This is a genomic window from Kitasatospora sp. MMS16-BH015, from assembly GCF_002943525.1.
GTDB lineage: Bacteria > Actinomycetota > Actinomycetes > Streptomycetales > Streptomycetaceae > Kitasatospora.
The window spans coordinates 5,265,935-5,323,605 of the sequence record NZ_CP025394.1; the positions used below are offsets into that span (position 1 = coordinate 5,265,935).

Sequence of the window (57,671 nt, forward strand, 5' to 3'; positions counted from 1 at the left end):
CAGGGTCAGCAGCCGGTCGGTGTAGGCGGCACCGCCGTCCTTGTGGGTCTGCGCGGCGTGCACCAGCTCGGGGACGAACACCGATGCGAGGGCGCCGCCGATGAGCATCATGTAAACGATGTTGGGCAGTGAGTTGCCGACGTTGAAGGCATCGCCGACACCGCGGCTGCCGAGCGCAGCGATGATCATCGCGCTCCGGACGAAGCCCAGCGCGCGCGAGGCCAGCGAACCCATCGCCATGATCAGACCGTTGCGGCCGGTCGAGGCGGCCTGCTGCTCCTTGGTCGGCGGTGCCGACTGGGCCTGCGGCTGGCCTTGGCCTTGGCCCGGAGGCTGGACCGGCTGGGGCTGGGCGGCGGGGTACGGCGGCTGGTGCGGAGCGCGCTGGCCGGGCATGCCGGGGGCGGGCGCGGCGGCGGAGGGCACCTGCGGGGGGACACCGGGGTAGTCGGGCACCTGCCGCAAGGGCATGGTGGGCGGGTCGCCGTACGAGCCGTGGGACTCGCCCGTCCTGTTCATGGTCATCGGACCCCCGTCACTCGGTGCCTGGGCGGTGGAGCTGCGGGCCCTCCACACCGGGGTGAGCGCAGGTGCACCCAGCCGGAGCAGTCTGCCTCACCTCGGCACTCGTTGGGGAGCCGTGTGTCGTGTGCCCGAGATCTCGGCGACTTGCGCAGGAGCACGACAGCAGGGTCCCGATCGGGTCATGAGTGGGGCTAATGCCCCGATTTGGAGGGCTTTTGTCTGTTCCCTGTACGGAGCTTTGCGTCCGCCACGTCGCCGATCAGGGGGATTCGGCGGTTCCGGTCGGTCAATGTGACCTTTCTCACCGACCGTCAGAATCGGGCGGGATGCGGGCTGCCCGTCCCTTCGGTCGCGCTGCTACTCATCCTGGCGCGGGGCGGTGGGGCTGGCAGGGCCAGCAGGGCCAGCAGGGCCAGCAGGGCTGGCAGGGTCGGTGGGGTCATTGGGGTCGGCAGCGTCGAAGTGGTCCGCGTGGTCGGTGGTCTGGCCGTCCTCGGCGAGGACGCGCTGCACCCGGGGTCTGGTTCGCCAGTTGACCCGGCGGGCGTCGCGGGCGAGGGCGCCGGGGCGCCAGAGTTCGACGGCCACCGTGACGGCGCCGAGCAGCAGGCCGGCCGTCAACCAGCCGGCCAGGACATCGCTCGGCCAGTGCACGCCGAGGGCGATCCGGGTCCAGCCGACCGCGAAGGTGGCCAGCCCGGCCGCGATGGAGGCCGCCACTCGGCCGGCCCGGTTGGCCTGCGGCCAGACCAGCACCAGCAGGGCGGCGCAGGTGACCGCGGCGGCGAGGGCGTGCCCGGAGGGGAAGGAGAAGCCGGGGGCGTGCGCGACGGGGTCCGGGAAGGACGGGCGGGCCCGGCCGACCAGGCTCTTGCCCACCGCGTCGGCCAGCCAGCCGATCAGCAGTTGGGCGACGGCCCAGCCGGCCAGCACCCGGGCGCCGATCACCCAGAGCCAGCCGGCCACCAGGCCGAGCAGTACCCGCATGGTGAGCGGCCCGCCGATGTCGGTCAGCGTCTGCATCGAGGCGGTCCAGGCGGTGTGGTCGCGCGCGAAGCCGTGCAGACCGTCCACCCAACTCCGGTCGAGCCGGGCCAGCGGGCCCCAGTGGGTCTCCACCAGGGCGAGCAAGGTGCCGAGCAGCGCGGCGCAGCCGAGCGCCAGGCCGGCGTGGCGGAGTGTGCTGCGGCGGACGGCGAGGGCCGGCCCGGCGCCGAGCGTGGTGCCGGCGTCGGCGCGGGTGCCGTCGGTGGACAGGTGCATGGCTGACACCTTCCCAGGGGGAGTGCGTGAACCTGTGCCGGAGGCATAGCGATTTGGCATCTTTTGTGCGGAGGGCATGCGGACGGGTGGTGTGTGTCCGCTGTCCGTTGTGCGCGCACGGAGTGACACTCCAGGTCGCGGCGTGGTCACTCACGGTCGATAAGCCCGGGATAAATGTCGCAGGATACTGCATCGAGAGAGAAAACTGGACGAGTTGGGAATGTTGTCTTTTTTCTGTGCGTTGGATCGTTACGTGTGAGCCTCCGAGAGGGGCCCGCACGTCTCTTGCCCCGGCTGGCCCCGGCCGGGCGGCAGCCCGGTTTGAAGAGGGCGACAACCAGTCGGACGGGCAGGGGCTGAATCCAGCCGACCGGCACCAGCTGTAAGGGAGCAAGCATGGCCACTCGTGCCGTCGTTCGCGACAGGGCCGACCGGACTCGCTCGGCCCGCCCGACCAACTACGAGGCCGACCGCGACCTCGTCGGCATGTACCTCGACGAGATCGCCAGGACACCGCTGCTCGACGCCGCGGAGGAGGTCGAACTCTCGCTGCGCATCGAGGCCGGCGTCTACGCCCAGCACCTGCTGGACGAGGACACGCTGCCCGAGGGTGTCCAGCGTGAGGAGCTGGAGGCCATAGCCGAGGACGCCGAGCGGGCCAAGGACGTGTTCATCCGTTCCAACCTCCGGCTGGTGGTCGCGGTGGCCCGGCGGTACCCGCGGAGCGGTCTGCCCCTGCTCGACCTCATCCAGGAGGGCAACGCCGGCCTGGTTCGCGCGGTCGAGAAGTTCGACTACGCGAAGGGCTTCAAGTTCTCCACGTACGCGACGTGGTGGATCCGGCAGGCGATCACCCGGTCGATCGCCGACCAGTCCCGCACGATCCGGCTGCCCGTCCACCTCGTCGAGGAGCTGGGACGGATCCGCCGGGTGCAGCGCGAGAAGGCCAAGGAGCTGGGCCGCGAGCCCGACCCGGCCGAGGTGGCGGCCGAGCTCGACTCCACCGAGCAGCGCGTCAAGGACGTGCTCGACTGGGCCCGTGACCCGGTCAGCCTCAACATGTCGGTCGACGACGAGGGCGAGACCCAGTTCGGTGACCTGGTGGAGGACACCGGGGCGACCTCGCCGGAGGACGCCGTCCTCGTCATGCTCCGCCGCGAGGAGCTCGACGACCTGATCGGCCGCCTCGACGACCGGACGGCCTCGATCATCCGCTCCCGCTACGGGATGGAGGACGGCCGCGAGCGGACCCTCACCGAGGTCGGCAAGCAGCACGGTCTCACCCGTGAGCGGATCCGGCAGATCGAGAAGCACGCCTTGGCCGAGCTGAAGAAGATCGCTGACCACTCGGGCTTCGAGGCGGCCTGAGGCTGGTCGGGGCGGTCTGACGTGCTGCGGTGATCGGTGACTGTCCTGGCTGGTGATCGGCTGTTGATTGCTGGTGGTCGGTGTTCAGTAGATCGGTGTCCAGCAGAGGTGAGAGCAGCGGGCCCTGGTGGCGACCCTTCGGGGCGCGGCCGGGGCCCGTTGCCGTTGGTGGGGCGGGCTGTGGTGCGGCCTAGGCTGGGTGGACGGCGAGAGTTGCTGGTGGGCCGGTGGAGGTAGGCGGGCCGGTGGGCTGGTGCAGGTAGGCGGGCCGGTGCCGGTTCGGTGGGTAGTCGTGGGATTGGTTGGAGTCGAGAGGTCGTGGGACGTATGGGCGAGCAGGGCGACGTGAACGGGCAGGCCGGCCGGGATGGTCAGAGTGAGCAGGTGGACCCGGGGACGGGAGGCGGGGAGCGCCGGCCGGAGGCCGAGCGGAAGGCGAAGCTGGTCTTCGGTGATCCGCTGGACCGGCAGAGCAGTGACGACACCGACCGGGGTTGGGGTGAGAGCTCTGGGACGGGCGGCGCCAAGCGTGGGCTGGACTGGTACCTGAGTCAGCGGCCGCCGCACCACGGGGAGTGAGGCGGCCGGGGACAGGACTCGGGACGGTACGGGACTGTCGTCAGGGGACGGTGAAGGCAGGACGGGTGGAGCGGTGTGGGTGTCGGAGGGGGACGGGTGACCTGGGGCGAGCCGGGGTGAGCTGGGGGGGTCAGCTCTGGCGGACGAGGGCGTCGCGGATCTCGGTGAGCAGTACGACTTCCTGAGCCTCGGCCTCGGCGGAGGCCTCTTCGAGGGTCTTGCGGTTGGCCATGAAGCGCTTCATGGGGACGATCAGGGCGAAGTAGACGACGGCGGCGGTGATGATGAACTGCAAGACCGCGCTGAGCACGGAGCCCCACAGGATGTAGACGCCGGAGGTGACGTTGCCCGCCTCGTCCATGGCGCAGGGGCCCTTGAGACAGGACGAGTACGAGGCCAGGTCCTCGCTTCCGAACAGGCCGACGATGGGGTTGATGACGCCCTTCACGAAGGCGTTGACGATGTTGGTGAAGGCCGCGCCGATCACGACGGCGACGGCGAGGTCGATGACATTGCCGCGGAGCAGGAATTCCTTGAAGCCCTTCATGCCGCGCTGAACGACGATCTGTCGGACTGGTCACGGGTGAATTCGACGGCGTCTGGTTGACGCGGCGGATGGTGCTGCGTGGACGCCGGAGGTACGGCGGTGTCTGCCGCCGCCTGCCCGTCGCGGCAGCTCATCGGGTGTGTGGTGGTGGGGCTGGCCGGCTCCTCGGGACGACGGTGTGACCTCCTGGGGGCGTGCGGCTCTGTGGGGTGGTGCGGGGTTCTGGTTGGGCGTGGCTCGGTGGGGCTGGGGCTGCGGCGGTGCGGTGGAGGCGGTGCGAGGGGACCGTTGCGCCGACGCCGGTGGTGGCGGGGGTGCCGGCGGGGGAGCGGGACTGGGTACGGGCTCGGTGTGGTGGGTGGCGGGCTGGGCTGGGGGCCCGGTGAGCTGGGGCGGGGTGGTGCTCTGGGGCCCGGGCGGTGGCGAGCAGTCGCAGATGAGGGTGGGGGTCTCGGGGTGCCGGGGAGGTTGGAGCGCGGTGGGTGTGGTGGGCGCGGTGGGCGCGGTGGGCGCGGTGCTGGCCTGGGGCGCTGCAGGCACAGGCACAGGCACAGGCACAGGCACAGGCGCAGGGGTGGGAGTGGGGGCAGATGTGGGCGATCGGTGGCTGGTGGTGGTCTGTGTCGGCTCGGCCGGGGTGAGGGCTTCGTCGTCGGCGGTGGCTGTGGTCGGGGTCGTGGCTGCGGTGACCGAGGCGTGGAAGGGCGGCGGGCCGTGGCGCAGGGGGCCGGCGGTGAGGGAGGTGGAGGCGGCCAGTAGCCCGGCCACCACCACGCCGGGTCGGTGACGGACGGCCTGTTGGAGCCGGTGTCGGCCGCCGGAGCCGCGTCGGATGGGTGCGAAATCGGGTAGGGCGCGGCGGGGCGGTACAGCAGGACCGGGGGCGGGCACCACCGTTCGACCCCGCCGGGGCGGCGGCGGGCCGAGCGGGGCTCGGTGCCGAGGGTCGAGGGGGTACTGGTGCGGTCGGTTGGCCAAGCTGTGGGCGCTACTGCCGGGGACGGTGAACTGGGCGGCGTGCTGGCTCTGGAGGGGCGCCCGACCGGGTGCGGGGTCAGGAGACGGTCCCGTGGGAGGCGTTCGGGAGGGCGTGGGGTCGTAGGTCGGCTCGGGGGTGCGGATGGGGGTCTGGATGGGGGTGCGGAGGTGGTCGGTCGCCGGGTGGCCAGGCTGAGTGCTGGTGGGGGTGCGGGCGGGGGTATGGGCGAGTTCGGCGACTGGTGACCGGGTCGGAGCGGGCTGGGGGAGGTGCAGCTGGCCCGGAGGAGCGGCCCGTGGCGGGTGGGTGGCTGTGGCTGGGGGTGTGTACGTGGGGGTGGTGCCTGCCGGTTGGCCCGGGGTGGTCGGGGAGCCGTGAGGGCGCGCGGCGGGGAGTACGTCTGGCGGGTGTGCCAGCGGGCCCGGGGGCGCGTACCTGTCGTCGGTGGGGTCCGCGCTTGCGGGGTGCGGTGGGGTGGGCGGGGACCCGTGCGCTTGGTGACCAGGGTGCGCGCCGGGCGGGTGCGCCTGGGTGGTCAGGGGCCCGTACGTGTGGCTGGTGGGGCTCTCACCCGCCGCTGGGTACGGGGTGGTGGGTGCTCTGGGCGTGCTGGGTGTCCTGGAGGCGTGGTCGGCGGGATTCGTGGCCGGAGGGTGGCCCGGAGCGATTCGGTACCCGTACGCGTGGTCGGTGGGGATCGCGGCCGTCGGCCGGCCCGGGGCGGTCGGGAAGCCGGGTGTGTGGTGGGCGGGGCGTGGACCTGAGGAGTGGGGTGGGGCGGGCTGGGAGCTGGGCGGCTGGTGGGCAGGCGCGGGCTCCGGGGGGTGCCGGGTCCTGGCGGGGCGGGTGGGAATGTCGTCAGGTCGGGAGAGGGGACTCGGGAAGGGGGAGGACTGGGGAGTCGTCATGGGGGGATCACCGCCTCTGGTGGGCTGCGTGGGCTGCTGTCCGGGCGAGCCGGGGCCGGGCGCTGGTGCGGTGGCCGGGCGGCTCGGGCGGGCCCTCGGTGGGTTCGCCGGGATCAGGGTGCGCCGGGGCGGAGGCGGTACGGAAGTCCGAATCCCCAGGCTGTGGATAACCCGGGGGTGTGGATAACTAATGTCACTCGGACGGGTGAAATGCCACTGGGCTCGGCACCAGAAAGGTGCCGAGCCCAGTTGGAGTGTGTGCGGCCTACCCGAGCCGGAGCGGTCGGGCGGCGTAGGCGGCGGGAGCACGTGGCGGGGCCAGTGCGGCCGGTGCGACCGCCGGAAGCAGGTGGTGGCCGGTCGGGGTCGCCGCGGAGGGCCGACGCACGGGAGCGTCGCCGCCGGAGGTCAGCTCGCGGAGCCGGTGCCGGCGCTGCTGCTCGACGAGGCCGCCGGGGCGGGGGTCGAGGCGGCCGGGGTGGACGACGTCGAGGAGGACGAGGTCGAGCCGGAGGAGGCGCTCACCGAGCTGGTCGAGGAGGACCGGCTGTCGGTGCGGTAGAAACCGGAGCCCTTGAAGACCACGCCCACGGCCGAGAAGACCTTGCGGAGCTTCCCCTGGCAGTCCGGGCAGGTGGTCAGCGCGTCGTCGGTGAACTTCTGCACCGCCTCCAGGCCGTTGCCACACTCGGTGCACTGGTACTGGTACGTGGGCACTTGATCTTCCTCCTGCACTTCCCCCTGGCACTCTCGCCTGATGAGTGCTAACGATGGTCAATGATGCGGCATTCCGCTGGTTGAGTCCAGCGGCCGCAGATGTGAGATGGGTCCGGTCGCAGATGCGGGGCGGGGCCGGTCGCGGAGCGAAACCGGGTTCGGGAGGGGCGGAGCCCACCTCCTCTCGGGGGTGGGGGACCCCACCCCCTCCCGAGGGTGAGGTCAGCCCTTGGCGCCACCGGCGGAGGCGCCGACCAACTGCCCGCTCCCGGCGTTGCTGCCGCCGGAGCGACCGGTGGCACCCGCAGTGGCGGAGCTGCTCCGGGCCACCGTCCGGCTCTGCTGGGTCTGCGGCACCAGCAGGTGTCGCAGGGTGATCAGCGCGACCAGGCCGAGCCCGGCCCCGACGATCGGCACCAGGAAGCCGGCCGACGGGCCGTGCCCGTCGATCATCCGGCCGGCCACGGTGGAGCCGACCGCCAGGCCGAGGCCGATCGCGCCGGTCAGCCAGGTGAAGGCTTCGGTCTTGGCACCGTCGGAGACCAGGGACTCGACCAGGGTGTAGCCGGTGATCAGGGTCGGCGCGATGGCGAGGCCGCAGACCAGGCCGGCGATGGCCAGGGTGGCGAGGTTGGGCATCGCCCACAGGGTCGAGCAGCCGAGCACGAGCAGCGCGTAGCTGATGAGCATCCGCTGACGGGCCGAGCGCCGCCAGGCGATCATCCCGTACAGCACACCGGCCAGCATCGAGCCGCCGGCGAAGACGCCGTAGACGATCCCGTTGAGGCTCTCCTGGCCGGCGGCCCGGGCGAAGGCGGTGATGGAGACCTGCAGGGCGCCGAAGACGGAGCCCACGCCGAGGAAGGAGCCCGCGAGGAGGCGGACGCCCGGGGAGGTGAGGGCGGAGACCCGCTCGGCACCGGCCGTCTTGGGGTGCCGCGCCGGGGCGGTGCCGCGCTGGGCGGCGAAGGCAAGACCGCCGGCCACGGTGAGGGCGGCCTCGGTGATCAGGGCGGCGGAGGGGGTGACGGTGGTGGCGATGGCGGTGGCCAGCACCGGGCCGATCACGAAGGTGAACTCGTCGGTGACGGATTCGAAGGCGAAGGCGGTGTTCAGCTTCTGCGGGGAGCCGGCCGGGCCGGAGAACTTGGCCACCCAGCGGGCCCGCACCATCGCGCCGATCTGCGGCACGCTCGCGCCGGCCGAGGCGGCGGCGAGGTAGAGCGTCCAGGTCGGGGCGTGTCCGACGGCCAGCGCGATCAGGGCGCCGACCGAGACGGCGTGCACCAGGATGCCGGGCAGCAGGATGGCGGTCTGTCCGTACCGGTCGGCGAGGCGGCCGGTCTGCGGGCCGATGAAGGCCTGGGCCACGGCGGAGGCGGCGGCGACCAGGCCGGCCGTGCCGTAGGAGCCGCCGTTGTCGAGCACCAGCAGCATGATGCCGATGCTGAGCATCGCGTAGGGCAGGCGGGCGGCGAAGGCCGGGGCCAGGAACGTCCAGGCGCCGGGGGTGCGGAGCAGGGCTCCGTAGCCGACTCGGGCGGGGGCGGGGGTTTCGACCGGGGCGGGGGCCGTCACGGTCGGTCCTTCCTGCTGCCTGGTAGCGCGGACGGGGTGTGGGTGGCCCCGACGGCGCCGAGAGTCGTCCTCTCGCGCGTCGACCGGGGTGATACCCGAGTCCGGTGGGGACCAGGGCCGCCGAGCGGTCGCGCCAACTCTGCATCAGACAGATGTAGCGGGTGTTCAGGTAGGTACGAACAGGTACCAGAAGCTTGTGTCTCCCATGGTATCGCCAATCCTGCCGTTTCGCCCAGGAACGCAAGGTGAACGTCACACGGAACACACGAACCGAAACAGCTACCCGCGTAGCTGACGAAGAACCGAAAGGACCGCCCATGGCACAAGGGACCGCCCATGGCACAAAGGGCTGCCCATGGCGCAAGGGACTGCCCGTGGCACAGGAGTATGGCTGTCGAGCCTCGGCATCCTCGTCCGTGCCCACGGCTCGACCGCTACGGCCGCCCGTACAGCCAGCCCGCCAGCTTGCCGCCCTTGTCCACCGCGCGGAGTCGCCGCTCGGCCGCCTCGCTGACCTCCTCGGTGGTGACCACCAGGAGTTCGTCGCCGGCCCGCAGCACGGTGGCCTTGTCGGGGACGAAGCTGCTGCCGTCCCGGACGACCAGGGTGACGGCGGCCCCGGCCGGGAGGCGCAGTTCGCTGACCTCGACGCCGGACATCTTCGAACCGGCCGCGAGCGAGACCGAGAGCAGCTGGCCGTGCAGTCGCTCCAGCGGAGCGGATTCGATGCCGAGGTCCTGCCCGATCGAGCCCTCGCCGACCCGGAGCCACTTGGCCAGCAGCGGGAGGGTCGGCCCCTGGAGCAGGGTGAAGACGACCACCAGGATGAAGACGACGTTGAAGCCCTCCTCGGCCTGCGGCACGTCGGCCACCAGCGGGATGGTGGCCAGCACGATGGGCACTGCCCCGCGCAGTCCGGCCCAGCTGAGCAGCCCCTGCTCCCGCCAGGGCAGTCGGAACGGGGTCATGGTGAGCAGCACCGAGGCGGGCCGCGCGATGAAGACCAGCACGGCGCCGACCACCAGCGCGGGCACGATGGAGGAGCCCATGGTGTCGGGGTTGCAGAGCAGTCCGAGCACCACGAACATGCCGATCTGCCCGATCCAGGCCAGTCCGTCGGCGAAGCCGCGGACGGCCGGTCCGTGCGGCAGCTTGGCGTTGCCCAGGATCACCGAGGCGATGTAGACCGCGAGGAAGCCGGAGCCGTGCAGCAGTGCGCCGCCGGCGTAGGCGAGCACGGCCAGGGCCATCACGGCGATCGGGTAGAGGCCCGAGGAGGGCAGCGCGACGCGCTTGACGGCGTAGGCGCCCAACCGCCCCACGGCGTAGCCGACGGCCAGGCCGATCGCGAGCTCGGCCAGGATGGTGCCGACCAGCACGTACCAGGAGTCGAGCGGCCCGGTGGTGGCGAAGGCGACCACCAGGATCACCACGGGTGCGTCGTTGAAGCCGGACTCGGCCTCCAGCAGGCCGGTCAGCCGGGGTGGCAGCGGCACGGTGCGCAGCACCGAGAAGACGGCGGCGGCGTCGGTGGAGGAGACGATCGCGCCGAGCAGCAGGGAGGTGCGCCAGTCGAAGCCGGCCAGCCAGTGCGCCCCGGCGGCGGTGACGAAGACGCTGACCGCCACGCCGAAGGTGGCCAGCACCACGGCGGCCGGGATCACCGGCTTTATGGCCTTGTAGCTCGTCTTGAGCCCGCCCTCGGCCAGGATGACGACGAGCGCCGCGTAGCCGAGCACCTGGGTGAGCGAGGCGTCGTTGAAGGTGATGCCCAGGCCGTTCTGGCCGAGCGCGACGCCGATCCCCAGGTAGATGAGCAGGCTGGGGAGCCCGGAGCGGGTCGCGAAACGCACCGCGACCACCGCGACCAACATGATCACGGAGAACTCGAGCAGGAAGCGGTTCAGGTGGTCGACGGTCACGCAGGGGCACCTCGTCGTCGTGAAGGGCGGCGGGCAGCGGTGGAACGCAAGGCGGTGGAACGCAAGACGGTGGAACGCAAGACGGTGGAACGCAAGACGGTGGGACGCAATGCAGTGGAACGCGAGGCGGTAAGACGTAAGGCGGTGGGACGCAGGCGGTGGCGCGTACGGACAGGGCGGTGGCGCACCCGGACGGACGGCCACGGAGAAGTGTCGTTACCCAGTCTAACATTTTACCTGTTCTTTTATGAAGGTCTTGGCTTTCGAGGGCGGGTAAGGTCCAGCCGGTAGGGTCCAGTTCGTCCCACTCGTGGACACACCCCATGCATGTCCGCCGACCGAGTCGCCCTAATGTGGTGACCTGTCACGGCCGTCGACCCCCAGCCAAGGACCCATCAGATGCCCCGCTCGAAGAAGTTCCGGCGCGCCCGTCTGTTCGTGATCGTGCTGGCCGTCCTGCTGGTGGCAGCGGTGGCCGGCGGCGGGTACTGGGGCGTCAGCACCGTCCGGTCCTCCTTCCCGGAGGTGTCCGGCACGGTGAAGGTGGCCGGGATGTCCACCCCGGTGGACGTCAAGCGGGACGCCAACGGGATCCCCCAGCTCTACGCCGACACCTCCGAGGACCTGTTCCGGGCCCAGGGGTACGTGCAGGCCCAGGACCGGTTCTGGGAGATGGACGTCCGACGGCACATCACCGCCGGGCGGCTCTCCGAGATGTTCGGGTCGGGCCAGGTCGAGACCGACTCCTTCCTGCGCACCATGGGCTGGCGCCGGGTCGCGCAGCAGGAGTACGACACCCAGCTCTCGCCCGACACCAAGAAGTACCTCAAGGCCTACACCGACGGCGTGAACGCCTGGCTCTCCGAGCACCCCGGCGGGGCCTCCGCCTCGGTGGAGTACGCGATGCTCGGCGCGGTCAACGGCTCCTACAAGCCCGAGGCCTGGGACCCGGTGGATTCGGTGGCCTGGCTCAAGGCGATGGCCTGGAGCCTGTCGGGCAACCTCCAGGAGGAGATCGACCGCTCGCTGCTGGCCCAGAACTTCAGCCAGGACCAGGTCGCCCAGCTCTACCCGGACTACCCGTACGACCGCAACGGCACCATCGTGAAGACCGGTCAGGTCGGCAAGGACGGCAAGTACCAGCCCGTCGACAGCCAGGCCGCCCCCGCAGGCACGGCGCAGGGCCGGGCCACCACCCAGGCGCTGCTCACCGGCATCTCGAACCAGATCGCCGCGATGCCGCAGCTGCTCGGCCCGCAGGGCCAGGGCATCGGTTCCAACTCCTGGGTGGTCTCGGGCGCGCACACCACCACCGGCAAGCCGCTGCTGGCCAACGACCCGCACCTCGGCCCCGAGATGCCCTCGGTCTGGTACCAGATGGGCCTGCACTGCCGGAAGACCGGCCCGGCCTGCGGCTTCGACACGGCGGGCTTCACCTTCGCCGGGATGCCCGGCGTGGTGATCGGCCACAACAAGGACGTCGCCTGGGGCTTCACCAACCTCGGCGCCGACGTGACCGACCTCTACCTGGAGAAGGTGACCGGCCCGGACACCTACCAGGTGGACGGCCAGGACCGGAAGTTTGAGACCCGCAAGGAGACCATCAAGGTCGCCGGCGGCACCGACCGCACCATCACGGTCCGCACCACCGGTCACGGCCCGCTGATCTCCGACCAGAGCACCGAGCAGCAGGACGTCGGCAAGTACGCCCCGCTCTCCGGCGCCGGGCCCGACCGGGCCGGTGGCTACGGCGTGGCGCTGGATTGGACAGCGCTCAAGCCGGCCAAGACCATGGACGCCGTCTTCAAGCTGGACAAGGCCGCCAACTGGTCCGACTTCCAGGGCGCCGCGGCCGACTTCGCCGTCCCCGCGCAGAACCTGATCTACGCCGACACCAAGGGCAACATCGGCTACCAGGCCCCCGGTCTGGTGCCGGTCCGCGGCAAGGGCGACGGCCGGTACCCGGCCCCGGGCTGGGACTCCTCCTACGACTGGAAGAAGGACTACGTCCCGTTCGCCTCGCTGCCCTACAGCTACAACCCGGCCGTCGGCTACATCGTGACGGCCAACCAGGCCGTGGTCGACCGGAGCTACCCGTACCTGCTCACCAACGACTGGGAGTACGGCACCCGGGCCAAGGAGATCACCGACCAGATCGAGAGCCGGCTCAAGAACGGCGGCCGGATCTCCCCGGACGACATGCAGCAGATGCAGCTGGACAACACCAGCGTGATGGCGCAGACCCTGGTGCCGCTGCTGCTCAAGGTCAACATCACCGATCCGTACGTCCGCGAGGCGCAGGACCTGCTGAAGGACTGGAACTACCACCAGGACGCCTCCTCGGCCGCCGCCGCCTACTACAACGGCGTCTGGCGCCAGCTGCTCACCCTGGCCTTCGGCCAGAAGTTCCCGGCCGACCTGCGCGCCAAGGGCGACTGCCTGCTGCGCCAGAAGCACGACCCGACGCTGCCGGAGGACGCGGTGGGCTCCACCGTGACCGTCACCGAGTGCGGCACCCGGGACGCCAAGAAGGCCCAGCCGGACGGCGGGGACCGCTGGATGGAGGTGGTCCGCACCCTGCTGACGCAGCCGCAGAGCAGCTGGTGGAACTACATCGACTCCGACCACCGGCCGCAGAAGGGCCTGGGCAACCTGCTCGCCGAGGCGATGAAGGACGCCCGCCAGGAGCTCACCTCCAAGATGGGCAAGGACATCTCCACCTGGAGCTGGGGCCGGCTGCACACCCTGACGCTCAAGGAGCCCACCCTGGGCACCGACGACTCCTCGATCGCCTCCGGCCTGGTGCACAAGCTGCTCAACCGCGGGCCGTACCAGCTCTCCGGCGGTTCGGCCGCGGTGGACGCCACCGGGTGGAACGCGGCGGCCGGCTACGAGGTGGACTGGGTGCCCTCGATGCGGATGGTCGTGGACCTCAGCGACTTCGACGCCTCCCAGTGGGTCAACGTCGGCGGTGCCTCGGGCCACGCCTTCCATGCGAACTACAACGACCAGACGGCCGTCTGGGCCCGGGGCGACCTGCTGCCCTGGGCGTTCTCGACCGACAAGGTCGACGCCGCCACCAAGAACAAGCTGGTGCTGACCAACGGCTGAGGGCCCGACGGTCAGCCCCGTTCGATCCTGGTGACCCCGTCCGGGGTCACCACGGCGTGCACCGGCCGGTCGTGCTCCTCGGCCGGCAGCTCGGGCAGGTACTCCTCGGCGTAGAGCAGGGTGACCAGCAGCGGTTCGGCCCCGGCCCGGGCCAGCCGGGCCAGCACCCGGTCGTAGGAGCCGCCGCCGCGCCCGAGCCGCAGCCCCCGGTGGTCCACCGCGAGACCGGGCAGCAGCACCAGCTCGGCCGTGCGGACGGCCTCCGGGCCGAGCCGTTCCGCGGTGGGTTCCAGGAGGCCGCGCCCGGCCGGGGCGAGCCGCTCCGGGCCCTGGTACTCGGCCCAGTCCAGGTCGTTGTCGGGCAGCAGCACCGGCAGCAGCACCCGCACCCCCCGCCCGCGCAGCGCCTCGAGCAGCGGCCGGGTGCCCGGTTCGCCGCCGACCGAGACGTAGGCGGCCACGGTGGAGCCCGGTGCGGCCAGCGCCACCGCGTGCTCGGCCAGGGCCAGGGCGGCGGTTTCCCGCCATTCGGGTGAAGATTCCCGACGGCGGGTCAGCAGGCGTGACCTCAGCTCGGCCTTCTCGTTGTGCATCGGATGCTCCTAGGTGCGCTCGGGCCTGTTCCCTCACCGCCGGACGCCCCGCGTCCGCCGACTGCCCGAGCCTGACACGCGGAAGGCGCCCGATGTCCACCCCGCTCCTGGTCGAGGCGCTGGCCGTGCTCAGCGCCCCCGCGCTGGCCGCCACCGCGCTCTGCGGGCTGCGCGGGCGCCGCGCGGTGCGCGCCGCCGAGCAGCGGGAGGCCGGGTTGCGGGCGCGCCTGGCCGAGCTGGAGGCCGAGTGCGCCGCGCTCCAGCGCACCGCCTCCTGCGATCCGCTCACCGGGGTGTGGAACCACCGCCACCTGCAGCTCACCCTCGACCGGGAGGTCGAGCGGGTGCGCCGGGCCGAGCCGGGGGAGGAGCCCCCGCTGGCCCTGCTGATGCTGGAGATCACCGGCTTCGAGGCCGTGGTCGCCGAGCACGGCCGGGCCCGGGCCGGCGCGGTGCTGCGCGACCTGGCGCAGCGGCTCACCGTGGAGATCCGCCGCACGGACACGCTGGCCCGGTACGGCGGCGAGGAGTTCCTGGTGGTGCTGCCGGACACCGACCTGGCCGGGGCGGCGCAGGTGGCCGAGCGGCTCTGCTGGACGGTCCGCCGCCACCCGCTGCTCGACTGGTCGCCCGGCGGCAGCCGCCCGCAGCACCCGCCGGCGGGCAACGGCCTGACGGCCGCGGTCGGGATCGCCACGCTGGCCGGCACCACCCCCGGCCCGGGCGGCGAGGCGCACACCTCCCTGCTGCTGCGCGCCGCCGACCAGGCCCTGGGCCGGGCCCGGGAGGTCGGCGGTGGCGGCTGGTACGCGGCCGGGCCGACCGGTACGGGGCCTGACCGGGAGGGGTGCGAAGCAGTGCTCGGGGGCGGGGTAGGAGCGCCCGAAATCCCCGGTAATCTGTCGCTCTGTGCCGGAGGGGTCTCACAGCCGTCCGGCGCGCCGCACACCCCTTCCGCAGCGACCGTGGCGCACGACGGAGTCTCCTGACCGGCTGGGATTAACCGGTGGTTCACTCCGTTCTTAGCTCCCGGTACCGAGCCTTAGTAAGGTCTCCGCATGACGCAGACGAATGGCCGCATGCCCGTCACCAAGGCCGTGGTGCCCGCGGCAGGGCTGGGCACCCGCTTCCTGCCGGCCACCAAGGCGACCCCCAAGGAGATGCTGCCGGTCGTCGACAAGCCGGCCATCCAGTACGTCGTCGAGGAGGCCGCCGCCGCCGGCCTCTCCGACATACTGATGGTCACCGGCCGGAACAAGCGCGCGCTGGAGGACCACTTCGACCGGGCGTACGAGCTGGAGGAGCTGCTCGCCCGCAAGGGTGACCAGGACAAGCTGCGCCGCGTCCAGGAGTCCGTCTCGCTGGCCAACATGCACTACGTCCGCCAGGGCGACCCCAAGGGCCTCGGCCACGCCGTCTCGGTGGCCGAGCAGCACGTGGCCGGCCAGCCCTTCGCCGTCCTGCTCGGCGACGACCTGATCGACCCGCGCGACCCGCTGCTCTCCCGGATGATCGAGGTGCAGCAGGAGCTCGGCGGCTCGGTGGTCGCGCTGATGGAGGTCGACCCCTCCCAGATCCACCTCTACGGCTGCGCCGCCGTGAAGCCCAACGGGCTCGGCGAGGACGTCTTCCGGATCACCGACCTGGTCGAGAAGCCCGAGACGGCCGACGCGCCCTCCAACTACGCCGTGATCGGCCGCTACATCCTCGACCCGACCGTCTTCGACGTGCTGCGCGACACCGAGCCCGGCCGCGGCGGCGAGATCCAGCTGACCGACGCGCTGCGCGAGCTGGCCGCCCGGGACGAGACCGGCGGCGGCCCGGTGCACGGCGTGCTCTTCAAGGGCCGCCGCTACGACACGGGCGACCGCGCGGACTACCTTCGCGCTATCGTCCGTCTCGCCTGCGAGCGCGACGACCTCGGCCCGGACTTCCGGTCCTGGCTGAAGGAGTTCGTCGGCTCCGAGATGCAGGGCTGACACCTCTTCAGGAATGAGCGTGAGGCGATGACCGGGTCCACCCAGAGCAGCTGCTGCGAGGACGGGGCGGGCCCGGCCCCGCGCCTGTGGACGGTGGACGAGCACCTCGCGGACGTGCTCGCCGCCGTCGGCCCGCTGCCCGCCATCGAGCTCCAACTGCTCGACGCGCAGGGCTGCCGGCTCGACGAGGACGTGGTCGCCACCGGCGACCTGCCACCCTTCGACAACAGCTCGATGGACGGGTACGCCGTCCGGACCGCCGACACCACCGGGGCCACCGAGCAGTACCCCTCGGTGCTCACCGTGGTCGGCGACATCGCCGCCGGCGCGGGCGAGCTGCCCAAGGTCGGCCCGGGCCAGGCGGCCCGGATCATGACCGGCGCCCCGATGCCGCCCGGAGCCGAGGCCGTCGCCCCGGTCGAGTGGACCGACGGCGGCACCGGCACCGGCGTCGCCGCCGACGCGATGACCGCGCCGGTGGCGGACGAGGAGGTCCGGGTGCTGCGCCCGGTCGCCGAGGGCGCCCACATCCGCCGCCGGGGCAGCGACATCACGGCCGGCACCGAGGTGCTCACCGCCGGCACCGTGCTCGGCCCCACCCAGCTCGGCCTGCTGGCCGCGATCGGCCGGGGCACCGTGAAGGTCCGCCCCCGCCCACGCGTGGTGGTGCTCTCCACCGGCAGCGAGCTGGTGCAGCCCGGCGATCCGGTCGGCCCCGGCCAGATCTCCGACTCCAACAGCTTCACCCTCACCGCCGCCGCCCGGGACGCGGGCGCCATCGCCTACCGGGTCGGCGGGGTGCCGGACGACGCCGCGGTGCTGCGCGCCGTGCTGGAGGACCAGCTCGGCCGGGCCGACCTGATCGTCACCAGCGGCGGGGTCAGCGTCGGGGCGTACGACGTGGTCAAGGAGGTCTTCGAGTCGTACGGCGGCGTGGACTTCCGCCGGCTGCGGATGCAGCCCGGCAAGCCGCAGGGCTTCGGGCGGGTGGACGGCGTGCCGCTGCTCGCGCTGCCGGGCAACCCGGTGAGCGCGTACATCTCCTTCGAGCTGTTCGTCCGCCCGGTGATCCGCACCATGCTGGGCGCCCCCGACGTGCACCGCCCGGTGGTCCGGGCGCACTGCCCGGCCGAGCTGCGCTCCCCGGCGGGGCGCCGGCAGTACCTGCGCGGCTGGTACGCGGACGGGGTGGTGCACCCCGTCGGCGGCGAGGGCTCGCACCTGGTCGGGGCGCTGGCCCGGGCCAACTGCCTGATCGTGGTGCCCGAGGAGGAGACCTCGGTGGCGGCCGACTCCACCGTCGATGTGGTCCTTCTCACGGCCTGACCGGCCCGGGGCGGTACGGTAGCGCGGTATTCGGACCTGTATCCCCTGGAGTTACCCCGTGACCGCACCTCACCCCGGCGACCGGCTCACCCACGTCGACGAGACCGGCGCCGCCCGGATGGTCGACGTCTCCGAGAAGGCCACCACCGTCCGCACGGCGGTGGCCGCCGGGCGGGTGCGGGTCGCCCCCACGGTGGTCGACCTGCTGCGCGGCGAGGGCGTGCCCAAGGGCGACGCCCTCGCGGTGGCCCGGATCGCCGGGATCATGGGCGCCAAGAAGACCCCCGAGCTCATCCCGCTCTGCCACCCGATCGCCATCTCGGGCGTCAAGGTCGACCTGACCGTCACCGACGAGGCGGTGGAGATCACCGCCACCGTGAAGACCGCCGACCGCACCGGGGTGGAGATGGAGGCGCTCACCGCCGTCGCGGTGGCCGGGCTCACCGTGATCGACATGGTCAAGGCGGTGGACAAGGGCGCCACCATCGAGGACGTCCGGGTGCTCACCAAGACCGGGGGCAAGAGCGGCGACTGGTACCGCGGCGAGGCGCAGGACGCCCGGGCCGACGCGCAGGGGGAGGCGTGATGCGGGCCCTCGCCGTCACCGTCTCCAACCGGGCCTCGGCCGGGGTCTACGCGGACAAGGGCGGGCCGCTGCTGGTCGAGGGCCTGCGGGCGATGGGCTTCACCGTCGACGGCCCGCAGGTGGTGCCCGACGGCGAACCGGTGGAGGCCGCGCTGCGGGCCGCCGTGGCCGCCGGGTACGACGTGGTGCTGACCACCGGCGGCACCGGCATCTCCCCGATGGACCTCACCCCCGAGATGACCGCCCGGGTGATCGACCGTCAGATCCCCGGCATCCCGGAGGCGATCCGGGCGTACGGCCGCGAGAAGGTGCCCACCTCGGCCCTCTCCCGGGGCCTCGCGGGCCTGGCCGGGACCACCCTGATCGTCAACCTCCCCGGCTCCACCGGCGGGGTCAAGGACGGCCTGGCCGTGCTGACCCCGCTGCTGCCCCACGCCGTCGACCAGCTCGCGGGCGGCGACCACCCCCGGCCGCCGGCCCACCCGGCCCACCCGGCCGACGGGGCCCACCCGGGCCACCCGGCCGACGGGTCGCACTCGATCGACGGGGCCGTTGACGGGAGCCCGAGCTGAACGGCGGTTGGCAGGTCGAGCTGCACGAGGGCGACATCACGCTGCGCCCGATCCGGGCCCGCGACCAGCGGGACTGGCAGGAGGTGAGCCGCCGCAACCGCGAGTGGCTGCGCCGCTGGGAGGCCACCGTGCCGCCGACCCTGCCGGGCCGCGAGGCGGGGGCCCGGCCGACCTTCCGCCAGATGACCCGCTACCTGCGGGCCGAGGCGGCGGCCGGGCGGATCCTGCCCTTCGTGCTCCAGTACCAGGGCCGCCTGGTGGGGCAGCTCACCGTCGGCGGGATCACCTGGGGCTCGATGTGCTCGGCCAACATCGGCTACTGGGTGGACCAGGAGGTGGCCGGCCTGGGCATCATGCCGACGGCGGTGGCGCTCTGCGTGGACTACTGCTTCGGCGTGCTCGGCCTGCACCGGATCGAGGTCTGCATCCGGCCCGAGAACGTGCCCAGCCGGCGGGTGGTCGAGAAACTCGGCTTCCGCGAGGAGGGAATGCGTCCGCGCTATCTGCACATCGACGGCGATTGGCGCGACCACCTGGTCTACGCACTGACCGTCGAGGAGGCCCCCCAGGGCCTGCTGGGGCCCTGGCGGGCGGTCAGCTCGCGCCGGGGTCACGGTAATTGAATACTTGTTCGAAATAGGTATCGATATGGCATCGCCGGGGGTCCGAGTGGTCACAAATACCGGCAAAATAGTCGGAGAATCAGCTTGATCGCCCGACACGCCGTGCCAAATTGCTGTCAGGCCTTCCCCGGCGCCCGTACCGTGTGAAACGTGAGCAGTAGCGGCCTTATCTACGCGGTCATCGTAGGGGCCTGGGCTGCCTATCTGGTGCCGATGTGGCTCCGCAGGCAGGACGAGCTCAACGAGGCGCGTCCGACGGAACGCTTCAGTACCGCGATCCGCCTGCTGGCCGGCCGTTCGGCCATGGAGCGGCGGGTCACCAGGGCCCTGGGTGACGAGACCAGTGACTCCGGAGCGAGTTCCGAGACCCCCGACGGGGCCACCTCGGAGGCTTCGGCATCCCCCGGAACGGCCTCGGAGGAGGCCTTCCCCGACCGGGCCGAGCCGGTGGACCCGACGGCGGTGACGGCGGACGGCGTGCCGCGCCACGACGGTGCCCGGCGCGACGACGGTGCCCAGCGCCACGCCGACGGTGCGCCGCGCCACGAGGATGTGCTGCACCACGACGGTGCGCCGCACCACGCCGACGGGGAGTCGGAGGCCGCGGCCGCCGCGACCGCCCACCGCGAGCGGCGGGCCCGCCTGCTGGCGCGCCGTCGCCGGATGGTCACCACGCTCTTCCTGGCGTTCGCGGCGGGGGCCGTGGTCGCCGCGGTGGCCGGGGTGGCCTTCCTCTGGGTGCCGGCCTGTCCGGCGATCCTGCTGACCCTCTACATCGGCCACCTGCGGCGCCTGGAGCGGCAGCGGTACGAGGTCAAGCTCGACCGCGTGCGGGCCGCCCAGGCCGCCGAGCGGCTGCGGGCCCGCGAGCAGGCCCGCGCGACCGCCCCGACGGAGGGTCAGGAGCCCGCGCCCCGGCACGACGCCGTGCCGCCGGCCACCCCGGGCCGGCCGCACCTGCGGCTCGCCGCGGAGCCGGAGGAGCGGGCCGGCGCGAGCGCGGCCGCCCTGGTCGAGGCGACCGACCACGAGGAGTGGGTGGACGGTCTGCGCGAGCGCGGCGCCTCCGGCCCCGACTCCTGGGAGCCGGTGCCCGTCCCGCTGCCCACCTACGTCACGGCGCCGGTCGCCCCCCGAGTCACCCGCGGCCTCGACCTCAATGCCCGCGACACCTGGGACTCCGGCCGCACCACCGACCCGCGCCCGGCCAACACCCCGCTCTTCGACCAGTACGCCGACCCCGCCGCGGCCCACGCGGAGACCCGCCCCCGGGCCGCCAACGAGTGACCCACCGGCCCTCACCAGGGGGTGGTCACGGACCACCCCCGGAAGGTGCTAAAGTTTCTTCTTGTTGGGGCTGTGGCGCAGTCCGGTAGCGCACCTCGTTCGCATCGAGGGGGTCAGGGGTTCGAATCCCCTCAGCTCCACCCAATGGGCCGTTCACGAGTTAGTTCGTGAGAGGTTCACGAGATCCCGCCCAGATCGTAGATCTGGGCGGGATCTTGCGTTTGTGGGGCTGTTCAAGTGCGGCCCGGCTCTGTGGGAAGGGTCACGCCGTTCCGCGGGGCTGGTGAACGGAGCAAGCGGTGCCGAGGTGGGCATGGCGAAGCGGCCGTGGGACCGAAGGTCTGGTGGTCCCACAGCGCCGCCTCACGCGCTTTTCGATTCAGCTTGCACCCAGCTCGCTAACCACTCGTCGGCGGGTGATCGCCCGGAGTACGGCGCCGATCGGTGACCTCCGGACCAGCGGAGCCCGGTTCGACGTGCGGGTCGGGCGTGTTGCTGATGTTCGCCAGGGTGCAGTTGTCCTCGCGGTAGAGGCTGAACCTGCGCAGGAACCCCTCGATGGTGGACAGGTTCTCGACCATCAACTGGATCGCGGCCAGCAGCGTCTGGGCGACCCGCCCACGGCTCTGACGGAGCGTCGGGTCGTCCAGGAACGTGTCGACGTTCTTCACCCGCCCGTTGAGGCCCTCGATGTGGTTGCGCAGACCTCCGTAGGCGCGCTGCCACAGAGCACGGCCCCACGGCAGCTTCTGCCGGAGTTTGGGCGTCAGGTCCACCGGCACGCCGATCGTGGGCTGCTGACAGATCTCGGGCCGCTTGTGCGCCGGGGTGTCGGGGACACGGACGACGGGTTTCGCGGCGGGGTGCGCGCGCCGCGTACGGCGGTCGCTGAGGTCGACGACGGGCCGTTGGGCCTTCGTGCGCCGCTGGGCCCGGGACCGCTGGTCCCGCTCTGCGGCCCAGGGACACTGGACCTTCGGGCTCGGGCCGGCTGCCGGGCACTGGCGCCGCTCGTTCCCGTGGGCGTCTGCGCTCTGCTTCAGAGGCAGGGTGTAGGGGTCGGCCTCCTCGATCAGCGGCAGCAGCTCCAGCCGCCGCGGGCCGCTCTTCCGGTCGGCCATCAGGTGGTAGGCGTTGATGATCCGTTCAGGGGTGTGCGGGCACAGCAGATCCCCGGCCAGGGCGATCGCGCCACGCCAGGGCACGGGGCGGATCATGTCGGTGCGGTAGTCCAGGAGAGGCTCCCAGCCGAGGACCCGGACGGGCTGGTGGAAGGTCTCCGCGCGGGCGTTGGTGTAGGCGCGGTCCCCGGCAAGGAACCCGCGCAAGGAGGTCAGCCGTCCGACGACCTCCAGCAGCCGCACCGCGTGAGTGCCGATCTGCTTGGACGGGGTGTGCACGGCCATCCCCATGCACAACTGCGGGTAGCTGCCCGCATCGTCGGGATCGGCGTGCCCGGCGACCAGCAGCGTCGCGGTGTAGCCGAAGGTCTCCGTGCCATCACCGGAGACGTGGTTGCCGGCGCTGATCTCGAGCGAGCAGTGGCGGCTGCTGCTCTTGCGGGCCCAGGCGGCGACGGCGGTGCCGTCGACGGCCAGGTGGCCGCGCCAGTTGTCGAGCAGGCCGCGGTCGGTGGCGATCCTCACCGGGGACAGGACGAGCCGGTTGGCGATTTCGCTCAGGGCCGGCGCCGGGTCGTGGGTGTCGGAGGCCTTCGCCCACACCGCCCGGTGCGGCCGGGCATCGGCCCTGGGCAGGCGGATGCGCCGGTTGTGACGGGCCGGGTCCAGGACCGTGGTGACACGGTTGCAGCCTCGGTAGAAGCGCTGCGCACTCGCGTGACAGGCCTTCAGGTCGAGCTTGTCGACCTTGGCCAGGCCGAAGAATTGGCGCCACTTCTTACTCAGGCCGAACGTCATCAGCTCCCAGGCGTCGTCGACGTTGGTGCTGCGCCGGCTGCGGGCGGCCAGGAACAGGCCGACGAGGACCGCGTCGGCGCGGACTCCGTCCGGGCCCGGACGGGAGGCCTCGAGTTCCCGGATCCGCTCCAGGGCGCCGCTGGTGCGGATGAGGTCGTAGGCGAGCTGGACGTGCTTGTTCGAGACCTTGGTGGTGAACGGTGAGGGGGCCGGGCGTACCGGCTGGGGCGCGGTCGGCGGGTGCGGGTGGCGTACCGGCCGGCGGGGCGGCCTGCGGTGTGTGCTCATGCCCAGCCCCGCAGCATCCGGACGGCGGCGTCGTGCGTGGGTGCTGGCACCCAGGCATGGTAGGCGGCGAGCCCCGCTGTGGAGGTCAGTCCGGCAGCGGCCGCGACCAGCGTCTCGGGCACGCGCTCGCGCAGCAGCGCCACGATCCAGGCCGACCGGGCGCGGCGCGGATCGACCCGCGGAACTCGCGGGTCGGCGGGGGTGTTGCGCTTGGTCCAGTTGCTGACCAGGTTCTTCGCGTAGGCCACCGTACGGTCGGGGACGAACAGGTGGTCGTCTCCGGCGATCGCGGCAAGTTCGGCCAGGGCACCCTCCCACAGGGAACGGCAGACGACCAGGCGCGAGGAGCCCGGGACGATCAGCACGACCGCGCCGCTGGGCAGGCGCAGGACGTCGGTGCCGCGGACGGCGGCCATCTCGGCAGGCATCAGCCCGCACCCGGCGCACAGGCACAGCACCGCCAGGGCACTGCGCCGTCCAGTGGCGGTGTTCGGCAGGCTCTGGGCCCAGACTCCGAGGCGGGTCAGTTCGCTGACGTCGTAGGGGACGGCGCGCGAGCGGTCGGCCCGAAGTCTTGGCCGGGGCTCCTCGCCGCGCTCCACCCACACCAGGGTCTCGTGGACGCGGGCGAGCACGGCCGCGTACTTCTGGAGGCTGGCGTCAGCCAGGGTGCTGTCGAGGATGAGGCAGCGGCTGATGGTGGACTGCTCCAGCCAGACGGCTGGGTCGCGGGGGAGCCCGGCCCGCTCCGCGCTCATCGCGAGCATCGCGACGACCCGCAGGACCAGCTTCACCGGGTAGCTGACCTGCTCGGCAACGGCGGCGACCAGCATCCGCACGCCGTCCGCCACCGCCTCCCACTCGGGTGGGCAGTCACGGGGACGATATTTCAAGATCACCTGGCTCACGGCAACCTCCAGTACCACAGACCACGAGAAGTGGACGGACAAGTAGCCACTTTCTCGGACATAGTGCACGTCGACCCCGAGGAGCGCATCCCGATGACCGGTGGCACCCTGCGCCATCTGCCGCCGCGGCACTTTGCCGCCGATCCGCAGGCCTGGCCCGATACGACGGTGCCCGAGCACGCCCAGGCCAGGGTGGCTCTGGCGATCTCCCGCGCACTCGGGGAGCGGATCGAGGAAGGGGGGTGGAGTCTGCGGCACGCCGCGGCCCTGACCGGTGTGAACCGGCAGGTGATCGCGAACGTCCTGAGCGGGTCGTCCTGGGTGGACGTGGTGACCGTCAGCCTGCTGGAGGACGGGCTGGATGTGGTGCTGTGGCCCGGCGCAACCGCCAGAGCCTCGCTGATCGCGTGAAGGGGAATGTTGCATGGAAGCAGCGCTTTCCCGTACCGCCCTCCGGCATCGCGGAGGAGGGCAGCACGAAATTGGGCCATACGGCCCCGGAGCTGCCTGAACTCGGCTAGTCTCGGGGGCGCGTGACCTTGTTGGGGACGCGCTCGGTGCCGCCAGGCTTAGGCCCCTGGCGGCACCTCTCACATCCCCCGGTGAATGTGTTGGGGACGGATGCTCGGCCTCTCCTTAGGCGGCCACCGCCTTGGGGTCGGCCGCGGCGAGGTCCGGGCCCGACAGGGTGGCAGGAGTTTCCTGGCGAGTCAGGGTGTACAGGCCCGCGTCGACGCGGCGGACCACCTGCTTGTCGAGGAGGTGCCGGATCGCGGTGCGGATCGACTGGATCGTGTAGGGCTTCTTGGCCAGCCCGACGGGGCGGCCCTGGGCCAGGAAGTGATTGATCGCCGCATGCAGGTCGCCCGCGCGCAGCGGCTCCTGAGAGGTCGCCAGCAGCAGCGTGACCAGGTCCTGCATGGTGATACAGGAATCGACGCGGCCCGGGTCGAGTGCGGCGGCGAACTCCGGGACGGCGGGAGGGGTCTGGCCGCCCTCGCTGGAGCTTTCTGCGGTGGGTACCGCAGGGGGCTCGTGGCTCTGCAGCAAGGCGAGGTTGGTGCCGTTCTCGCCCGTGGTGGCGGGAGTACCGTCGTGGACGGGGGCGGCTGGCCCGGAGACGGTTTCGGCTGTCGTCTCGGGGAGTAGGACGCTCTCACCCGCAGGCTCGCGCTTGTGCTCGCTGGCCTGGCCTTCCCCGCCGGGGACGGGCTCCGGTCCGGCCTCTTGGTCCAGGGCGCCAGCCGGTGAACCGGCACTGTCGGCCCGGGGCATGAGCCGCTCGACGTTCGCGCGCATCGAGTCCCGGACTGCGTTGAGGTTGTCCAGTCGCAGGTTCTCTTTGGCGAATTCCTGCTCGACTTCCAGTAGTTGCGCTTGGACGGCGGCGCGGCGTTCGCCCAGGCGCGCGCAACGCTCCTCCTGGGCGGCGGTCTCGTACTCGACGTGGGACAGGGAGGCCATGACAGTCGCGAGCAGGTCGTCGGTGTGCTCCATGCCGGCCTCTCATCGGTGATCGTTTCAGCGCGCACAGCCTAGAGGCTCCGCCCGGTCCTTGGGACCGAAACCGGGAAAGCCGTACTGGCGAAACATCAGGTTCATTGGCGCGCGCGTGCGTTGATGGTTGTGACCTGTGCTGATGCGGGATTGCGCATCCGGTTCCGGTGTCGGATGGCAGCTGGGGTTCGACCTAGTGTGCGCCAGCGGGACCCCCTGAGGGCGCATCGTCGACGGTCTCGTGGTGACGGGGGGACCGTCCCGCCCGAGCTGACTGAGGGGCGGCGGCCAGGAGAGTGGTCGACGGTGTGTCCTTGGACTTGGGGCATGGATCGGGCACGTCCGCGGGCGGCTTAGGTTTGGGGGACCGGCGCGAGTCCGGCAGGCCAGGGCTGCCAGCCGGGTTGGGGCGCACGGGGGCATGCCGCAGAGTCTTGCGCGCCCGTGGTTCCGGAAGGCACAGAAGTGCTACTCCCGTGACGGCGGGAGCCTTTGCACGCGTCGATGGGCATGACGCAGAGGAGATGTGCCGACTGCGAATGTGGCGGGAGCGTCGAGGTCGGCGGGTCCTGGGTGGCGTTCGCCGCCGGGCTGGTGGCGTTGTCCCGGGCATGTTCCGCGGGCCGGGGCTGCCATGGCATGGGGAAACGCCAAGGACCGCTTGATGCGTAGAAGCGGACAGGTGGGACCGTCAGCCCCGGGAGGTAATCGGTGTCTGCTGTTCGTGGTGGTGTTCGGGTGGAGGTACGACTGGTGGCTGTCGTCCTTGCAGCGGACACCGGCCCAGCTCCAGTCGGAGGTGCGGGACACCCGCCTGGTCGGAGTGTCGCCCGGTCGTCGCCACCTCGGGCTAGAACCTTCCGTTCGCCTGACAGCCGGCTCAGCTGCTGCCGCAGAGCAGTGCTGGGTGCCGGGACAGCTGTCGAGCCAAGTCCTCCGACTCTGGCTGGCGCTCTCGTGGACAGCGGGCTGCCGCGCAGGCTCCTGGCAGCACCTCCCGCCGAAGTGCAGGCCTGGACACCGGTTGACCGAAATTTCCCACCCCTTACCCTCCTATGTCTTTCGCCGGCCCATCCGTTCGGACAGCTCTGGCGCAACCCAGCATTGACGCGGGTTCCGGGTGGCTCCGCCATCAAGGCCCGTCGCGGTCCGCCGGGGCCAACAACCCCCGCCGGAAGGGCCTGAAGTCAGGTGCAGGGAATGGCCAGGCTTGCCCTGCCTCTTCAGGGCTGCTGACGCGCCCTGCTTGCACAGTCGCGCCGCTCTCGCTGTCCTCCGGCCGCTGGTCGAGCTCCGCCGCCATCTCCGGATGCACGCTGGCCTTCTGGCGGCGCACCTGCCCGCCCGTGCCCCTTTCCTCCATGTCCTTTCCCGAAAAATTTCACTTCCCGTATGCATGCTTGGCTGGCGAGGGTGACACAGCCCTGCGCCAGGGTTGACATGCATGGCATTTCCATACCCTTTCTTTACTCCTTTCGAGTGGGACTTACCTGTCACGCTCGGGTTTTTCCTTTGAGTTGGATAGCGTCCAGTCATGGCAATCGACCTACCACGCCTGACCGAAGCTGCCCGGGATCCGGACAAGTACATTCCCCAGCTGGAAGAGATGCAGGAGGAGGCCAAGAAAAACCTCCGAGGGATCTCCGGTGCGCTGCGCGAGCTGAGGAAGATCAAGACGTCCACAGAAAACCTCGAATACATCCAAGTCCACGGCATTCCCCGCCCGCGCGACTCGGGCCAGCAGGCCGACCCTGACGAGTACGACGAGGTGGATGAAGAGCTCAGCGAGAACGGGCTCCGCGTGAACCGCCGCGAACGGGTCCTGAAGCTGCTCGCTCAGGACCGCGACAGAAGGTGGAAGTTGCGCGAGATTGCCGATGAGCTAGGGATTTCCAACATCAAGAGCCTGCGTACCAGCATGGATGACTTTGCACGGCAGAGCAAGGTCGAGAAAGATTCGGAGAGCTCGACCTATTACCTGGGGCGCAGGGGCTACCAGGAAACTTTCTGATGCAAGGGTGTGGCCGCCGCATGCTTTGCGAGACAGCGGCGGCCACCGATCACGGACCCTTCGACCTACCAAAGTCCCGGGTCTGTCGTGACAGGATTCATTTTAGCGCGCAGTCGTATTCGCGGGAACCCGTCATCGGCAGATCCGTATTCCCTTCGCCCGAAGGAAGTACGAATCATGCATTCAATCCGACCAGGTGCGCATTCTGTCGAACAGGCGAGCGGCATTACGTTGGCCCCGGCGACCTCGAGTGGCCACCCGGCCTCTGCCGCCAGTATCTCGGCTCGGCGGACGGCCCCAGCCACGGGCTCACGAGGCGGGGCGCCGGAGGCAGTCCCGGTCGCTTGTTCGACTCCGTCGCGCAGTAACAGCCCCGGGGCTTCCATCGAGATCTTCCTCCCCTGTGGGGGTCTGGATGGTCCGCGCGTGGTGGACCTGAAGGGTTGGACAGGCCTGTGTCTGTCGTTCCCCCGTTCGAGCTACGAGCAATTGCGTCGGGACGAGCGCCAGTACGAGATCCTTTGCCGTGCCGGCGCGTACCTGCTGCTGGGCCCCGACCCGTCAGCCAAGGGCCTCGACCGGATCTACGTCGGGGAGGGGGTACGGGTTCGCGACCGTCTGAACAAGCACCTGCGCGACAAGAGTTTCTGGGACCGGTGCTATGTCCTGACCACTACAGACGGCTCTCTGGACAAGGCACATGTCCAGCAGTTGGAGGCCAAGCTGTACGCACTCGCGCAGAGGGCGGGCAGTATGGTGCTCGACAACCGGGACAAGCCCACCCCGCTCGCGCTGTCGCAGGCCAAGGAGGCCGAGGTTGCCGCGTACCTCGACACTGCGCTGAGCCTCTTCCCCCTGCTCGGGGGGCTGCCGGTCCTGCTCGACGGGGATGGGATCGACACCGGGACGCATGCGGGCAGAAGGCCCTTGAACTGCTTGTCCGTCTCGCCGGAGTGATCGATGATGCGGGGAGTTCAGCAGGACGATCGCGGGGGTGCTGGGCTCGGCTGGCTGGACGATAGCGGCCGAGCGGCCGATGCCGATCTGGGGTGCGGCAATTCCCGTGCCCCAGGCGAAAGGGCCGACCTGGCCCTGTCCCGGCTGGCAGCCCAGCACCGGGAGGTCGAAAGGCCACGGAAGCGCCTGGCCGACGGTGGCAACGTCCGCCAGTTGTCGACCGGCAGCCGGTAGGCCGCGCGCCCCGGCATGAAGCCCCAAAGCCACTTGAGCGGGGGTCGTGGTGACAACCCCCGCTCAGAGAAATCCAACCCCGAACGGCATACAGGCCGAGAGTAGGTCAGAAGTAGTGCACGCTGCCACAGTTGAGCGGGCTTCCGTTCCAGTCGCAGATCTGCGCGGAGACGATCCGCGCCCCGTAGCTGCTGCTATTGCTGCTGCCCTGGCCCCATGTCACCAGGCGCTGGGTGCTGCGGTTGGCCAGGTGGATGATCAGCACGGTGCCGTACTGGTCGGCACTGCCGTCCCATATCCACGCCCATGAGGCGGCGCCGTTGCCAGGAGTGAGGTCCACCGACGCCTCGTCATCACCGTGGAACCAGGCCACCCCGGTGGCGCTGGCCGGCGAGGCGAGTGCGACAGCCGAGACACCGACCGCGCCGACGGCCAGCGCAAGACGCTGCTTGAAGGTCACGAGAGAAACTCCTCCAGAAAGAGGGAAACCGGGGGTCTTGACCTGCCCCCGTCAAAATGAATGCTAGAGACCGCCCCCGGGCCATGGAAGGGAAACACGGAGAGTGGCAGGACGCCCTCCGCTTGGCGGTGCGGCGCATGCTGGACTCTTCCGGGTGGTTGCGGAGGTCGGGTGGGGTGACCGGCCGTCCGTGGCGCAGTCGGGCGGACGGTCACCTGATCGGGTGGTGCGGGTCAGGGGGCGACCCATCCCCACGGGCGGTCGCCGCCCCGGCCCATGAGGCAGGCGAGCCGGTAGTCGGCCTGGTGGCGGGCGTGGTCGGACTTATCGGCGTGCCGCAGGGCGAACAGGGCGAGTTCGAACGAGCGGATGTCGCGGATGGTCGTGTAGCTGCACCAGGTGGTGACGTCTTCGCCGTAGGCGTCGCGGAACGCCTCCCACCGGGCGGGTGGATCGGCGAGGGTGTCGGACTGGAACATCACGGTCGCCTGGTCCCACTGGCGGGGCCCGACCGAGAAGCGCTCGAGGTCGACCAGGTGGGCGCCATCCGGGGTGGCCATGGTGTTGTGGGGGCTCGGGTCGCCGTGGATCACGCACCACGGGTCGGGCCACTCGATCGCCTCCCACCGGTGGGCCAGCTCGGCGGCGTGGTACCGCAGCCACACCTTCGAGCGGCCGTCGGTGAGGGCCTGGTCGATGCGCTCGCCGAAGTCGGGGAGGGTGAAGCGCGGCAGACCGAGGTGGGTGGGGACGCGCAGGCTGTGCAGGGCCCGCAGCGAGCGGGCGGTGTCGGCCGGGTCGGCGGCCGTGGCCGGCCCGAGGTCGTCCCAGAACGTCACCGGCCGGCCGTCGACGCTGACGGGGTCGGGGACGATCGGCTCGGGGGCGAGAACGCGGTGCGAGCGGAGCCAGTCCGCTGCGCGGAGCTCCCGGACAGCGGTGTCCAGCTCGCCCTCCTGATGGACGCGGATCACGGTCCGCTGGCCGGGGATGCGCAACATGGCGTTGTCGCGCACCCGGATGGGCTCGATCTCGTCTGCGGGGACGTCGGCGAGGGCGCACGCGGCGCGGGCGATGTCGATGATCGTTTCGGTGAGCATGGTGGGATCCCGTGGCTACTGGGCGGTGATCAGGTCGGCCGCGACGTCGAAGAGGGCGGCGCTGTTGGAGCCCTTCACCAGCACGATCTGCCGGTCGGTGAGGGCGGGGGCGATCAGCGGGAGGACGGCGGACTTGTCGGCGACGTGCTCGGCGGGCACGCCGCCGCGCTGGGCGGCCTTGGCGATGAGGCCGGCGTTCGGGCCGCCGACGGCGACCAGGCGGCTGATCCGGTGGTGGGCGACCAGGTCGCCGATCTGCTCGTGGATCGCCTCGGCGGCGGCGCCGAGCTCCTTCATCTCCCCGAGGACCGCGACCGTGGGACGGCCACCGGCCGCGAGGTGGGCGAGGGAGGCCAGGGCGGCGCGGACGGACTCCGGGGAGGCGTTGAACGCGTCGTTGATGACCGTGATCCCGTCGGGCCGGTCGGTGACCTCCATGCGGGAGCCGGACAGCAGGGTGGCGGTGCTCAGGGCCCCGGCGGTGGTATGGAAGGGGACGCCGCAGGTCAGGGCGATCGCGGCGGCGGCGAGCGCGTTGGTCAGGTGGTGCTCACCGACGATCCGCAGCCGCACCGGCGCGCTCTTGTCCTGCCACGTCAGGGTGAACGCGGCCCGGCCGGACGCGTCCACGGTGACGTTCTCGGCGCGCACGTCGGCGTCCGCATGGCGGCCGAACAGCAGCACCCCCGCCGGTGTGTGGTCGGCCATGGCCAGCACGAGCGGGTCGTCGGCGTTGAGGATGGCCGTTCCGTGCCCGGGGAGGGCTTCGACCAGCTCGCGCTTGGCGGTGGCGATCGCCTCGCGGGCGCCGAACTCGCCCAGGTGCGCGGAGCCGACGCCGAGCACCGCGCCGATCTGCGGCGGGGCCGTCTCGGCGAGCTGGCGGATGTGGCCGCGGTTGCGGGCGCCCATCTCCAGCACCAGGAACCGGGTGTCGGCGGTGACGCGCAGGACGGTGACCGGGAACCCGATCTCGTTGTTGAAGGAGCGCTCGGTGGCCACGGTGGTGCCGTGGCAGTCGAGGATCTGCCGCAGGATGTCCTTGGTGCTGGTCTTCCCGGCCGAACCGGTGAGGGCGACCGTCGTCCCGTCGTAGCGGTTGTGAACGGCCTTGGCGAGGCTGGAGAGGGCGCCGAGCACGTCGGGGACGACGATCGCCGGGACGCCCACGGGGCGGGCGGCCAGGGCCGCCACCGCGCCGTCCGCGACGGCGGAGCCGGCGAAGTCGTGGCCGTCGGCCCGGTTGCCGGCCAGGCAGGCGAACAGGCCGCCCGGGGTGACGTGGCGGGAGTCGAAGGCCGCGGGGGCGGTGACCTCGGTGGTGGTGTCGGTGACGTGGTCGAGGTAGCCGCCGACGGACTCGGCGATCTGAGCGAGGGTCATGCTGATCACGTGCTGGTTCTCCTGGCGTTCGAGGGGGCGGGGCCGGTGTGCGGCGTGGTCAGGTCTGCAGGTCGGCGTGGACGGTCTTGCCGAGGGGTTCGGGCTTCGCTCCCCAGCGGCCTTCGGTGAGGGCGTGGACCAGGGCGATGCCCCGGCCGGACGTGGCGTCGGGGCCGGCGTCGATCAGGACCGGGAGGACGCGGGAGCCGTCCCGCACCGCGATGCGGACGCTTCTCTCGCCGGTGCGGCGGATCTTCACCCCCATGCGGCGCCGGCAGCAGGTCTTGGCGGCGTTCGCGGCGAGTTCGGTGACGATCAGGGCGGCGTCGTCCACCAGGCTCTCCAAGCCCCACTCCTTGAGCTTGGTGACGACCATCCGGCGGGCGGCGGTTGCCGACGCGGGCGTGTAGGGCAGGAAGACGGTGGCCGGGGCCGGGGCCCTGGTGCCGGTCTGGTCGGCGAGGGTGGTCACCGCTGCCGGCCAAGGGGCGGTGCTCGGTGCCCAGCGCGGCGGGCTTCGGCGAGCCGGCGCAGGACCAGCGCCCGCCGTAGGACGCGGTTCCCGGTGGGGCGCCGGTCGCCGGGGTGGTGGTGTCGGGGCGCGTCGGCCCGGGGCTGGTAGGCGCGCGCAGGATGGGCATGAGGCCTTCCGGTGGGGCGTGCGGGCGGTGGCGGCCGGGCGTCCCGGGCCGACGGCGGTCGGCCCGGGACGGCTACCGGTGGCTACTGGTCGTGGTTCTCGTTGCCGCCGTCGGCCTCGTGCTGGTTGCCGCCGCTGCCGGTGTTCTCGTTGCCGTTGTCGCTCATCGTGTGGTTCCTCTCGGTTGTCTCCGCCGTGGCGGAGATGGATGGGACCGTGGTGGAGCGGACAACCCGGCGGTGGCCCGAAGCGACCGGGACCGGGGACCTGGTCGCGCCTCGGCGCCGGGCTGTGACACTAAGTCAACGCGTGATCACGCAAGGCAGGTAGGACGTTTCGGAGCGGGCCCGGTCCCGCCGCCCGGACATTTCCCGGGCCTCGGTGCGTGGTTGACGCGGTGTCGCGGAGCTGTACCGTCCCGTGTACCGATGTGAGGAGCTGTGATGCCCCCGACGCCGAACACGGCCTTAAAGAGCCTGATGGACGAGAACGGGCTCAACGCCCGCAAGCTCGCGGATTCGCTCAACTCCGCAGAGGAGAGGCTGTTCGGGCAGCCCGGCAACGCCACCGACCGGCAGGTGCGGCGGTGGCTGTCCGGCGAGAGCACCAGCCCCCACCTGCACTACCTCGCGGCCATGATGACGGTCTTCAACGTCCCGGCCGACCGGCTCGGCTTCACCCTCACCGACTCCCGCAGACGCCAACTGGCCGCCCTGGGCGACGGATCTACGCTGGCGGCAGGTACCACCTCCGACCGCCTGGAGTCTGACAGCGTGCTCCGCCGAGAATTCATGATCGCCGCCACCGGCAACCTCCTGAGCTTCGCGTTCGCGCCGCTCCCGGCCTCGGGCCGGATAGGGATGAGCGACGTCGGGCGCATCCGCGAGAGCGTCGACCGCCTACACGCCGTCGATGACGCGTACGGCGGCCAGCAGCTCGCCGACATCGCCGAGACCTACGTCGGCCGGATCGAGGACGCGATGGGCCGCTGCCTCTACGGGCCCAACGTGGAGAAGGCCCTCTACCAGGTGCTCGGCGAACTCCGCGCCTCCGCCGGCTGGTTCGCCTTCGACAGCGGCGACCAGGACCGGGCCGGGCGCAACTTCGACGCCGGCCTGCGCGGCGCGCTGCTGGCCGGCGACCGGATGCTCCAGGCCCGGATCTGGTCGTACATGTCGCGCCAGTCCTGGGAGCTGGGCCGGGCGATGGAGACGGTGACGATCGCCCGCGCCGCCTTGGAGGCCACCCGCAACGGACGCGACCAGCGGCTCTCTGCGCTGCTGCACGGCCGGATGGCCCTCGGGTACGCCGCAGGCGGCGAGGGCGCCCGCTGCGGGGCCTCACTCGCCCGCGCCGAAGCCTGCCTGGACCGGGTTGGTGACGGCGACACCTCGGCGTGGCTGGCCTTCGTCGGGCCGGGCGAACTGCTCGGCACCGCCGCGATGGCCCACATGGACCTGAACAAGCCCGCTCTGGCCGTCCAGCAGGAAGAACAGGGCATGGCCCTGCTCGACCCGAAGTTCCGCCGCAACCGCTTCGCCAAGCTGGTCCACCTCTCCGAGTGCCACCTCGGCGCCGGCCGCCCCGAGCAGGCCGCCGACACCGCCGGGCAGGCCCTGGACCTGTACGAGTCGGTGAACTGCCCCCGCTGGGCGGTCAGGCTCGGCCGGTTCCGCGACGGCTTGGCCGGGCTCGGCCTTCCGGAGTCGGCCGCCTTCGTAGAACGCTATGACGAGCTGACCACCACCTGAGAGGGACTGCCCGTGGATGCCGCGACCCTGACCGTCACCTACTACACCGGAGCGGACGTCGAGGCGGTCGAGCACCGGCTGATCGAGGTGTACGCCGAGGTCTACCAGCGCGAGGCCGAAGCCGACCCGTTCTTCACCGTGGAGCGGTTCACCGAACGGCTGCGGGCCCACGCCAGCCGGCCCCGCTGGGGATGCGCCTTCGGCGAGGTCGACGGCGAGGCGGTCGGGTACGCGTACGGCTTCGCCCGCACCGCCGACTACCGGTGGCAGGGCCTGATCACCCCGGCCCCGGCCGAGGACCTGGCGGAGACGGACACCCGCACCTTCGCGCTCTGCGAGGTGATGGTCCGCGCCCCGTGGCGCGGCACGGGCATCGCCCACACGCTGCACGAGGAACTCATGTCCCATCGGATCGAGGAGCGTTCGCACCTGCTGGTCGAGCAGGACCACCCGAAGGTCCGGGCCCTGTACGAGCGGTGGGGTTACCAGCTGACAGGGGTCATGCAGCCCTACCCTGACTCGCCCCGCTACGACTCGCTGATCCGCCAGCTGGCCTGACCGGCCGGCGCCAGCCGCCGGTCCAACGATATCGAGGCTCTCCGACGAGGCATACGCCAGCCACTGCGCACCCGGGCACGTCGGCTCGGGTGACGGCCGGACGCGGACGCCCTGCCGGATTCGGCCCCGAGGTCGAAAGCGGCGGCGGGTAGGCCAAGAAGTCGGCGCTGGGCACGAAGAACAGCGGGCCGATGACGGCAGTGGAGAAGTCGAGGATCCGGTCGAGCGCGGCCTCTGGTGTGCCGAGGAGTATCGGGCTCAGCATTTCCTCGGTAACCGCCGGGGCGCGGCAGTAGCCAGCGAAGTAGGTGCCGTACTTGCCCCGCCCGACGGTGCCGAGGGGCATGTTGGCCCGCAGGATCTGCTGCTCCTCGCCGTTCGCGTCCAGCATCTGGTTGACTGCCACGTGTGAGTCCACCGGCTGGTCCGCCTTGCCCAGCTGCACGGCGGACAGCTTGGTGCGGCCGATCACCCGCTACTGCTGCTCGGTGCTCAATGTGTCCCAACTCCCCAATTCGTTCGGGTACTTCTGCGTGATCAGGTAGCTGCCCCCGGCGAACGGGCCGTCCTCCGCGTCGACGTACGTGGCCAGTGCGGCGCGGCGCCCGCCGGGGTTCTCGGTGCCGTCCACGAAGCCGAGCAGGTCGCGCTGGTCGAAGTTGTGTCTCGTCCACCACCCGGGCCGCCCCGGCCAGCCGGCGGGCGCACAGGCTGGCCAGTTCGAAGCAGAGGTCCATTCGCTCGGCCCGGATGTGCAGGATCACGTCGCCCGGGGAGGCCGGGGCCAGGTGACAGGGCTCGCGCAGCTCACGGAAGGGATGAAGCCTGGCCGGGCGCGGCCCGCCGTACAGGACTTCCCCGACAGCCGAGTCGATGCCCGCGACGGAGCTCAGCCGCCGGTCGGGGTGCCGGTAGCCGATCGAGCGCACCAGCCCGTCCAGGTCCGTCAGCAACTCCCGGACAGCCGGCTGGCCGCCGGGCTTCACCGCGAGCACCCGGACGCCCACGGCCGGCAAGCACTGCCTGCGGTTGGTGCCCGATCCGACCGCGCGGCCGGGATCGTTCGTTTCCGTCCCCGGGAGCGCGGGAGTGGGGCAGGCTTGCTCCTCGACCGAACCGACGTGGGGGGAAACCAGTGGCCACGTACGACCCGTTCCGTTCCAAGGAAAGCGCAGCGGAGGCATTCGGCACCACCGCACGGAATCTCGCCGACGGCGGGCCGGCCGCAGCTGGCCGGCCCCGTCGGGCTCACGGCCCGGTCGAGGGGGAACGCTGATGGCGGTGGCCCAGGAAGTAGCCCTGACCGCACCGGTGAGGACACCACGTCCGAGAGGGCGGCTGCGCCGGTGGTGGAGGGTGAAGACGTCAGCGCCTGGAGGACCGGCCGCGCGCAAGCTCACCCGGGAAGGACAGAGCGCGCTGGACGCGGTCGCGTCGGGGCGCCGGCTGTCGCCGGCCCTGCGGACCGAGATCCGATTCGCGTGCGCGCTCCTGCCGTGGCACACCTTCATGTCATTCGCCGCGATGCTCCTCGGCGTGGCGTTCTTCCAGGCCGAGATCACCTTCGCCAGGAAGGAAGGTGTCTTCGAGCGGCTGCTGGCGCTCAAGAGCACGTACTTCGCCGTGCTGGCGGCGCTGCTGCTGTACGTCATGCTCTTCGCCGCTGTGCTGGTCACCCGGCGGCTCACCCACGCGATGGTGAGTGGACTGGACGGGAAGTGGGGCTCCTACCGGACGCTGGAGCCCGTTCTGCGCGCACTCTCGGCGTGCGGCTCACCGGATCGCGTCGACGACCTTCCACGGCTGCTGCGGGCCAGCGAGCGGGCCGTCCGGCAGGCACGCTTCCGGCGGAAGACGCTTCCCCGCCTTTCGCACCGCCAGCGCGCGCTCCGAGACCACGCCGGCCGGGTGGTTGCCGCCCTCCGGGCCGCCGAGGCGGGCCTGGACACCTATCCGGACCTCGCTCGGTGCGACCTGGCGGCCAAGCTGCACTCGATCGCCGAGGCCTACGTTGAGGGGCGGCTGGGAGCGCTGCTGCCCGCGCCGGACCTCGAGGGCGTCGAGCCTCAGCGCACCTTCGAGACGCTCCGGCTGGGGGCTCTCGCGGCAACTTACCCCGCACTGGCATGGTCCGCCGGCGCCGTGGGCCTGTCCGGTGACGTACAAGCGCAGACCGTCGTCGTGGGGACGCTGATCGCCGCCGTCCTGCTGTTCGGCAGAAGGGCCCTCGACGCACTCCGACAGGTCGCCTCGCTGTTCACCCGGTAAGCCCGGAGCGCTTCGCCGAAGCCACGCTCACCGCCGCCGGTCTCGCCGAGGAGGAACCGGACGTCGGAGCCAGGGCCGTCGACGACCGGTGGGCGGCGGTCCCAGGCCTCTCTCGGGCCGTCTGCTGGTCGGTGAGGCGGACGTGTACGGCATCGACGCCGGAGCGGCCGGAGCCGAGGAGGCAGCCGTCCACCTCGTCGACCCCGACCTGGATGTGGACGCCGAGTTCGACGATCCCTCGGACACCGAGCCCCTCGAGGACGCCATCCGCTACACGGAACTCGACCAGGAGCGAGATGCCGCCGTCAGCGACGACAGCGGATACGGGTGATCGGCACATCGGCACCTGTGTCCGGAGCCGGTCGCCACACCGTGGGCCCGCCGAAGCCACCGACAACGCCCGCAGCCCCGCGCCCGGAGGAGCACCGCCCGAGCCGGCTGCCCGCCCCGGGGGGGCAGGCCTCCTGCCGACGGGTTCCCTCTCAGGACCGGGGACCGCCACCGTCCCGTACGGCCCGGTCGATACCCGACACCCCGGGCCGGACAGGCACCGAAACGCCGGCCGGGGCAGGTAGTGCGACGTCATCCCCCACTACCTGGAGGCCGCCATGGGTCTCACCCCGAGTTCCGGGGGACGGCAGGGCTTCGACCTGTCCCGCCTGCCGCCGGGCCAGTTCTCCACCGAGGACTTCCCGGTGTCGACCGCCGGGCCCACCCCGGCGGTCGACACCGCTACGTGGACCTTCACCCTCGCCACCGAGACCGGCCGGTCCCGCACCTGGGACTGGGAACAGATCATGGCCCTGCCGCAGGAGGAGATCACCACCGATCTGCACTGCGTGACCTGCTGGTCGAAGTTCGACACGCGCTGGACGGGCGTCCCCCTGGACGTCTTCCTCGACGATGCCGACACCGCGGCCACTACGTCGTCGTGCGCAGCCACGACGGCTACACCACCAACCTGCCGCTGGAGGATGTCACCGGACACCGGACACCGGACACCGGACACCGGACCTGGCCCGCGCACCGCTTCGACGGCTTTCCGCTCGCACATGAGCACGGGGGCCCGATCCGCTTGCTCGTGCTGCACCTCTACCTCTGGAAGTCCGCGAAGTGGGTCACCGCCCTCGCCCTCACCACGACCGACGAGCCGGGTTTCTGGGAAGCCGCCGGGTACCCCAACTACGGCGACCCGTGGCGCGAACAACGAGCCTGGGACGACTGACCGGCCCCGTGCTGCGGCCACGCCAGCCGGGGTGCCACCTCGGAGCCACCGCCCGGCGCTTTGAGGAACCCGTCCTCGCCGGCCGGTGCGGGGCAGGGCATCCGGTGAGGCGGACCGGCAGCCCGTGTCCCGGCGCCCGGCGGAGGGGCGCAGACGCACGGTTCCCGCCCGGCCTGCCGTACCCGGCGCAATCGCGGTCCGAGCAAGGGGATTCAGGTAAAGCACTTGTGTCGGACCTCGGAGAATTCTACGGTGGCGTGAATCGCATGGATGAATTCGAGGGTGCCGTGGATTCTGCTGATGTAATTTCTTGGGTACGGTCCGTGGTTGGGGTGCAGATCTCCTCCTACCTTCTCGCGTGCTCGGAAGGCGAACTCCAGGAGTTCGCCGAAAGCCGAGCGGAGTTGTCGCCCGGCCGGATCGCAGTCGTGGCGAACCTCGCCGAACTGCGAGTGAGGATCGCGGCAGACGCTCCCGGCGTCGACGAGGCCCAGGTGGCCCCGCTCTTCCTCTTCGCATTCTCCGAGGGGAGGACAGTGGCCCGCCGCTTGCACGACGCGGCCGCAGCCACGGAAGCGCCGGAGGCCGTCGTGGCGGACGGTCCGGCGCAGGTGGCGGATCCGGTGGAGGAGACGGCGGACGAAGTCGTCCGCGAGATCGCACTCGACCTGTACGGGGCGTTCCTCCTGCCGCCGGAGATCCCCGACGTGCCCGGGCTGGGGTTCAATGGGGCTGTCGTCCGCGGATTCTTCGGCCACCCGGCCAGGGAGCGTCTCGACGACCTGCTGATGCAGGACGCCGCAGTGGCGAAGGTCTTCGCTGGCCCGGGCGTCAGCGGTTTCGGTCCGGCCGGCTACGTCAGGACGAACGCTGGATCGGGTGGCGAGCTCCACCTGAACGGTCTGGTCCGAGCCGCGCTCGACCGGGCCTGGGACCACGGCCTGCAACCCCCGGTGCCCACCGGGTTCTCGGCGGCTGCGGCCGACGAGCTCCGCAGCATGCTCGCGATCCTGCGGAAAGAGAACAAGACCGCGACCGCCCGCGTCCATCTCACCGGCGTCCTCCTGCCCGAAGAATGCGAGCTGGAATTGGCGGAAGTGAGAATCAGGGCGACCACCGATAGCGAATACCGGCAAGCCCCTGGAGGGATACGAGGAAAGCTCTCGGGAACGGTCGGCGACGGCGAGCCGGTCGTCATCGACTACTCCGGGGACATTGCACTTGAGATCCCCTACCCCTACGTGTTCAACACCAAGCCCCCCAAGAACGACACGGACTTCAGCTGGCTGGAGCAGAACAATCCCGGTGAGACGATCCAGCAGGTGCTTACTAGGGTCCGGTTCGCGCTGCTGCTGGCCGTGAAGCGGGAGCAGGCGCGAGTGCAGGTCGTCCCGGCCTGGCAGATCCTGCGGGATCCTCTCGCCGAGGCTCAGTCGATGACCTGGTGGGACAACAGGAGCACCGGGCTGACACCGATCCGGTTGACCCGGGAAGAGGCCGACGCGTGGGCCCACTGGTACGGCAGGCTGAAGACCCCGGGCATCGAGAAGATCGACCTCGGCATTCGCAGGGTGCTGCGGGCCCTGTCGGAGCGGCGTGACCCCGCCGACGTCCTCGTCGACGCCGTCATCGCCTGGGAGAACCTCTTCGGCACCAAGGACGGGGAACCCACCTTCCGCATCACGATGTGCTTGGCGACCCTGCTGGAGAGCGACGTCGCCGAGCGAGGGGCGCTGAGGACGGAACTGGCGAAGATCTACGATCTCCGCAGCAAGATCGTGCACGGGAGTGCCGACCTCAAGGTGGCGGACGTGCCCGTGTGCCACCGGGCGCTCGATGTCGCCGTCGACGCGATCAAGGCATTGGTCGATCAGCGTCCGGACATCCTTCGACTGACCGACGGCGGGCTCAGAAGTGTACGGCTGCTGCTGGAGTGAGCCCCACCGGGCGGGCCGGCACCGGGCGGACCGCGCGCCCGGCCGGCCCGACTGTGGTCCTTCGCTGGCACCCTTGGCTGTCTTCCCCGCGGCGCGGACCCGCGGGCCGTGGGTCCGCGCCGGCCCTGATCCTGTCGGCGGTGCGGTGGCCTCGGCCGGGTCAGTCCAGGGTGATCGGCCCGTCCGGCAGCCATCCGTCGAGATAGCCGCTCGTGAGGTCGCGCGCCATTCCCAGGTCGGCTCCGCGAAGGAGCTCCCCGAGGCGTTCCCGGTCGGCCCACAGCACGGCGGTCCCGGCCGGGAACGCTCCTCCCTTGCGGGCCGGCTGGGCGATCAGCACGTGCTCCTCCACTCGGACATCGGTGGGCGACCCGGATGCCCACCGATGCCCCGTCACCTTGCCCCAGCGAGGCGCGGGATCACCCAGCAGCCTGCCGCAGCACCGGGCGGCGGCGTCGCGGTAGGACTCCGGCCCGCGCAGCACCTCTCGCGGCAGGACCAGCGTGCCGGCCGCGGTGACCGCAAGCGCGAGCTGGCCGTTCGCGTCGAGTGCCAGCACGCACACCGACCTGCGGAAGCGTGGCGAAGGGATGTACGTCACGGCATCAGCATCCCAGGCGGCTATCTATGTAGCCACTACTGCGGGGCGTGTCGCTTTCGAGCAGCAGGATGGTCCGGGCCACACCGCTGGCCTGGCGGCTCTCCTACGTTGGTTCCCGCCCGCGGAAGGGCAAGCGGGAACCAGCATTCTGCGACTCAGATGTCCCCGGCAGTCGCGATCATCGAGAACGATGCGGGGCAGCCGCAGGTCGTGCGGTCCCGGGCAAGGCGAGACCATCGAGGCTACCGCTGTACGCCCGCATCGGCAGCGCGCACGAGGGGCACGCAGGCGCGTGCCTGCGTGCCCCTCGTGGGCGTGAGTCAGCTCTTGTAGAGCGCGGTGACTTGGTTCGGGGTGAGTGCGTAGGGGTAGGTGTGGACGTCGCTGACGGCGCCGGTGGCATTGCCGTAGGGGGTGTTGCCGGCGCTGGCGGCAGCGCCGATGGACAGGCCGTACGGGGCTGTCCAGGGGCTCTTGTCGGGGGTGGCGCCGACGTAGGTGCCGTTGACGTAGAGGGTCATGGCCTGGGTGTCGGCGTTGTAGGTGGCGGTGAGGTGGGTCCAGGTGCCCTGGACGGCCGAGCCCTTCGCGCTGTTGACGGTGATCCAGCCCGTGCCGGTGGCGTTGTCGTCGGTGGGCACCTGGTACTGCCAGGCCTGCTGGGTGGCGGAGTAGCCGAGGTAGAACGCCTGGTGGTTGTTGCCGCCTTCGGCGATGAAGGTCTGGTCGCTGCCGGCGTTGCCGGTGAGCTGGACCCAGGCCGAGACGGTGTAGCTGTGGCTGGTGTCGACGGCGGGGCTCTGGGTCCGCAGGAAGCCGGTGCCTGTGACAGCCGCTGCGCTTTGGGCGTTCTGCTTGTGGTCGGTGGTCCAGCCGACGGTGTTGTAGATGGTGGCCGGGTTGGCGCCGGAGCCGTCGGTGGCGATGCCGTTGTTGCTGCTGGCTCCGTTGAGGCGCCACTGGTTCGGGGCGATTGCGGTGCTGCCGACGGTGAGCGGCCCGGTCCAGGAGAAGGCGGTCGGATCGTTGGTGCTCTGTCTGGCAGTCCAGATCTGGATGTCGCCGGTCGGGGTGATGCCCCAGAGGGTGGGGGCGCCGTTGCCAATGAGGTCGCCGTCGGAGCCCACGAGGGGCCACTGCGAGGCGACCACGCCGGAGGCGATCTGCTTGTTGGTCGCCAGGCCGGTGAAGGTCGAGAAGGGGTCTGACGGATTGCCGGTTGCCGGGTTCGTGGTGGTGATCGGCTCGATGGTGAAGGTGTAGCCGTGCACGTCGCCGTTGTCCCGTCGGCGGGCCCAGAGGCCGGGGTGGCCCTCCTTCTTCCAGTCTCCGGGGGAGATGAGGTCCCAACCCTTCCAGCCGGTGGGGGAGATGTTGATCGCGGCGGCGAAGGCGCCGTCGGCGATGCTCGGGTAGAACCACAGGGCACCGTCGCCGTCCGGGGAGTCCTCGACGGTGAACAGGCCCGTGCGGTTGTAGTACTCGTTGCTCGCCTTGAGGCTGGTGCTCAGCGGGTCACCGACTGCGGCGATCTGCTGGACGGTGGACCAGTCGGTGGCGTTGTAACCGGTGCAGTCGTGGGCGGGCGTCTTGTGGCAAGCAGGCTTGGGGACCGAGCCTGCGGCGTCGAACCGGCCGGTGCCGCCGAGGTCGCTCGGGTTCATGTAGAACCGCAGCTTCGGGTCACCCTTCTTGTGTGCGAACAGGCCGTCGACGTTCGTGCCCGTGCTGAGGCTGCCGCGGTGCGTGGTCTGGTAGTTGGCCCAGGAGTCGCTGGTGACCGTCTTGTCGATCATCTGCGGCGTGTGTGTGGTGTCGGCCGCGACCGAGGTGGCGGGGGAGGCGGCGCCTGAGCTGCTGCCGGGGACGGTGAAGGCGCGCAGGTTGCCGGACTTGTCGGGGGCGACGATGTCGGGGGCGGAGTCGCCGGTGATGTCGCCGAAGACCGGGGCTGGGCCGTTGGGGTTCCACGGTGCGTAGAAGGAGTACTGCTGGATGTCGGAGACGTTGCCCGCGTTGTCCTGCACCCTGGTGTAGACGATGTTGGTGCCCCAGTGGCCCGGGGTGACCGGGATCTGGGTGGGCGCGGTGGTACCGCAGCTGGTCTGGGTGTATTGCTTGGACAGTTGCGGGTCGGGTCCCCAGGAGACGCAGATCGCGCCGGAGGCGTAGGCGCCCGGAGGGTTGGACTGGTCGCTGGTGGTGATGGGGATGGAGCCCTGCTGGCCGGCGTAGAGCTGGGGGGTGATGCCGCTGCCGGACGGGGGGAACTGCTTGGTGGGGTCGGTGATCGCACCGAAGTCGAATTTCGGCTTGGTCATGTCGACCTTGAAGAAGCAGGTCGGGGTCGAGGCGGACCACGGGGAACCGAGGAGGTCGGTGGCCCTGGCAGCCCAGCCGTAGAGGTGTCCGTCGTGGATCGCGCTGCTCTTCACGGTGAAGGAGGCGGTTCCGCCGGAGGCGGTCTCGGCGGAGAGGCCGGAGTCGACGTCCGTCACGCCGCGCGGGTCGTTGTAGTCCCAGATGTGGGTCCAGGAGTAGAGCGTGGCCTGGACGGGGCTGGAGACGGTGGTGGTGAGGGTGACGGCGCCGGCCTGCTCGCTGCCGGCGCCGAGCCAGGCGGCGTTGCCGAGGGTGCCGTTGCAGTCCTGGTTGCTCTGCGAGGGGCTGATGGTCTTGGGCGCCGGGTAAGTCGCCTGATTGGTCGGCACGTTGGGGACGCGGTCGTACCACACGGAGAGCGTGGGCTGGGGCGTGACGCGCTTGAAGGCGTACTGGTTGGTCTCGCTGCCGTAGAGGCCGAAGGTCAGGTTGGGGTAGGTGGGGGCGTAGTTCTGGAAGGTTCCGGTGACGTCGTAGTCGAACGGCACGTTGCCGTAGCAGCCGTCCCGGCCGGAGCCGCCGATCGCCTTGGTGCCGAGGCTGTTGCCGAGCTGACCGGGTTGGTAGCCCCAGGTGGTCTGGGCGTTGATGCCGCCGGTGAGGTAGAGGTCGACGCCGTAGGTGTTCGTGCAGTTCCAGTCGGCGGAGACGTACTCCTGGAAGGTGATCGTCGCGGAGTGGATCACCGTGCCGTTGAGTGCGTGGGTGTCGAACTGGAAGAAGCTGCGGTAGGCGGAGGAGGGCTTGCAGCTGCCGCCGTTGATGCCGTAGTCGCCGCAGACGCCGACGCCTGGGTAGTCGGAGTCGCTGTCGCCGGTGCGGTTGTAGTTGGAGGTGCCGGGTTCACCGGACTGCACCCAGGTCCAGGCGTTGGCGCTGGTGGTGGGGGCGGGTTTCCAGGCCGGGTCGATGAAGTACGGGGCGGTGCCGTTTGTGAGCAGGTTCTGGTCGGGTGTCAGGTCGATGCCGTTGGAGTCGGCTCGGGCCGGCATGGTGGCGCTCAGGGCGGCCGTGCCGGGGCCGGCGGAGGTGCTGGTGGTGCTCGCCTTGGCCGGCTCGGCGGTCGGCGCGGTCGTTGTGCCCTGTGCGGTGAGCGCTCGGCGGGCGCTCGGGCCAGCTGAAGAGCTGCGGCTTGTGCTGTCCCACATCAGGGGCGTGGGGGCGAGGAAGCGGGGCTTGCCGTCCTCGGCGGTGGCGACGAGGTTGCCGGCCTGGTCGCCGGTGAGGGTGACGCCGTCGGTGATGGTGCCGAAGTGCAGGTTCTTCAGCAGCGGATCGGCCGTGGCGGCTTGGGTTTTGACGACCAGGATGGTGGTGAGGCCGCCGGCCTTGGTCGCGGTGACCTTGAGGTCGATGTCGGGAGCGACGGCTGGGTAGGTGACGCTGTCACCGCTGACCGTGGGGCTGGCCAGCGGGAACGGGGCGGTGATCGAGAGCTTCTTGCCGTCGGCGCTGGTCATCGTCGCCAGTGTGCCGTTGCCGCCCTTGGAGAGCACGAGCTGACCGGCCGAGGACTTGGGGGAGAAGGTTCCGTCCGGGTTGGCGGCGAGGGTGGCGTCCAGGGGCTGCCAGGCGCCGCTGCGCTTGGTGCGCTGCTGGTCGGGGTGGGCGGTGAGGGCGAGGTGGCCTTCGGGGGTGGCGGAGGTCTCGGTGTACTCGGTGGTCAGCGAGTCGATCGGGACGTTCTTGCCGGTGGCCTTGGCCTCGGCGACGGCTTTGTCGGTTTCGGTGGCGGGGGGCTGCTCGGCGGTCATCTTGGCGGTGGCGGCGTTGAACGCGGCCTCGGAGGCCGGGTCGGGGCCGGTGTCGGCGAGTGCGACGGGTGTACCGAAAGCGGTGACGGCGAGTGCGATAGCCAGCGCTGGAGCCAGGACACGGCGAGGCGAGCTACCACGCGAACGGTTTCTGATCAACAAATCCCCCCAGATAGATGAAATTTTCTCATGCAACGAATAAATGGCCACCAGAACGGTCTTAGGGGCCATGGCGCGACGCAACTTCATTAACTGACGAACTGTCCAAAATGGCATGGACGAAGGCGATTTGGCGAAGGTGTGACCTCCGTCACGCTCGCGTGTCTCCCTGTGGCCCTTGACCTGTCTCTGTAAGGAGCCAATAAGCTGTCCGGCTTCCGAATATTGACTCGTGGACTGGTCTCGGACTGGTTCGCATTGGGGGTTTTGGGTGTCAATTTTCCGAAATGATCGCACCTCCTCGGGAGGTGGACGATCATTGAAACGAAGGCTTGCCACGGCGACCGCTGCGGCCGTCGTGGGGTCACTTCTGATGCCGGTCACGATCGCCGCAGCGACCGGCCCGGACTACTCGCGGAAGTGGTCGCCGCCGAACACGCCGCTTCCGAGGACTGTCTCGGTCAAGGGCCACGACGTCACCCCGGCGACGCCGGCGAAGCCCGCGCACGAGGTCCCGCCGACCTGGCAGGCACCCAAGTCGCCGAGTGCGCCGAAGCACGGCCACGCCTCAGTGCGTCTCGCCGCCGCCCCGGCGGCGCACCCGCTCGCCAAGGGCCAGCAGGCCGAGGCCGGCACCGAACTCGTCGCCTCCGGACTGCCGGTGGCACTCGCCCCGCTCGCCGGGTCCGCGGCAGGCGGCCAGCAGGTCGAGGTCGACGTCGCCGACCAGAAGGCCGCGACGGCGGCCGGTGTCCCGGGCGTCCTGGTCTCGCTCACTCCCGCCGCCGGCTCGGCCGGTGGCCCGGTGCGGCTCGGAGTCGACCTCGGCCGTGACGGCACTGGCTTCGGCGCCGACTGGGCTTCCCGTGCCCAGCTGGTGACGCTCCCGGGCTGCGCCCTGACGACGCCACAGGCCAAGGGCTGCCTCAAGCAGACCCCGCTCGCCTCGCACTACGACCGCGTCAACCAGAAGCTCGTCGCCGACGTGACGATCGCCCCGAACACCGCCCTCGCGAAGTCCGCGCCAGCGGCCGGTGCGCTCGCGTCCACCGCTGCGTCTGCCGGTGCGTCCGCCGTTCCCACGACCGTGGTAGCCGCGGTGTCCGGCACCTCCAGCGGCGCGGGCACGTTCTCGGCGACGCCGCTGAACCCCTCGCAGGCATGGACGGCCGGCGGTTCCTCCGGTGCGTTCACCTACTCGTACCCGGTCCAGCTGCCCGCCTCCCTCGGTGGCGGCGCTCCGTCGGTCGCGCTCTCGTACGACTCCTCCTCGGTGGACGGCAAGACCTCCTCCACCAACTCCCAGGCATCCTGGATCGGCGACGGCTGGGACTACAGTCCGGGCTTCGTCGAACGCTCCTACAAGCCCTGCTTGAAGGACGGAGTCGCCGGCTCCGGCGACGAGTGCTGGGCCGGCGCCAACCTCAACCTGTCGCTGGCCGGCCACTCCGGCGAGCTGGTGCCGGACGACCAGTCCTGCCAGACCAACGCGCCCGGCACCACCGAGCAGTCCAACTGCACCTGGCGGATCAAGGGCGACGACGGCACCAAGGTCCAGTTCCTGACCGGCGCCACCAACGGCACCTGGAACGGCTCGTACATCAAGGTCACCGACATCTTCGGGACGGTGTACTACCTCGGCCTCAACCACCTGCCCGACGCCTCTGGCAACCCCACCACCAAGGGCGCGGACAGCGGCTCGGCCTGGACCGTGCCGGTCTACTCGCCGAACTCGGGCGACCCCTGCTACGACAGCAGCAAGGGCCAGGGCTCCTGGTGCCAGAGCGCCTGGCGCTGGAACCTCGACTACGTGGTCGACCCGCACGGCAACCTGACCACCTACACCTACACCCCCGAGGCCAACTACTACGCCCGGGGTGGTGGTCAGAACAACGGCACCGGTACCAACACCCAGTACACCCGAGGCGGTGTCCTCGCCAGCATCGGCTACGGCCAGCTGCTGAGCGACCAGTTGACCGCCAACGGCACGTACAACCCGGCGGCGAAGGTCACGTTCACCTCGGGCGAGCGCTGCACGGCCACCGGTACAGCCTGCGACCCGGGCAACCGGACGCTGGCCAACGCGGCCAACTGGCCCGATGCGCCGCTGGACGAGAGTTGCGCGAGCACCGGCACCTGCACCAACTACAGCCCGAGCTACTGGAGCACGCTCTGGCTCAAGTCCATTGCCACGCAAGTCCGTTCGGCCGGTGTGTACCAGACCGTGGACTCCTACGCGCTGAGCCACTCGTTCGTCAGCGTGCAGAACGCCACCGAGAACGCCCAGGTGCCGTGGCTGGACTCCGTCCAACGGACGGCCAGCGACAGGCAGGCCTCGGCCACGCCGGTCCCGCTGGCTCCGGTCACCTTCACCTCGATGCTGTTGCGCAACCGGGTCGACGGCACCAACCTGGTCCCCGCTCGGCCCGACTTCAACCGCCCGCGCATCCAGCTGATCACCACCGAGACCGGCGGCACCGTCGCCGTGGACTACTGGCCGCCGGACTGCTCCCGGGTCAGCGGCCCGATGCCCGGCTCTGCGGACTCCGACGTCCGCTCCTGCTTCAACGTCAAGTGGCACCCGCCGACGGCCAAGGCCGAAGACCCGCCGATCGACGACTGGTTCCTCAAGTACCCCGTCCGCACGGTGACCACCAACGGGGTCACCACGGGGTCCGTGCCGATCGCCAAGACCTACACCTACGGCCCGGCCGCCTGGCACCGGGACGACTCCCCGCTGACCCAGGACGCGGACCGCACCTGGGACCAGTTCCGCGGCTACGCCAGCGTGATCGCGGTGACCGGCAGCGGCCAGGACGGTGTCCGCTCGCAGAGCCGCACCAGCTACTACCAGGGCATGAACGGCGACATCACCTCGACCGGCACCCGCTCCACCCAGGTGGCCGGACCGATGAGCGGGGCGGTGACGGACTCCGACTGGCTGACCGGCCAGACCCTGGAGTCGGACAGCTACACCCAAGAGAACGGCGGCATCGTCGCCTACTCCGTCGACACCTTCTCCGGTGACCACCCGACGGCCACCCACAACCGTGGCTCACTGCCCGCGCTGGTCGCCCGGTACATGGCCACCACCTCCACCGTCACCAGCAAGTCCAAGAAAACGGACGGCACCTGGCTGACCGACAGCAAGACCTCCACCACCGACGCCGCGCACGGCAACGTGGTGCTGACGGTGCTGGACAGCGCCGACGGTCTGCCGGACATCTGCACCCGCACGGCCTACGCGGCGGGCAGTGACCCACAGGTCCAGGCCCTGCCCTCGCAGGTGCTGGTGGCCAGCGGTGCGAACGCCTGCACCGCGCCGCTCACCCAGGCCAACGCGGTGAGCTGGACCAACACCTACTACGACAACCTTGGTTACGGGAAGCTCGGTTCGGCGCACGACGTCACCGCCACGGTGGCCGCCGACCGCTTCGACGCCGGCGGCAACCCGCAGTTCACCACCAAGCTCGCCGGGTACGACGCCTACGGCCGTCTGACCAAGAGCACGGACCAGAACACGGTCGACCCCTCGCACACCGGTGGCGCCGTCGTCACCACCGCGTACACCCAGCCACAGCCGGGAGAGCTGCCCACCGGAATCACCGTCGTCACCCCGGCTCCGGACGGTGCGGCCGACGTGCTGACCGGACGCAAGACCAGTACCACGCTGGACAGCGCCCGGGCCCTCCCGCTGACCGTGACTGACCAGAACGGCCGGGTCACCACGGAGGCGTACGACGCCCTCGGCCGGCTGACCTCGGTCTGGGCGCCAGGCCGTGACACCAAGGCGAGCGCGAGCCACACCTTCAGCTACGCCATCCCCGGCGTCGTCAACGGCAAGCTCGTCAACCCGTCCGTCACCTCGGCCAGCCTGCGGGCCAACGGCTCGTACGCCACCAGCATCCAGATCATGGACGGCCTCGGCCAGACCGTGCAGACCCAGTCCGACCCGGCGATCTCGGCTTACTCCGGCCGCATGATCGCCGACACGGTGCTCGACTCGCAAGGCCGGACCGTCCGGGCCAACGCGGCCTGGTACAACGGTGACGCCAGGCCCAGCACCACGCTCTACCAGACCACGACCCAGCAGGTCCCGGCGCAGACCTACACCGTCTTTGACGGCCTGGGCCGCCCGGTCTCCACCCAGTTCGTGGCCTGGGGCGCCACCCTCACCACCACGACCACCGCCTACCCCGGCGCCGACCGCACCGACGTCACCCCGCCGAGCGGCGCCACGCCGACCTCGACGGTGGTCGACGCCCGGGGCCGGACCAGCCAGCTGTGGCAGTACAGGACCGCCACCGCCACCGGCAACGCCTCCGACGCGGACGTCACCTCGTACACCTACACCCCGGCAGGCCAACTGGCCACGCAGAAGGACGCGGCAGGCAATACCTGGACCCACGGCTACGACCTGGCCGGCCGTGAGCTCACCGCCACCGACCCGGACACCGGCACGTCCACCAAGACGTACGACACCGCCGGTCGACTGGCCACGACCACGGACGCGCGCGAGCAGACCCTGGCGTACACCTACGACCTGCTCGGCCGGACGACCGGCAGCTACACGGGCTCGGTCAGCACGGCCAACCAGCGCACCGGCTTCACCTACGACACCGTCCTCAAGGGCCAGCCGGCCACCTCCACCCGGTACGACAGCGGCAACACCTACACCAGCGAGGTGACGGCGTACGACACGGCGTACCACCCGACCACCACCAAGGTGACCATCCCCGGCAGCGAAGTCGGCCAGAGCGGCACGCCGTTCACCTACACCCACATCTCCGTCTTCGACCCGATCAGCGGCGCCCTGACCGCCGACGACCGCTCGGCGATCGGCGACATCCCGGAGGAGACGCTCACCTACGCCTACGACGACTACGGGCTGCTGAGGTCCTACGGCGTCTTCAACGGCGCGACGCTGGACCTGTCCAACGACTACGACGCGTACGGGCGGAACATCCGCACCACCGTCAACCCGTGGGGCACCCAGATCGTCGTGACGAACACCTTCGACGAGTCGACCGGCCGGCCGGTCTCGCAGTTCGTCGACAAGCAGACCGCTGCCACCGGCGCGGTCCAGCAGGTCACCTACGCCTACAACCCGGCCGGCAAGCTGACCGGCGTCCGGAACATCCCGGACAACGTCCCGGCCAACACCGACCTCCAGTGCTACGGCTACGACTACCTCGGTCGCCTGACCACCGCCTGGACGGACACCGGCACCCTGACGATGGCCTCGCGAGCGGCCGGCGTCCAGGGCGCCTGCACCAACTCCACGCCCACCAGCGGTGCCCAGGCCCCGAAGAAGACCACCGTCGGAGGCCCCGCCCCGTACTGGCAGACCTTCGGCTACGACCTGACCGGCAACCGCAAGACCCTTGTCCAGCACGACCCCTCGGGTGACACCACCAAGGACACCACCGTCACCCAGACCTTCAACACGGGCCCCAACACCCCGATCACCACCCCCAACGCCGACAGCGGCACGGGTGGCCCGCACGCCCTCCTGTCCACCTCGACCCAGACCGGCACCGGCACCGCCGCGGTCAGCACCACCCAGTACGACGCCTCCGGCAACACGACCCTGATCACCGACCCGGCCGAACTCACCACGCTCACCTGGGACCCGGAGAACAGAGTCGAGAGCGTCGACAAGCGGACCCAGGTCAGCCGGACGCACTACCTCTACGATGCGGCGGGCAACCAGCTGATCCGCCGCTACCACGGGAAGAACACCATCTTCCTGGGCGGCGACGAACTCGTCTACGACCCCAACACCAGCACCAAGCCGACCGGCACCCGCTACTACCAGATGCCCGGCGGCCTGTCCCTCGTCCGCCAGGGCGGCAAGTCCACGTTCCAGATCAGCGACCTCCACGGCACCGGCTCCCTCTCCCTGGACGCCACCGCCCTCACCGAGACCCGCCGCCTCACCGACCCGTTCGGCAACCCCCGCGGTACCCAGCCCTCCACCTGGGCCGGCGACCGCGGCTACGTCGGCGGCACCAAGGACGACATCGCCGGCTACACCAACCTCGGAGCCCGCGAGTACGACACTTCGCACGGGCGATTCATCACCCCTGACCTGGTCCTGGACGTGGCCAATCCACAGCAGTGGAACGGCTACGCCTACAGCAACAACGACCCGGTCAACGATAGTGACCCCAGTGGTCTGTGTCCTCGTGACGAGTGCGGTGGCTACGGGCAGAACCCGGGAATGGCCGTCGGCACGCATGGAACGGACACTGACGCCAAGGTTGATCAGCGTGGTGACCACCCGGGCCTGACGCTCCAGCAGGCGACGATGGTGTCGTTCCTCTACGCGGCCAACGCCTCCTTCAATAGCGACCATGTCCGCAACAGCTCGAACACCAGCGACGCCGACTTCAACAGAATCGCTACTAAGTATCACGCTGGGCAAAGCACTATTGACCACGCTGCTATTGAAGTGTGGGCATACGGGGCGAGTGAGGCAGAGACCGACTACTTCTACCAGAACTACTGCCTCTTCCTGGAGTGCCGCACCGGGTGGGATTCCGCTTTGGGTAGCCAGATTGGAAGTCAGGTCTCTTCGCCATTCGGCCTTTCCACGTCGGAGAGAACGGCCGACGCGGTTGCCGGGACCATGGCAGCTTTGGCGGCGCGTGAAGTTGGAGGCGGCTTGGTGCGAGCGGAGGAGCAAGGGCTCTCCGCTGAGGCACGGGCGTTCAGTGAGTGCAACAGTTTTCCAGCTGACACTCAAGTTCTCCTTGCCGACGGCCAGACAAAGGCGATAGTCGACCTCCAAGACAGTGACCGGGTTCTGGCCACCGATCCTCTTGCAGGAGTGACGAAGGCTGAGTCAATTGTCGCAAGAATCATCGGCCATGAAGATGTTGAATTCACCGACCTGACCCTCGCGGCCAGCGACAGTACGCTGAGTGCCCAGGTAGTCACCTCTACAGCACACCACCCGTACTGGGACGGCACTACGCAGCGCTGGACCAATGCGGATGATGTCAAGAGCGGAGATGAACTTCGCCGGCCTGACGGCAGCACTGTAATGGTCTCATCGGTGCGGAACTACCACACCGCGCCCCAGGCTGCCTATAACCTTACGATCGGCGAGCTCCACACGTACTATGTACTCGCCGGTACTGTGCCAGTGCTTGTGCACAATTCGAGCTGTGGCATTCCGACAAAGACGGACAGGATCGCTGAGCATCTCACTTTCAGGGATCTGGATGCCGCTAAACGTGAACTCGGCGGTGAGGTTGTTGCGCGAAAGTCTGACGGGACTCCGTGGGACCACGTTGGCGAGGTGCGAGATGCTCAGGCGGGTCTCCTGAATCGCATGCACCAGATCAAGGTGCAGATGTCAAAGGCGGGGGTTGATGATCCGATCTTCCCGTCACTCCAGGCTGAACTCAGCCAGGCCAGTAAGCTGCTCGACTACTCAGAGAAATATGTCCCGAGGTACTGATGGCAGAATTTACAGAAATGCTCAGTAAGGCGAAATCTGGAACGCTGAGCGCTAGGGAACTCGGCGTTGCCGTGGAGGCAATTTCTGAGGGCTGGGCAAGTCAGGGAGACCTGTATACGGCGTTGCACGTGGTTGGGTTGGCGGGCTCCCCTGCCCAGGCGGAGGCCGTCAGGCAGTACCTCCGCATGCCTGCGGACCCGATGCTGTCCCGTCTAGCCTTGCAGGTTCTTGGTGACTACTGGGGGATGTCTTCTGAACTCCTCCCTGAGCTCCGCAGCTTCCTGGCTGGGGTCGATTGGGATGTTGATGGCGATGTTCGGGGAATCGCAATTTCCATCGCTGGCAGGCATCTTCGAAAGGCGGGAGGACCGACCGACTTGGCGAAAATGTTGATGAATATCGCCGACGATGAGAGCGAGTTCAGTCTTGTGCGAGAGGCTGCGTTTCGAGCCCTGGCTGCAGGGCTTGGGGATTCGCTTCTCGAACCGTCTTCTCCTGCCGTCCGAGTGCGCATTGGATCTGCGCAGGCTACGGATGTCCTAGCCCGTGCTAGAAAAAGGTACGCCCGACGGTAGCTAGCATCGGGGAATGCAATCCCATGATTCGAGCGGCAAGAAGCCCCGCCAGGACCGTGGAGGTCTTGGCGGGGCTTCTTGCCGTCTTGACGGCAGTAGTTGACGGCAACGTCAGCGGACGGATGCTGCACAAAGCGGCGGCCCGTCGCCGTTGTCGGGCCGCGTGGCGGGCTCGGCGGGGGTGCGGAGGACGGAGGAGCCTGGCCAGGCGGAGCAGGGCGGTGAAGTGTCGGGTGAGGGTGGTTCCGACTTCCCCCGGTCAGGTCCGTCCGAGCGCTGTCCGCGGCCCACCGTCCGGCCGCCATGCGCACCGCCTCGAGGACTCCCCTTGGTCGATGCTGCCCGCGAAACCCTCCCGGAGGGGCCGGGACCCAGCCGGCGATCGCCGACCTCCGACATCGGCTTGGTGCACCAGCGCCCCGACAAGCCGTCTCGACCGCGGTTGACGCCGCCCCGAAGGCGCATCGCCGGCGGTGGCGGGCGCGGCCCTACGGGCCGGACGACGGCCGGGCGCCAGGGCGGACACCGATCACCCGTCGACCACCCGGCCAGGTGTCTCAGCCTCGGACGCCCGGGGGCGGTACGAGCGATGCCACAGGGGATGAAGTGTCGGGCAAGGTGGGGGAAAGCGTCACCTTTCGAACCAGACGGCAGGGAGATGCACGACCGTCAAAACCCGCCAGATCGGGGGCGGCCGATCGACGCCGTCTCGCACTGGTGGTATCGAACGTCGATCTCCAAGGGGTTTCCGAACGCCATGTCCGGAGGTAGGTGGCCCCGAGCAGAATCGAACAGCCCCGTAGTTGCGCAAGAGTCAGAGGTTGAGCAAGGGGGGGGTGAAAACTGGCCTATGTATACGTTCCGCTTGTGCGGAATCACACGTCGTTCGCATCCTTTCTGGGCGCGGCCCGGCGGTGGGCTGCATGAGAAGTGGGGGATGCTTGTGATCGACATCGATGTGCCGGACCTGGTGACGCGCGCGGGCCAGGCGCTGGTCGTGGAGGTGGCGCGCTCCGGTTGGGCGTTGGTCCGGGAGCAGATCGGTGCGTTCCTGCGGCGGAACCGACAGGCCGACGACGCCCAAAGGCAGTTGGCGGACCTCGACAGCGTCGTGGAGCAGAACGGAACGGACACCGAGCAGGCCCGGGAGGCGCTGAGGACTCAGTGCTATTGGCAGCTTGGGGCCTACCTGTCGCGCCACCAGCACATGGCCGCTGAGCTCGAGGAACTGCTTGCGACCTGGGGAGCGGCTGAGCCCGGCGGGCAGGGGATGAACGCCAACGGGAACACTGCCAGCGTGGTCATCCAGGCCGGTGGCAACGTGAACACCGGGAAGGGATCCATCACCGCCTCCGGACGGCCCCGGCGGTGACGGAGGCGCAGTCGCAGCCGGAGGCCGGCGTCGGCCAGGAGACCCTGGGGAACCAGAGCGCTTCAGGCAACCACTGGTCGGTCATCATCCAGGCCCAGGCATCCGGCACAGCAAACACGTTGGCCCTGGTCAACATCCACGAGAAGGAGTTGCTGCCTGCCCACGAGGTAGCGCCGGCGGTGGTCGAGGCGGCACGAAAGGCATGGGTCAGGGCCGACGGTGACGGCAAGCCGATCAGCACCGCGGAAGAAGTGCGGGACGTGCTCATGCGGGGGAACGGTCTCGGGGTGGTCGCCGGGCACGACGGCAGTGGCCGTTACGCCGCCGCCGTCCGGGCCCTTCTGCTGGTGGACCGTGAGCGCTGCCAGGGCGCGGCACCTCTGTGGCTGGGAAGGATCACACCGGACTGGGACCCGCCGGACGTCACCCTGCTGCCGGTCCAGCCGAACTGCGGCTACGTACTCGACGCCCGCGGCGAGACCGTGGACTGGTCCAAGGAGATGCCGGCCAAGCTCGCCGGCCACGGCCGTCTCCTGGCGAAAGTGGGATCGTGCCTGATCGTGATCGTGGGCGAGGACGGCTGGCCGACCACCGGCCCCGAGGCGGGCGTCGCAACCCACGCCCGGTCCGCTGCCCCACGGCGCCTGGTCCGCTCCCACCTCGAACTCCTCCACAAGTGCGTCGGCCTGGTCGAACGGCTCCAGCCCGAGTACGAGGTGAAGGAGGGCGAGCAGGACCTCACACACCTGATCACCGACGGAATGCATCCGAAGGACGCGGCCGACCTCGCCCGGCTGCTTGCCGGCGCGGCCGGAAGCGAGAAGCTGCTCGCCGCCGCCGTCGAGCGTTTCACGGGGTGGCGTGACTACGTCTCCGGCTTCTTCGCACGCACCGCCGACCGCCCTGACGACCGGGCCCTTCTGCTCTCCGCGGTTCTCCTCGACGGAGCCAGCCCCGCCCAGGTGAACCAGGCGGCCCGCGACCTGCTCGAAGAGAAGGTCGACACCAGTGTGCGCAACGCCCTGTCGGGCATGGACCTGGGAAGCCGACTCCGTGACTGCGGAGCGAAGGTGGCCGACAACAAGGTCACCTTCACCCACAGACCGGGGTACCCCTATGCGGTGCTGCGGCACATCTGGACCGAGCTCGGCGAGGCACAGGACCCCATCCGCAGGTGGCTCGCCCGGATCACCTCCGACGGACAGGTCGGGGCGCCTAGGCTCGGAACCATCGCCGACCTGCTGGCCAAGCTGGCCGCCGAGCACAACGACAGCACCGTGCTGCCCAGCCCCACCCGGGGCAATGACGCCGTGACGGCACTCAGTCGGGGTGAGCCCGCCGCCCGGATGCTGTCCGCCGCAGCCCAGCACCCGGTCCTGGGAGCGGGAATCCGCAAGCAACTGCGGGACAACTGGGCGCCCAGCCGCGACCCGGAGATCGCCAGGGTTGCCGCATTGGTGTGCCAGGGCACGTTCGCCGCGAAGTTCCCCGGCCAGGCGCTGGTGCGCCTGAGGCACGTCCTAGGCCGCGATACCGACGATCCGGCCAACAAGGAAGCCGGCCGGGCTCTGCGCGCCTTGGTCCGAGAACACGGCAAGCTGGCCCAGACCTGGGCAGCGGTCACCGACTGGATCGGCCTGACCGGCCAGACCGGCACGGGCCCGAACGCAGCGAACCGGGTCCGCGCGGGCCGGCGGGCCTTTCTCGCCTTGGCCGACATCACAGCAGACCCCTATCCGGTAGAGCTTCTCCTCAATGCTGCGACCCACGACAAGTCGGTGACCGACGAGCTCGTCGCCTGCTGGAGCGCGACCGTGTCCCACGTCGAGTACGCCCGCGTTTGTGAGGACACGCTCACCGCGTGGGCGGAGGCCAGCGTTGAGGGACACCTGCCGGCGGACCAAGTCCTGCAGCTGATCGAGAAGGTCGTCAACGGCCGCATCGGACTCGACCCGGTCGCAGCCGTCGTCGTCGGCCGCGACACGGCAACCGAGTCCAAGGCCATGCGCGAGTTCCGGCGGCGCCTGATCGACCGCCGCTTCTCGCCGGCCAGGCCGGAGCAACCGTGACCCGCGAGCACACGACCCGCGCACAACGGCGGGTACTGCGCCGTGAGGTGACCGCCTTCTCGGCAGTCCTGCCAAGCTGCTACCCGGACATCGCCTTCAGTGCGCAGATCACCGCAACCACCTATCCAGACCGCCTACCCGACTGCGACCATCTGGCACTTGCCCGGCTCATCCGGGGCACTCTACGTAGGGCGGCGACCGACACCGCAGCGCAGTTGCACCCGCTGGATCTACCGGGAGCACAGGACGCGCTGGCTGATCACCTGGCAGGACCCCGCCCGATAGTCGATCACCCGGACCATGTCCTGAGTGGCTGTTGTCGTTTCGATCTTGAGGGGCGCGGGTCGAACGGGGGTCTCGATCGGGTGAGCGCAGCGGCCGCCGCGCATGAAAGCAGGGCCTCTTGGTAGCTCGAAGGGTGTCTACGCCAAAGAGCGGTCCAGGAGGCCCTGTTGTCCCACTTCTACGGCATCGCGGGACCGGGGTCCACTTCGGTCACTCTCGCGTGTGACTGCCTGGCACACCGGTTCGGGAACGCCGTCGACCACGGGGTCCGTGTGCGCCGCTACCCCACCGACATGTCCGATGCGGAGTGGGCGGTGGTGCGGCCGCTGCTGCCGGTGCCGGGCTGGCTGCGCGGGCGGGGCGGGCAGCCGGAGGCGTACTGCCACCGCACGATACTGGACGCGATCCGCTACCTCGTCGACAACGGAACGAAGTGGCGGGCCATGCCGGCTGACTTCCCGCCGTGGGACCGGGTCTACGCGTTCTTCCGGCGCTGGCGTGACCACGGTCTGGTCCGGGAGTTGCACGACCGGCTCCGCCGTAAGGCCCGCGAGCAGGCCGGGCGGGACCCGGAGCCGAGCGCGGGCGTGATCGACTCCCAGTCGGTCAAGGCGGACGCCGTCGTCGGCCGTGACAGCCGCGGCTTCGACGGCGGCAAGCTGATCAATGGCCGCAAGCGGCACGCCGTGGTCGACACCCTCGGCCTGCTCCTCGCGGTGATGGTCACCGCAGCGGACATCGGCGACCGCGCCGCCGCGCAGGTTCTGCTCGCCCAGGTGGCCGCCGCACACCACCGGCTGGCGCTGGTCTGGGCCGACGGCGGCTACACGGGCAGCCTCGTCGAGTACGGCTTCACCGTCCTCGCCCTGGTCCTGGCCATCGTCAAACGCAGTGACGACATGCGCGGCTTCGTCGTGCTGCCCAAGCGGTGGATCGTGGAGCGGTTCTTCGCCCACCTGATGCGAAGCCGCCGCCTCGTGCGGGACTTCGAACGGTCCACCGGCAGCGCGGAGGCGATGGTCTACTGGTCGGCGACGATGCTCATGACCCGCCGCCTGGCCCGGCCAAGGCCATCGCGAGCGTGAACCGGCCCGGCTCCGGCTCGACCAGCCACCCGCGCGCTGTCAGCCGCTTCGCCTTCGACCGCAACGCCTCGATCTTCGCGGGCACCGGGTCCAGGCCGAAGCAGGCGGCCATCTCCTGGCAGGTCAGCGGGCCTTGACCGAGACGGCCTCGGTCCGCGAGAGCCTGCACGATGCGCTGGTAGTCCGCCGACAGTGCCGACCGGGCCAGACCCGCACGCCACATCGGCACCACCGACTTCGGCTTCGCCGCTGCCGAAGATGCAGGCAGCGCCGGCGGTTCACCGCGATCCGACGGCTTCTCGACGGCGTCCGGGCCGGCGAT

The 57,671-nt window shown here is 70.4% G+C and carries 39 protein-coding genes, 1 tRNA gene and 3 pseudogenes (2 of these 43 running past the window's edge); 24 read left to right on the top strand and 19 right to left on the bottom strand.

Annotated features, from left to right (window positions below):
* Positions 1–525, bottom strand: partial view of a murein biosynthesis integral membrane protein MurJ gene (murJ, locus tag CFP65_RS22835; protein ID WP_104817942.1) — the beginning only. The gene continues 1,644 nt to the left of window position 1, outside the view; the window shows 525 of its 2,169 coding nt (coding positions 1–525); its start codon is at positions 523–525; its stop codon lies beyond the left edge, outside the window.
* A gap of 357 nt (positions 526–882) precedes the next feature.
* Entirely contained in the window at positions 883–1,788 is a 906-nt protein-coding gene (locus CFP65_RS22840) for a phosphatase PAP2 family protein (protein ID WP_104817943.1), read from the bottom strand.
* Between the two features lie 396 nt (positions 1,789–2,184).
* Between CFP65_RS22840 and CFP65_RS22845 the strand changes: the two genes are divergently transcribed.
* Together CFP65_RS22845 and CFP65_RS22850 are read left to right on the top strand one after the other, a co-directional pair.
* The gene (locus CFP65_RS22845) at positions 2,185–3,156 is read left to right on the top strand and encodes a sigma-70 family RNA polymerase sigma factor (RefSeq protein WP_104817944.1); all 972 of its coding nucleotides are present in this window, start codon (positions 2,185–2,187) and stop codon (positions 3,154–3,156) included.
* 327 nt (positions 3,157–3,483) lie between these two features.
* Complete coding sequence (locus tag CFP65_RS22850; protein ID WP_371682546.1) at positions 3,484–3,735, top strand: hypothetical protein; 252 nt, start codon at positions 3,484–3,486, stop codon at positions 3,733–3,735.
* A 130-nt stretch (positions 3,736–3,865) separates the two neighbouring features.
* Here CFP65_RS22850 and mscL read toward each other — a convergent pair whose 3' ends face one another.
* The 4 genes from mscL to CFP65_RS22875 form a co-directional block, all read right to left on the bottom strand.
* Positions 3,866–4,282, bottom strand: a complete 417-nt coding sequence (mscL, locus tag CFP65_RS22855; protein ID WP_104817945.1) for a large conductance mechanosensitive channel protein MscL — start codon at positions 4,280–4,282, stop codon at positions 3,866–3,868.
* Between the two features lie 2,295 nt (positions 4,283–6,577).
* On the bottom strand, positions 6,578–6,886 hold the full coding sequence (locus CFP65_RS22865) for an FmdB family zinc ribbon protein (protein ID WP_104817947.1): 309 nt from the start codon (positions 6,884–6,886) through the stop codon (positions 6,578–6,580).
* A gap of 222 nt (positions 6,887–7,108) precedes the next feature.
* Positions 7,109–8,464, bottom strand: coding sequence for an MFS transporter (locus tag CFP65_RS22870; protein WP_104817948.1), 1,356 nt, complete (start codon positions 8,462–8,464; stop codon positions 7,109–7,111).
* Between the two features lie 434 nt (positions 8,465–8,898).
* Positions 8,899–10,338 (bottom strand): potassium/proton antiporter, encoded by a 1,440-nt coding sequence (locus tag CFP65_RS22875; RefSeq protein ID WP_254553058.1) that lies wholly within the window; start codon positions 10,336–10,338, stop codon positions 8,899–8,901.
* Positions 10,339–10,785: 447 nt separating this feature from the next.
* Here CFP65_RS22875 and CFP65_RS22880 point away from each other — a divergent pair, with 447 nt between their 5' ends.
* Positions 10,786–13,497, top strand: a complete 2,712-nt coding sequence (locus tag CFP65_RS22880; protein WP_104817950.1) for a penicillin acylase family protein — start codon at positions 10,786–10,788, stop codon at positions 13,495–13,497.
* Positions 13,498–13,508: 11 nt separating this feature from the next.
* Here the strand turns inward: CFP65_RS22880 and CFP65_RS22885 are convergent, their stop codons facing one another.
* Positions 13,509–14,090, bottom strand: a complete 582-nt coding sequence (locus tag CFP65_RS22885) for a 5-formyltetrahydrofolate cyclo-ligase (protein ID WP_104817951.1) — start codon at positions 14,088–14,090, stop codon at positions 13,509–13,511.
* A 92-nt stretch (positions 14,091–14,182) separates the two neighbouring features.
* Between CFP65_RS22885 and CFP65_RS22890 the strand changes: the two genes are divergently transcribed.
* The 8 genes from CFP65_RS22890 (at position 14,183) to CFP65_RS22925 (ending at position 20,603) form a co-directional block, all read left to right on the top strand.
* Positions 14,183–15,079 (top strand): GGDEF domain-containing protein, encoded by an 897-nt coding sequence (locus CFP65_RS22890; protein WP_104817952.1) that lies wholly within the window; start codon positions 14,183–14,185, stop codon positions 15,077–15,079.
* Between the two features lie 69 nt (positions 15,080–15,148).
* On the top strand, positions 15,149–16,069 hold the full coding sequence (gene galU, locus CFP65_RS22895; RefSeq protein WP_104817953.1) for a UTP--glucose-1-phosphate uridylyltransferase GalU: 921 nt from the start codon (positions 15,149–15,151) through the stop codon (positions 16,067–16,069).
* Positions 16,070–16,096: 27 nt separating this feature from the next.
* Complete coding sequence (gene glp / locus CFP65_RS22900) at positions 16,097–17,395, top strand: gephyrin-like molybdotransferase Glp (protein ID WP_104817954.1); 1,299 nt, start codon at positions 16,097–16,099, stop codon at positions 17,393–17,395.
* Between the two features lie 118 nt (positions 17,396–17,513).
* Positions 17,514–17,981 (top strand): cyclic pyranopterin monophosphate synthase MoaC, encoded by a 468-nt coding sequence (moaC, locus tag CFP65_RS22905; RefSeq protein ID WP_254553060.1) that lies wholly within the window; start codon positions 17,514–17,516, stop codon positions 17,979–17,981.
* Positions 17,981–18,553, top strand: a complete 573-nt coding sequence (locus CFP65_RS22910; protein WP_254552523.1) for a molybdenum cofactor biosynthesis protein B — start codon at positions 17,981–17,983, stop codon at positions 18,551–18,553. Before moaC ends, CFP65_RS22910 begins: the two co-directional genes overlap by 1 nt.
* Positions 18,550–19,176, top strand: coding sequence for a GNAT family N-acetyltransferase (locus tag CFP65_RS22915; protein ID WP_104817956.1), 627 nt, complete (start codon positions 18,550–18,552; stop codon positions 19,174–19,176). The genes CFP65_RS22910 and CFP65_RS22915 overlap by 4 nt, the downstream gene beginning before the upstream one ends.
* Positions 19,177–19,326: 150 nt before the next feature.
* On the top strand, positions 19,327–20,463 hold the full coding sequence (gene glpR, locus CFP65_RS22920) for a gephyrin-like molybdotransferase receptor GlpR (RefSeq protein ID WP_104817957.1): 1,137 nt from the start codon (positions 19,327–19,329) through the stop codon (positions 20,461–20,463).
* Positions 20,464–20,529: 66 nt separating this feature from the next.
* A tRNA-Ala gene (locus CFP65_RS22925) sits at positions 20,530–20,603 on the top strand.
* Between the two features lie 258 nt (positions 20,604–20,861).
* Here CFP65_RS22925 and CFP65_RS22930 read toward each other — a convergent pair.
* Positions 20,862–22,670, bottom strand: a complete 1,809-nt coding sequence (locus CFP65_RS22930; RefSeq protein WP_104817958.1) for a hypothetical protein — start codon at positions 22,668–22,670, stop codon at positions 20,862–20,864.
* The gene (locus CFP65_RS22935; protein ID WP_158702319.1) at positions 22,667–23,578 is read right to left on the bottom strand and encodes a hypothetical protein; all 912 of its coding nucleotides are present in this window, start codon (positions 23,576–23,578) and stop codon (positions 22,667–22,669) included. Before CFP65_RS22935 ends, CFP65_RS22930 begins: the two co-directional genes overlap by 4 nt.
* A gap of 93 nt (positions 23,579–23,671) precedes the next feature.
* Here CFP65_RS22935 and CFP65_RS22940 point away from each other — a divergent pair, with 93 nt between their 5' ends.
* On the top strand, positions 23,672–23,989 hold the full coding sequence (locus CFP65_RS22940; RefSeq protein WP_158702320.1) for a helix-turn-helix transcriptional regulator: 318 nt from the start codon (positions 23,672–23,674) through the stop codon (positions 23,987–23,989).
* 225 nt (positions 23,990–24,214) lie between these two features.
* On the opposite strand, the gene CFP65_RS22945 is transcribed toward CFP65_RS22940, so the two are convergent.
* Positions 24,215–25,075 (bottom strand): hypothetical protein, encoded by an 861-nt coding sequence (locus CFP65_RS22945; protein WP_104817961.1) that lies wholly within the window; start codon positions 25,073–25,075, stop codon positions 24,215–24,217.
* Between the two features lie 1,534 nt (positions 25,076–26,609).
* Between CFP65_RS22945 and CFP65_RS22955 the strand changes: the two genes are divergently transcribed.
* Positions 26,610–27,086 carry a hypothetical protein gene (locus CFP65_RS22955; RefSeq protein WP_104817963.1) on the top strand — a complete coding sequence of 159 codons (477 nt, stop codon included), beginning with the start codon at positions 26,610–26,612 and terminating at the stop codon, positions 27,084–27,086.
* A gap of 426 nt (positions 27,087–27,512) precedes the next feature.
* Positions 27,513–28,043: a GIY-YIG nuclease family protein gene (locus CFP65_RS22960; RefSeq protein WP_104817964.1), complete on the top strand. Its 531-nt coding sequence runs from the start codon at positions 27,513–27,515 to the stop codon at positions 28,041–28,043.
* 340 nt (positions 28,044–28,383) lie between these two features.
* Here the strand turns inward: CFP65_RS22960 and CFP65_RS22965 are convergent, their stop codons facing one another.
* From CFP65_RS22965 to CFP65_RS22980, 4 genes are all read right to left on the bottom strand, one after another.
* Entirely contained in the window at positions 28,384–28,737 is a 354-nt protein-coding gene (locus CFP65_RS22965; RefSeq protein ID WP_104817965.1) for a hypothetical protein, read from the bottom strand.
* A gap of 233 nt (positions 28,738–28,970) precedes the next feature.
* Positions 28,971–29,837 (bottom strand): phosphotransferase, encoded by an 867-nt coding sequence (locus CFP65_RS22970; protein ID WP_104817966.1) that lies wholly within the window; start codon positions 29,835–29,837, stop codon positions 28,971–28,973.
* Positions 29,838–29,852: 15 nt separating this feature from the next.
* The gene (gene murF / locus CFP65_RS22975; protein WP_104817967.1) at positions 29,853–31,229 is read right to left on the bottom strand and encodes a UDP-N-acetylmuramoyl-tripeptide--D-alanyl-D-alanine ligase; all 1,377 of its coding nucleotides are present in this window, start codon (positions 31,227–31,229) and stop codon (positions 29,853–29,855) included.
* A 49-nt stretch (positions 31,230–31,278) separates the two neighbouring features.
* Positions 31,279–31,692: an ATP-binding protein gene (locus tag CFP65_RS22980; RefSeq protein WP_104817968.1), complete on the bottom strand. Its 414-nt coding sequence runs from the start codon at positions 31,690–31,692 to the stop codon at positions 31,279–31,281.
* 611 nt (positions 31,693–32,303) lie between these two features.
* On the opposite strand from CFP65_RS22980, the gene CFP65_RS22985 reads away from it, so the two are divergent.
* Both CFP65_RS22985 and CFP65_RS22990 read left to right on the top strand, forming a co-directional pair.
* Positions 32,304–33,611, top strand: a complete 1,308-nt coding sequence (locus tag CFP65_RS22985; protein WP_158702321.1) for a hypothetical protein — start codon at positions 32,304–32,306, stop codon at positions 33,609–33,611.
* Positions 33,612–33,623: 12 nt separating this feature from the next.
* Positions 33,624–34,169, top strand: a complete 546-nt coding sequence (locus CFP65_RS22990) for a GNAT family N-acetyltransferase (RefSeq protein WP_254552524.1) — start codon at positions 33,624–33,626, stop codon at positions 34,167–34,169.
* Here CFP65_RS22990 and CFP65_RS42550 read toward each other — a convergent pair.
* Both CFP65_RS42550 and CFP65_RS42555 read right to left on the bottom strand, forming a co-directional pair.
* Positions 34,111–34,800 (bottom strand): annotated as a pseudogene (locus tag CFP65_RS42550) (Dyp-type peroxidase). The gene CFP65_RS22990 and the pseudogene CFP65_RS42550 overlap by 59 nt on opposite strands.
* A gap of 91 nt (positions 34,801–34,891) precedes the next feature.
* A pseudogene (locus CFP65_RS42555) lies at positions 34,892–35,353 on the bottom strand (Dyp-type peroxidase domain-containing protein); the annotation flags it as partial.
* Positions 35,354–35,525: 172 nt separating this feature from the next.
* Here CFP65_RS42555 and CFP65_RS41125 point away from each other — a divergent pair.
* The 4 genes and pseudogenes from CFP65_RS41125 (at position 35,526) to CFP65_RS23025 (ending at position 39,599) form a co-directional block, all read left to right on the top strand.
* Complete coding sequence (locus CFP65_RS41125) at positions 35,526–36,437, top strand: hypothetical protein (RefSeq protein ID WP_104817972.1); 912 nt, start codon at positions 35,526–35,528, stop codon at positions 36,435–36,437.
* A gap of 142 nt (positions 36,438–36,579) precedes the next feature.
* Complete coding sequence (locus CFP65_RS23015) at positions 36,580–36,768, top strand: DUF5709 domain-containing protein (protein ID WP_174805565.1); 189 nt, start codon at positions 36,580–36,582, stop codon at positions 36,766–36,768.
* Between the two features lie 277 nt (positions 36,769–37,045).
* Positions 37,046–37,662: pseudogene (locus CFP65_RS23020) on the top strand (molybdopterin-dependent oxidoreductase).
* A 266-nt stretch (positions 37,663–37,928) separates the two neighbouring features.
* On the top strand, positions 37,929–39,599 hold the full coding sequence (locus CFP65_RS23025) for a HEPN domain-containing protein (RefSeq protein WP_158702322.1): 1,671 nt from the start codon (positions 37,929–37,931) through the stop codon (positions 39,597–39,599).
* A 160-nt stretch (positions 39,600–39,759) separates the two neighbouring features.
* Here the strand turns inward: CFP65_RS23025 and CFP65_RS23030 are convergent, their stop codons facing one another.
* Entirely contained in the window at positions 39,760–40,200 is a 441-nt protein-coding gene (locus CFP65_RS23030) for a hypothetical protein (RefSeq protein ID WP_158702323.1), read from the bottom strand.
* A gap of 320 nt (positions 40,201–40,520) precedes the next feature.
* Complete coding sequence (locus CFP65_RS23035) at positions 40,521–44,495, bottom strand: LamG domain-containing protein (RefSeq protein WP_158702324.1); 3,975 nt, start codon at positions 44,493–44,495, stop codon at positions 40,521–40,523.
* 373 nt (positions 44,496–44,868) lie between these two features.
* Between CFP65_RS23035 and CFP65_RS23040 the strand changes: the two genes are divergently transcribed.
* The 4 genes from CFP65_RS23040 to CFP65_RS23055 all read left to right on the top strand — a co-directional run bounded on the left by CFP65_RS23040 (position 44,869) and on the right by CFP65_RS23055 (position 57,349).
* Positions 44,869–51,963 (top strand): polymorphic toxin type 28 domain-containing protein, encoded by a 7,095-nt coding sequence (locus CFP65_RS23040; RefSeq protein WP_104817976.1) that lies wholly within the window; start codon positions 44,869–44,871, stop codon positions 51,961–51,963.
* Between the two features lie 1,512 nt (positions 51,964–53,475).
* Positions 53,476–53,910, top strand: coding sequence for a hypothetical protein (locus CFP65_RS23045; RefSeq protein WP_104817977.1), 435 nt, complete (start codon positions 53,476–53,478; stop codon positions 53,908–53,910).
* Positions 53,907–55,979 (top strand): hypothetical protein, encoded by a 2,073-nt coding sequence (locus CFP65_RS23050; protein WP_104817978.1) that lies wholly within the window; start codon positions 53,907–53,909, stop codon positions 55,977–55,979. The genes CFP65_RS23045 and CFP65_RS23050 overlap by 4 nt, the downstream gene beginning before the upstream one ends.
* A 578-nt stretch (positions 55,980–56,557) precedes the next feature.
* Positions 56,558–57,349, top strand: coding sequence for an IS5 family transposase (locus CFP65_RS23055; RefSeq protein ID WP_104820582.1), 792 nt, complete (start codon positions 56,558–56,560; stop codon positions 57,347–57,349).
* Here CFP65_RS23055 and CFP65_RS23060 read toward each other — a convergent pair.
* Positions 57,306–57,671, bottom strand: the 3' portion of a protein-coding gene (locus CFP65_RS23060) for a hypothetical protein (RefSeq protein ID WP_104814471.1). Its footprint extends 180 nt past the window's final position; only the last 366 of its 546 coding nucleotides appear in the window; the start codon falls outside the window, past its right edge — the gene reads right to left on this strand; it ends in the stop codon at positions 57,306–57,308. The two genes, CFP65_RS23055 and CFP65_RS23060, sit on opposite strands and share 44 nt — an antisense overlap.

Excerpts from the sequence above, each read along its gene's own strand:
- galU (WP_104817953.1), top strand. The coding sequence starts at position 15,149 with ATGACGCAGACGAATGGCCGCATGCCCGTCACCAAGGCCGTGGTGCCC.
- CFP65_RS23045 (WP_104817977.1), top strand. The coding sequence starts at position 53,476 with ATGCTTGTGATCGACATCGATGTGCCGGACCTGGTGACGCGCGCGGGC.
- CFP65_RS22910 (WP_254552523.1), top strand. The coding sequence starts at position 17,981 with ATGCGGGCCCTCGCCGTCACCGTCTCCAACCGGGCCTCGGCCGGGGTC.
- CFP65_RS22945 (WP_104817961.1), bottom strand. The coding sequence starts at position 25,075 with ATGGAGCACACCGACGACCTGCTCGCGACTGTCATGGCCTCCCTGTCC.
- CFP65_RS23055 (WP_104820582.1), top strand. The coding sequence starts at position 56,558 with ATGTCCGATGCGGAGTGGGCGGTGGTGCGGCCGCTGCTGCCGGTGCCG.
- CFP65_RS22850 (WP_371682546.1), top strand. The coding sequence starts at position 3,484 with ATGGGCGAGCAGGGCGACGTGAACGGGCAGGCCGGCCGGGATGGTCAG.
- CFP65_RS22840 (WP_104817943.1), bottom strand. The coding sequence starts at position 1,788 with ATGCACCTGTCCACCGACGGCACCCGCGCCGACGCCGGCACCACGCTC.
- CFP65_RS22875 (WP_254553058.1), bottom strand. The coding sequence starts at position 10,338 with ATGTTGGTCGCGGTGGTCGCGGTGCGTTTCGCGACCCGCTCCGGGCTC.
- CFP65_RS22970 (WP_104817966.1), bottom strand. The coding sequence starts at position 29,837 with ATGCTCACCGAAACGATCATCGACATCGCCCGCGCCGCGTGCGCCCTC.
- glp (WP_104817954.1), top strand. The coding sequence starts at position 16,097 with ATGACCGGGTCCACCCAGAGCAGCTGCTGCGAGGACGGGGCGGGCCCG.
- CFP65_RS22890 (WP_104817952.1), top strand. The coding sequence starts at position 14,183 with ATGTCCACCCCGCTCCTGGTCGAGGCGCTGGCCGTGCTCAGCGCCCCC.
- CFP65_RS22985 (WP_158702321.1), top strand. The coding sequence starts at position 32,304 with ATGCCCCCGACGCCGAACACGGCCTTAAAGAGCCTGATGGACGAGAAC.
- CFP65_RS22930 (WP_104817958.1), bottom strand. The coding sequence starts at position 22,670 with ATGAGCACACACCGCAGGCCGCCCCGCCGGCCGGTACGCCACCCGCAC.
- mscL (WP_104817945.1), bottom strand. The coding sequence starts at position 4,282 with ATGAAGGGCTTCAAGGAATTCCTGCTCCGCGGCAATGTCATCGACCTC.
- CFP65_RS23040 (WP_104817976.1), top strand. The coding sequence starts at position 44,869 with ATGCCGGTCACGATCGCCGCAGCGACCGGCCCGGACTACTCGCGGAAG.
- CFP65_RS22845 (WP_104817944.1), top strand. The coding sequence starts at position 2,185 with ATGGCCACTCGTGCCGTCGTTCGCGACAGGGCCGACCGGACTCGCTCG.
- CFP65_RS22955 (WP_104817963.1), top strand. The coding sequence starts at position 26,610 with ATGGCAATCGACCTACCACGCCTGACCGAAGCTGCCCGGGATCCGGAC.
- CFP65_RS22940 (WP_158702320.1), top strand. The coding sequence starts at position 23,672 with ATGACCGGTGGCACCCTGCGCCATCTGCCGCCGCGGCACTTTGCCGCC.
- CFP65_RS22880 (WP_104817950.1), top strand. The coding sequence starts at position 10,786 with ATGCCCCGCTCGAAGAAGTTCCGGCGCGCCCGTCTGTTCGTGATCGTG.
- moaC (WP_254553060.1), top strand. The coding sequence starts at position 17,514 with ATGGTCGACGTCTCCGAGAAGGCCACCACCGTCCGCACGGCGGTGGCC.
- CFP65_RS23025 (WP_158702322.1), top strand. The coding sequence starts at position 37,929 with ATGGATGAATTCGAGGGTGCCGTGGATTCTGCTGATGTAATTTCTTGG.
- CFP65_RS22885 (WP_104817951.1), bottom strand. The coding sequence starts at position 14,090 with ATGCACAACGAGAAGGCCGAGCTGAGGTCACGCCTGCTGACCCGCCGT.